General features: G+C 30.1%; 65 protein-coding genes and 1 pseudogene (2 of these 66 running past the window's edge). 2 read left to right on the top strand and 64 right to left on the bottom strand.

Annotated elements, in window-relative coordinates:
- On the bottom strand, positions 1 to 567 hold the 5' portion of the coding sequence (locus ACZZZT_RS06885) for a CDP-alcohol phosphatidyltransferase family protein (protein ID WP_463459871.1). It extends 195 nt beyond the left edge of the window; the window shows 567 of its 762 coding nt (coding positions 1-567); its start codon is at positions 565 to 567; the stop codon falls past the left edge of the window.
- Between the two features lie 189 nt (positions 568 to 756).
- Between ACZZZT_RS06885 and ACZZZT_RS06880 the strand changes: the two are divergent.
- Positions 757 to 1,820 (top strand): annotated as a pseudogene (locus ACZZZT_RS06880) (putative type IX sorting system protein PorV2).
- A 37-nt stretch (positions 1,821 to 1,857) separates the two neighbouring features.
- The gene (locus ACZZZT_RS06875) at positions 1,858 to 2,994 is read left to right on the top strand and encodes a lipoprotein N-acyltransferase Lnb domain-containing protein (RefSeq protein WP_463459870.1); all 1,137 of its coding nucleotides are present in this window, start codon (positions 1,858 to 1,860) and stop codon (positions 2,992 to 2,994) included.
- Here ACZZZT_RS06875 and ACZZZT_RS06870 read toward each other — a convergent pair whose 3' ends face one another.
- The 63 genes from ACZZZT_RS06870 to ACZZZT_RS06560 form a co-directional block, all read right to left on the bottom strand.
- On the bottom strand, positions 2,995 to 4,389 hold the full coding sequence (locus ACZZZT_RS06870) for an exopolysaccharide biosynthesis polyprenyl glycosylphosphotransferase (protein ID WP_463459869.1): 1,395 nt from the start codon (positions 4,387 to 4,389) through the stop codon (positions 2,995 to 2,997).
- A gap of 69 nt (positions 4,390 to 4,458) precedes the next feature.
- Positions 4,459 to 5,451, bottom strand: a complete 993-nt coding sequence (locus tag ACZZZT_RS06865) for an O-antigen ligase family protein (RefSeq protein ID WP_463462390.1) — start codon at positions 5,449 to 5,451, stop codon at positions 4,459 to 4,461.
- 23 nt (positions 5,452 to 5,474) lie between these two features.
- A complete protein-coding gene (locus tag ACZZZT_RS06860) occupies positions 5,475 to 5,798 on the bottom strand; it encodes a hypothetical protein (RefSeq protein WP_463459868.1) in 324 nt (107 codons plus the stop codon).
- 18 nt (positions 5,799 to 5,816) lie between these two features.
- On the bottom strand, positions 5,817 to 6,494 hold the full coding sequence (locus ACZZZT_RS06855) for a glycosyltransferase family 4 protein (RefSeq protein WP_463459867.1): 678 nt from the start codon (positions 6,492 to 6,494) through the stop codon (positions 5,817 to 5,819).
- Complete coding sequence (locus ACZZZT_RS06850; RefSeq protein WP_463459866.1) at positions 6,491 to 6,904, bottom strand: glycosyltransferase; 414 nt, start codon at positions 6,902 to 6,904, stop codon at positions 6,491 to 6,493. The genes ACZZZT_RS06855 and ACZZZT_RS06850 overlap by 4 nt, the downstream gene beginning before the upstream one ends.
- On the bottom strand, positions 6,901 to 7,737 hold the full coding sequence (locus tag ACZZZT_RS06845; protein ID WP_463459865.1) for a glycosyltransferase family 4 protein: 837 nt from the start codon (positions 7,735 to 7,737) through the stop codon (positions 6,901 to 6,903). The genes ACZZZT_RS06850 and ACZZZT_RS06845 overlap by 4 nt, the downstream gene beginning before the upstream one ends.
- A gap of 127 nt (positions 7,738 to 7,864) precedes the next feature.
- On the bottom strand, positions 7,865 to 8,017 hold the full coding sequence (locus ACZZZT_RS06840; RefSeq protein ID WP_463459864.1) for a hypothetical protein: 153 nt from the start codon (positions 8,015 to 8,017) through the stop codon (positions 7,865 to 7,867).
- Between the two features lies 1 nt (position 8,018).
- Positions 8,019 to 9,002 (bottom strand): glycosyltransferase, encoded by a 984-nt coding sequence (locus ACZZZT_RS06835; protein WP_463459863.1) that lies wholly within the window; start codon positions 9,000 to 9,002, stop codon positions 8,019 to 8,021.
- Entirely contained in the window at positions 8,999 to 10,000 is a 1,002-nt protein-coding gene (locus ACZZZT_RS06830) for a glycosyltransferase family 2 protein (RefSeq protein WP_463459862.1), read from the bottom strand. Before ACZZZT_RS06830 ends, ACZZZT_RS06835 begins: the two co-directional genes overlap by 4 nt.
- A complete protein-coding gene (locus ACZZZT_RS06825; RefSeq protein ID WP_463459861.1) occupies positions 9,997 to 11,541 on the bottom strand; it encodes a glycosyltransferase family 2 protein in 1,545 nt (514 codons plus the stop codon). The genes ACZZZT_RS06830 and ACZZZT_RS06825 overlap by 4 nt, the downstream gene beginning before the upstream one ends.
- Positions 11,541 to 12,713, bottom strand: coding sequence for a glycosyltransferase family 4 protein (locus ACZZZT_RS06820; RefSeq protein ID WP_463459860.1), 1,173 nt, complete (start codon positions 12,711 to 12,713; stop codon positions 11,541 to 11,543). Before ACZZZT_RS06820 ends, ACZZZT_RS06825 begins: the two co-directional genes overlap by 1 nt.
- 1 nt (position 12,714) lies before the next feature.
- Entirely contained in the window at positions 12,715 to 13,056 is a 342-nt protein-coding gene (locus ACZZZT_RS06815; protein WP_463459859.1) for a hypothetical protein, read from the bottom strand.
- A 104-nt stretch (positions 13,057 to 13,160) separates the two neighbouring features.
- Positions 13,161 to 13,655, bottom strand: coding sequence for an alpha-1,2-fucosyltransferase (locus ACZZZT_RS06810; RefSeq protein ID WP_463459858.1), 495 nt, complete (start codon positions 13,653 to 13,655; stop codon positions 13,161 to 13,163).
- Complete coding sequence (locus tag ACZZZT_RS06805; protein WP_463459857.1) at positions 13,643 to 14,023, bottom strand: O-fucosyltransferase family protein; 381 nt, start codon at positions 14,021 to 14,023, stop codon at positions 13,643 to 13,645. Before ACZZZT_RS06805 ends, ACZZZT_RS06810 begins: the two co-directional genes overlap by 13 nt.
- Complete coding sequence (locus tag ACZZZT_RS06800; RefSeq protein ID WP_463459856.1) at positions 14,020 to 14,928, bottom strand: hypothetical protein; 909 nt, start codon at positions 14,926 to 14,928, stop codon at positions 14,020 to 14,022. Before ACZZZT_RS06800 ends, ACZZZT_RS06805 begins: the two co-directional genes overlap by 4 nt.
- A gap of 6 nt (positions 14,929 to 14,934) precedes the next feature.
- The gene (locus ACZZZT_RS06795; protein WP_463459855.1) at positions 14,935 to 15,816 is read right to left on the bottom strand and encodes a hypothetical protein; all 882 of its coding nucleotides are present in this window, start codon (positions 15,814 to 15,816) and stop codon (positions 14,935 to 14,937) included.
- Entirely contained in the window at positions 15,816 to 17,249 is a 1,434-nt protein-coding gene (locus ACZZZT_RS06790) for an MBOAT family O-acyltransferase (protein ID WP_463459854.1), read from the bottom strand. Before ACZZZT_RS06790 ends, ACZZZT_RS06795 begins: the two co-directional genes overlap by 1 nt.
- 1 nt (position 17,250) lies before the next feature.
- The gene (locus tag ACZZZT_RS06785) at positions 17,251 to 18,315 is read right to left on the bottom strand and encodes a UDP-glycosyltransferase (protein WP_463459853.1); all 1,065 of its coding nucleotides are present in this window, start codon (positions 18,313 to 18,315) and stop codon (positions 17,251 to 17,253) included.
- A 379-nt stretch (positions 18,316 to 18,694) separates the two neighbouring features.
- Positions 18,695 to 19,516, bottom strand: coding sequence for a polysaccharide pyruvyl transferase family protein (locus ACZZZT_RS06780; protein WP_463459852.1), 822 nt, complete (start codon positions 19,514 to 19,516; stop codon positions 18,695 to 18,697).
- A gap of 5 nt (positions 19,517 to 19,521) precedes the next feature.
- Positions 19,522 to 20,397, bottom strand: a complete 876-nt coding sequence (locus ACZZZT_RS06775) for an N-acetylneuraminate synthase family protein (RefSeq protein WP_042565931.1) — start codon at positions 20,395 to 20,397, stop codon at positions 19,522 to 19,524.
- Positions 20,384 to 21,550 carry a cytidylyltransferase domain-containing protein gene (locus ACZZZT_RS06770; protein WP_463459851.1) on the bottom strand — a complete coding sequence of 389 codons (1,167 nt, stop codon included), beginning with the start codon at positions 21,548 to 21,550 and terminating at the stop codon, positions 20,384 to 20,386. Before ACZZZT_RS06770 ends, ACZZZT_RS06775 begins: the two co-directional genes overlap by 14 nt.
- Before the next feature lie 101 nt (positions 21,551 to 21,651).
- Complete coding sequence (locus ACZZZT_RS06765; protein WP_463459850.1) at positions 21,652 to 22,203, bottom strand: acyltransferase; 552 nt, start codon at positions 22,201 to 22,203, stop codon at positions 21,652 to 21,654.
- Positions 22,204 to 22,440: 237 nt separating this feature from the next.
- Positions 22,441 to 22,689: an acyltransferase family protein gene (locus ACZZZT_RS06760; protein WP_463459849.1), complete on the bottom strand. Its 249-nt coding sequence runs from the start codon at positions 22,687 to 22,689 to the stop codon at positions 22,441 to 22,443.
- Positions 22,690 to 22,722: 33 nt separating this feature from the next.
- Positions 22,723 to 24,210 (bottom strand): hypothetical protein, encoded by a 1,488-nt coding sequence (locus tag ACZZZT_RS06755; protein ID WP_463459848.1) that lies wholly within the window; start codon positions 24,208 to 24,210, stop codon positions 22,723 to 22,725.
- A 5-nt stretch (positions 24,211 to 24,215) separates the two neighbouring features.
- The gene (locus ACZZZT_RS06750) at positions 24,216 to 25,361 is read right to left on the bottom strand and encodes a glycosyltransferase (RefSeq protein ID WP_463459847.1); all 1,146 of its coding nucleotides are present in this window, start codon (positions 25,359 to 25,361) and stop codon (positions 24,216 to 24,218) included.
- Positions 25,361 to 26,434, bottom strand: a complete 1,074-nt coding sequence (locus ACZZZT_RS06745; RefSeq protein ID WP_463459846.1) for a glycosyltransferase family 2 protein — start codon at positions 26,432 to 26,434, stop codon at positions 25,361 to 25,363. Before ACZZZT_RS06745 ends, ACZZZT_RS06750 begins: the two co-directional genes overlap by 1 nt.
- Complete coding sequence (locus ACZZZT_RS06740) at positions 26,431 to 27,459, bottom strand: glycosyltransferase family A protein (RefSeq protein WP_463459845.1); 1,029 nt, start codon at positions 27,457 to 27,459, stop codon at positions 26,431 to 26,433. Before ACZZZT_RS06740 ends, ACZZZT_RS06745 begins: the two co-directional genes overlap by 4 nt.
- Entirely contained in the window at positions 27,459 to 28,016 is a 558-nt protein-coding gene (locus ACZZZT_RS06735) for a glycosyltransferase family 4 protein (protein ID WP_463459844.1), read from the bottom strand. Before ACZZZT_RS06735 ends, ACZZZT_RS06740 begins: the two co-directional genes overlap by 1 nt.
- 200 nt (positions 28,017 to 28,216) lie before the next feature.
- Complete coding sequence (locus ACZZZT_RS06730) at positions 28,217 to 28,612, bottom strand: hypothetical protein (RefSeq protein ID WP_463459843.1); 396 nt, start codon at positions 28,610 to 28,612, stop codon at positions 28,217 to 28,219.
- 6 nt (positions 28,613 to 28,618) lie between these two features.
- Positions 28,619 to 29,509 carry a glycosyltransferase family A protein gene (locus ACZZZT_RS06725; RefSeq protein WP_463459842.1) on the bottom strand — a complete coding sequence of 297 codons (891 nt, stop codon included), beginning with the start codon at positions 29,507 to 29,509 and terminating at the stop codon, positions 28,619 to 28,621.
- Positions 29,510 to 29,512: 3 nt separating this feature from the next.
- Positions 29,513 to 30,358 (bottom strand): glycosyltransferase family 2 protein, encoded by an 846-nt coding sequence (locus ACZZZT_RS06720; protein WP_463459841.1) that lies wholly within the window; start codon positions 30,356 to 30,358, stop codon positions 29,513 to 29,515.
- A 17-nt stretch (positions 30,359 to 30,375) separates the two neighbouring features.
- Positions 30,376 to 31,155, bottom strand: a complete 780-nt coding sequence (locus ACZZZT_RS06715; RefSeq protein WP_463459840.1) for a glycosyltransferase family 2 protein — start codon at positions 31,153 to 31,155, stop codon at positions 30,376 to 30,378.
- 36 nt (positions 31,156 to 31,191) lie between these two features.
- A complete protein-coding gene (locus ACZZZT_RS06710) occupies positions 31,192 to 31,884 on the bottom strand; it encodes a CatB-related O-acetyltransferase (protein ID WP_463459839.1) in 693 nt (230 codons plus the stop codon).
- A gap of 6 nt (positions 31,885 to 31,890) precedes the next feature.
- Positions 31,891 to 32,400 carry a hypothetical protein gene (locus ACZZZT_RS06705; RefSeq protein ID WP_463459838.1) on the bottom strand — a complete coding sequence of 170 codons (510 nt, stop codon included), beginning with the start codon at positions 32,398 to 32,400 and terminating at the stop codon, positions 31,891 to 31,893.
- Positions 32,401 to 32,576: 176 nt separating this feature from the next.
- Positions 32,577 to 33,275, bottom strand: a complete 699-nt coding sequence (locus tag ACZZZT_RS06700) for a hypothetical protein (RefSeq protein WP_463459837.1) — start codon at positions 33,273 to 33,275, stop codon at positions 32,577 to 32,579.
- A 42-nt stretch (positions 33,276 to 33,317) separates the two neighbouring features.
- The gene (locus ACZZZT_RS06695) at positions 33,318 to 34,601 is read right to left on the bottom strand and encodes an ABC transporter ATP-binding protein (protein ID WP_463459836.1); all 1,284 of its coding nucleotides are present in this window, start codon (positions 34,599 to 34,601) and stop codon (positions 33,318 to 33,320) included.
- 57 nt (positions 34,602 to 34,658) lie between these two features.
- Positions 34,659 to 35,525 carry an ABC transporter permease gene (locus ACZZZT_RS06690; RefSeq protein ID WP_073395918.1) on the bottom strand — a complete coding sequence of 289 codons (867 nt, stop codon included), beginning with the start codon at positions 35,523 to 35,525 and terminating at the stop codon, positions 34,659 to 34,661.
- A gap of 217 nt (positions 35,526 to 35,742) precedes the next feature.
- On the bottom strand, positions 35,743 to 37,710 hold the full coding sequence (locus ACZZZT_RS06685; RefSeq protein ID WP_463459835.1) for a polysaccharide biosynthesis protein: 1,968 nt from the start codon (positions 37,708 to 37,710) through the stop codon (positions 35,743 to 35,745).
- Between the two features lie 86 nt (positions 37,711 to 37,796).
- Positions 37,797 to 38,681: a glucose-1-phosphate thymidylyltransferase RfbA gene (gene rfbA, locus ACZZZT_RS06680; protein WP_463459834.1), complete on the bottom strand. Its 885-nt coding sequence runs from the start codon at positions 38,679 to 38,681 to the stop codon at positions 37,797 to 37,799.
- A gap of 71 nt (positions 38,682 to 38,752) precedes the next feature.
- A complete protein-coding gene (rfbD, locus tag ACZZZT_RS06675) occupies positions 38,753 to 39,598 on the bottom strand; it encodes a dTDP-4-dehydrorhamnose reductase (RefSeq protein WP_463459833.1) in 846 nt (281 codons plus the stop codon).
- Positions 39,598 to 40,146 carry a dTDP-4-dehydrorhamnose 3,5-epimerase gene (rfbC, locus tag ACZZZT_RS06670; protein WP_463459832.1) on the bottom strand — a complete coding sequence of 183 codons (549 nt, stop codon included), beginning with the start codon at positions 40,144 to 40,146 and terminating at the stop codon, positions 39,598 to 39,600. The genes rfbD and rfbC overlap by 1 nt, the downstream gene beginning before the upstream one ends.
- Before the next feature lie 26 nt (positions 40,147 to 40,172).
- Positions 40,173 to 41,315, bottom strand: coding sequence for a DegT/DnrJ/EryC1/StrS family aminotransferase (locus ACZZZT_RS06665; protein WP_463459831.1), 1,143 nt, complete (start codon positions 41,313 to 41,315; stop codon positions 40,173 to 40,175).
- Positions 41,305 to 41,733, bottom strand: coding sequence for a WxcM-like domain-containing protein (locus tag ACZZZT_RS06660; RefSeq protein WP_463459830.1), 429 nt, complete (start codon positions 41,731 to 41,733; stop codon positions 41,305 to 41,307). The genes ACZZZT_RS06665 and ACZZZT_RS06660 overlap by 11 nt, the downstream gene beginning before the upstream one ends.
- Before the next feature lie 382 nt (positions 41,734 to 42,115).
- Positions 42,116 to 42,694 carry an MraY family glycosyltransferase gene (locus ACZZZT_RS06655; RefSeq protein ID WP_463459829.1) on the bottom strand — a complete coding sequence of 193 codons (579 nt, stop codon included), beginning with the start codon at positions 42,692 to 42,694 and terminating at the stop codon, positions 42,116 to 42,118.
- A gap of 10 nt (positions 42,695 to 42,704) precedes the next feature.
- Positions 42,705 to 43,637 (bottom strand): GDP-L-fucose synthase family protein, encoded by a 933-nt coding sequence (locus ACZZZT_RS06650; protein ID WP_073395897.1) that lies wholly within the window; start codon positions 43,635 to 43,637, stop codon positions 42,705 to 42,707.
- Positions 43,638 to 43,684: 47 nt separating this feature from the next.
- Positions 43,685 to 44,803, bottom strand: a complete 1,119-nt coding sequence (gene gmd, locus ACZZZT_RS06645) for a GDP-mannose 4,6-dehydratase (RefSeq protein ID WP_463459828.1) — start codon at positions 44,801 to 44,803, stop codon at positions 43,685 to 43,687.
- A gap of 7 nt (positions 44,804 to 44,810) precedes the next feature.
- On the bottom strand, positions 44,811 to 45,710 hold the full coding sequence (locus tag ACZZZT_RS06640; RefSeq protein ID WP_463459827.1) for an NAD-dependent epimerase/dehydratase family protein: 900 nt from the start codon (positions 45,708 to 45,710) through the stop codon (positions 44,811 to 44,813).
- Positions 45,707 to 45,862, bottom strand: a complete 156-nt coding sequence (locus tag ACZZZT_RS06635) for a hypothetical protein (protein WP_463459826.1) — start codon at positions 45,860 to 45,862, stop codon at positions 45,707 to 45,709. The genes ACZZZT_RS06640 and ACZZZT_RS06635 overlap by 4 nt, the downstream gene beginning before the upstream one ends.
- Positions 45,863 to 45,906: 44 nt before the next feature.
- The gene (locus tag ACZZZT_RS06630) at positions 45,907 to 46,449 is read right to left on the bottom strand and encodes a glycosyltransferase family 2 protein (protein ID WP_463459825.1); all 543 of its coding nucleotides are present in this window, start codon (positions 46,447 to 46,449) and stop codon (positions 45,907 to 45,909) included.
- A complete protein-coding gene (locus tag ACZZZT_RS06625; protein ID WP_463459824.1) occupies positions 46,449 to 47,528 on the bottom strand; it encodes a glycosyltransferase family 4 protein in 1,080 nt (359 codons plus the stop codon). The genes ACZZZT_RS06630 and ACZZZT_RS06625 overlap by 1 nt, the downstream gene beginning before the upstream one ends.
- A gap of 222 nt (positions 47,529 to 47,750) precedes the next feature.
- Positions 47,751 to 48,485: an EpsG family protein gene (locus tag ACZZZT_RS06620; RefSeq protein ID WP_463462389.1), complete on the bottom strand. Its 735-nt coding sequence runs from the start codon at positions 48,483 to 48,485 to the stop codon at positions 47,751 to 47,753.
- A 382-nt stretch (positions 48,486 to 48,867) separates the two neighbouring features.
- Complete coding sequence (locus ACZZZT_RS06615) at positions 48,868 to 49,755, bottom strand: hypothetical protein (RefSeq protein ID WP_463459823.1); 888 nt, start codon at positions 49,753 to 49,755, stop codon at positions 48,868 to 48,870.
- 6 nt (positions 49,756 to 49,761) lie between these two features.
- Positions 49,762 to 50,652 (bottom strand): glycosyltransferase family 2 protein, encoded by an 891-nt coding sequence (locus tag ACZZZT_RS06610; protein WP_463459822.1) that lies wholly within the window; start codon positions 50,650 to 50,652, stop codon positions 49,762 to 49,764.
- Position 50,653: 1 nt separating this feature from the next.
- Positions 50,654 to 51,721 carry a glycosyltransferase family 4 protein gene (locus tag ACZZZT_RS06605; RefSeq protein ID WP_463459821.1) on the bottom strand — a complete coding sequence of 356 codons (1,068 nt, stop codon included), beginning with the start codon at positions 51,719 to 51,721 and terminating at the stop codon, positions 50,654 to 50,656.
- Between the two features lie 349 nt (positions 51,722 to 52,070).
- Positions 52,071 to 52,820 carry a glycosyltransferase family 2 protein gene (locus tag ACZZZT_RS06600; RefSeq protein WP_463459820.1) on the bottom strand — a complete coding sequence of 250 codons (750 nt, stop codon included), beginning with the start codon at positions 52,818 to 52,820 and terminating at the stop codon, positions 52,071 to 52,073.
- A 1-nt stretch (position 52,821) separates the two neighbouring features.
- Positions 52,822 to 53,481, bottom strand: a complete 660-nt coding sequence (locus ACZZZT_RS06595) for an LbetaH domain-containing protein (protein ID WP_463459819.1) — start codon at positions 53,479 to 53,481, stop codon at positions 52,822 to 52,824.
- A complete protein-coding gene (locus ACZZZT_RS06590; protein WP_463459818.1) occupies positions 53,478 to 54,143 on the bottom strand; it encodes an MBL fold metallo-hydrolase in 666 nt (221 codons plus the stop codon). The genes ACZZZT_RS06595 and ACZZZT_RS06590 overlap by 4 nt, the downstream gene beginning before the upstream one ends.
- The gene (locus tag ACZZZT_RS06585) at positions 54,112 to 54,861 is read right to left on the bottom strand and encodes an SDR family NAD(P)-dependent oxidoreductase (protein ID WP_463459817.1); all 750 of its coding nucleotides are present in this window, start codon (positions 54,859 to 54,861) and stop codon (positions 54,112 to 54,114) included. The genes ACZZZT_RS06590 and ACZZZT_RS06585 overlap by 32 nt, the downstream gene beginning before the upstream one ends.
- Before the next feature lie 4 nt (positions 54,862 to 54,865).
- Positions 54,866 to 55,624 (bottom strand): SDR family NAD(P)-dependent oxidoreductase, encoded by a 759-nt coding sequence (locus ACZZZT_RS06580; RefSeq protein ID WP_463459816.1) that lies wholly within the window; start codon positions 55,622 to 55,624, stop codon positions 54,866 to 54,868.
- 14 nt (positions 55,625 to 55,638) lie between these two features.
- Positions 55,639 to 55,851, bottom strand: coding sequence for a phosphopantetheine-binding protein (locus ACZZZT_RS06575; RefSeq protein ID WP_463459815.1), 213 nt, complete (start codon positions 55,849 to 55,851; stop codon positions 55,639 to 55,641).
- 18 nt (positions 55,852 to 55,869) lie between these two features.
- Positions 55,870 to 56,934, bottom strand: coding sequence for a 3-oxoacyl-ACP synthase III family protein (locus ACZZZT_RS06570; protein ID WP_463459814.1), 1,065 nt, complete (start codon positions 56,932 to 56,934; stop codon positions 55,870 to 55,872).
- A complete protein-coding gene (locus ACZZZT_RS06565; RefSeq protein ID WP_463459813.1) occupies positions 56,934 to 57,164 on the bottom strand; it encodes a phosphopantetheine-binding protein in 231 nt (76 codons plus the stop codon). The genes ACZZZT_RS06570 and ACZZZT_RS06565 overlap by 1 nt, the downstream gene beginning before the upstream one ends.
- A 155-nt stretch (positions 57,165 to 57,319) precedes the next feature.
- Positions 57,320 to 57,671: the 3' portion of a hypothetical protein gene (locus ACZZZT_RS06560; RefSeq protein ID WP_463459812.1), read on the bottom strand. 71 nt of this gene lie beyond the right edge of the window; 352 of the gene's 423 nt are visible here — the last part of the coding sequence; its start codon lies beyond the right edge, outside the window — the gene reads right to left on this strand; it ends in the stop codon at positions 57,320 to 57,322.

Genomic DNA, 57,671 nt, shown 5'->3' with positions numbered 1-57,671 from the left:
GAACTTTTTAACTTTTAATGCAAACAAGGGAATTTCAGCATTTAAAATATAAGCACTGCATAAAGTAATTACCAACAAAACCCATTGGTTCGTTAAAATCTCTAACATCAGCAATGAATCTGAAAATTTTAAAACCAAAGGCAGACTTAAAATAAAAAGTGCATTTGCAGGGGTTGGTAAACCTATAAACGAATCGGTTTGACGGGTATCTATATTGAAATTCGCTAATCTATAGCAAGATCCCAAAGTCACAATAAATCCTAAAAAAGGAATCGCGGGATTTGTTCCTAATTCATGTGCGCTGTTTGTAAACAAACTGTACATTACATAACCCGGAGCAACTCCGCTGGTTACCATATCTGCCAAAGAATCTAACTGTAATCCAAGCGGACTTGAAACTTTAAATAATCTGGCAAAAAAGCCATCAAAAAAATCAAAAAAGATTCCTAAACAAACCATGTAAAAAGCCATTTCGTAATTGGCTTCTGAAATGAAAACAACTGCGATACAACCACAAAATAGATTAATTAATGTAATTAGGTTTGGAATGTGTTTTTTGATATTCATGTTTTATAAATTTGATTATGGTTAGCGCAAATTTAGCATAATAAGTGTATGAAAAAGGAGTTTTTGCAAGAGTTTTTTATTTCAAACTATCCGTTTTGCAATATTTATGAAAAGGAAGAAATTAGATGAGTAAAATATTATATTTTTGATGAAAATTAAAACAGACTTCGGTTTGCAAAAAAAAATCCGTTGAAGAAACTTTTTGGGCTTTTATTATTTTGGAGTTTTACACAATATGCACAAACTGTTCGGAAATATTCGAATGAGTTTATGAACATTGGTGTTGACGCCGCAGCATTAGGAATGTCGAGCGCTGTAGTTGCTTCTACAGAAGACGTAAATTCAGTTTATTGGAATCCGGCAGGCTTGACACATCTTGAAGATCATCAGATTTCATTAATGCACGCCAATTACTTTGCAAATATTGCACAATATGATTATATAGGATATGCAAGCCCGATTGATGACAGAAGTGCCTGGGGAATTTCGATGATTCGTTTTGGTGTTGATGATATTATGGACACAACAGAATTGATCGACAGTCAGGGAAATATTGATTATAACAGAATTAGCTTGTTTTCGACCGCTGATTATGGTTTTACTTTTTCATACGCAAGAAAATTGCCCGTTGAAGGTTTTCAATATGGCGTAAATGCAAAAATAATTCGACGTGTTATTGGAAAATTTGCCAATTCATGGGGATTTGGTTTTGATTTTGGTTTGCAGTTTGAAAAAAATGACTGGAAATTTGGTTTAATGCTTCGCGATATTACAACGACTTATAATGTTTGGAATATTGACGAAGAAGAATACGAAAAAATTGCCAATGCAATTCCGGGACAAAATACTGAACTCCCTGAAAGTACTGAAATTACCTTACCAAAAGCACAATTAGGGGTTTCAAAAAAGATAGAATTTCATAATGATTACAGTCTTTTGGTTGCTACAAATTTGAATATGCGTTTTGAACAAACAAACGATATTATCTCATCAAAAGTTGTGAGCATTGATCCGGCTGTAGGTTTTGAATTTGGATATACTGAGCTTGTTTTTTAAGAGCCGGAGCGGGAAATTTCCAAAATGTTACACAATTGGATAATACTGAAAAAATAAATTTCCAACCCAATATTGGTTTGGGATTCAAATACAAAGGCATTCAGGTTGATTATGCCCTGACTGATTTAGGAAACCAAAGTACTGCTTTGTATTCGAATATTTTTTCTTTGAAAGTAGATTTAGGTATCTTTAGATAAAAATTAAAAACCATCAAACTTCTTAAAATTTTTAATCATGAAAAAAGTCAATTTTAAAACACTTTTTAATTTATTAGTATTACTAAGTTTCAGTATTGGTTTTGGCCAAAGTGTACCTCTATCAAAAGATGCAAGAATTAGCGTTCTTACTTGTGGTTTAGGAAACGAAACCTATTCCTATTTCGGACATACGGCGATTAGGGTTTCTGATCCGGCAAATAATCTTGATGTTGTTTATAATTATGGCGCTTTTGATTTTAGAACTCCAAATTTCGTTGCAAAATTCACCAAGGGAGACTTACAATACTTTGTAATCACACACTCTTTCTCTGAATTTATGGAGGAATATAATATTGAAAAAAGAAGTGTTTTTGAGCAGGAATTGCTTATTTCGCAGGATTTAAAACAAAAGCTTTTTGATAAATTAAACGCCACTCTGCTTTCTGAAGATCGCTATTACACCTATAAATTTATTGATAAAAATTGTACTTCGATGGTTGTTGATATTATCAATAACACTTTGAATGAAAATGTAATTGTGAAAAAAGGCGACACAGACATTACTTACAGATCTATTTTATACCCTTATTTTGATGGTCATTTTTACGAAAAATTAGGCACAAGCATTATTTTCGGAACAAAAGTAGACCAATTGGGGACGAGAATATTTTTGCCATTTGAATTAAAAAACAGTTTAGAGAAAGTAAGTTTTCAAAATAAACCTTTGGCTGCCAAAAGCAAAACACTTCTCTTTTTCGAAAAAGAAACACCTGCTTCATGGTGGAATAATATTTATTCTTACCTCATCATTTTGGCTTTTATAGTTTTAGCACACAACAAAGTTGTAGACAAAATTTATCTTTTAGTTTTAACTTTAATGGGAATCTTTTTTGTTTGTGTTGGTTTCTATTCTTTCCACCTGGAATTATCAATGAACTACAATGTCCTTTTATTTAGTCCGCTTTTGCTTATTTTGATTTTTCTCTCCATTGCAAAAAACAAAAAATGGACCTATCGATTTGCTGTTTTACATTTGATTTTCTTAGTAATCTATAGCATCTTTATGATCAATAAAGCTCATTTTATAATTGTTTTACCAATGATAATTACAAGTGGTTTTGTTTTGGTAAGAATAGCAATACGAAACAAAAAACGTATTCCTATCATTATCTAATTATTGTCCGCGATAAAAGACAATTGTTGTAATTGTCTTGAAGGTGATGCTTAAATCCAGAAATATACTTCGGTGTTTGATGTAATATAAATCATATTGTAATTTTATCAAACTCTCTTCTATCGATTCTCCATAAGAGTAATTTACCTGTGCCCAACCTGTGAGTCCTGGTTTTATGACGTGTCTTGTTTCGTAAAATGGCATTATCTGTGCAATTTCAGTAACAAAAAACGGACGTTCGGGCCTTGGCCCAATTACTGCCATATCGCCTCTTAAAACATTAAAAAACTGTGGTAATTCGTCAATTCTTGATTTACGCATAAACTTGCCAAATGGTGTAATACGCTTATCTGAAGCTGTTGCAAAAACGGCTCCGTTTGCTTCAGAGTTTTCGACCATGGTTCTAAATTTGTAGATTTTAAAAACATCACCATTTTTACCTACTCTCTCTTGCGTGTAAAATAACTTTCCTTTGTTTCCTAAAAGATTTGCAAAAGATATAAATGGTATCAAAACCATGCATATCAACAAACCTACAGACGAGAAAAAGAACTCAAGCACTCGCGCCAGCAACAGATACAATTTATTATTATTGCTACGGCTAAAAGGGAAAAAACGGTAAAAATCTCTGGCAATATACTGTACCGGGATACGCTGTGTTTTACTTTCGTATACTTGCGTATACTCCCGAATAATATTTCCTGATTGCAGCAAATGGAGTAATTGCTGGTATAAATCGGCTGTAATTCCGTCAGTTTTTTGAGAAGCAATGACAATCTCGGCAACATTGTGGTTGATTACAAAATCTTCCAGATTTTCCTTTTTAATTTCTTTTACGTAATGAAAATCTAAATCTTTTTCACAATCAGAATCTGAATTTACAAAACCAATTATTTTATAATGCGGATCAACATTTTCGAGTCCTAAAACCAGTTCTTCAACCTGGTTCTTATCACATATCAAAACTACATTTTGAACAAAACGGTGAGAAGCCAGAAAAAAAACATATATGTATCTCCAAAACAATAAGGCAAACAAAACAGCAAAATAAAATATTACAATTGCTATTCTGTTTTTGGGTAATTCCGGAGATAAAACAGGTGTTAACAGATAAACTGATACAGTAGTTGTTGCGGTAAAAACAGTGCTTTTAAGAATTTGAAACTGATTACTTGCAACCTGCAGGTTATACATTTCAAAAATGGAACCGAAAATGTATATATAGGATATTAGAACAATCTCCCTGTAATAATTTGTAATTGAAAATTGGAAATACTGAAAATCAAAAAGCAGATTTAAGAGATATAGCGTAAACAGGACAAAAAAAGCATCGAAAGCATGTAGCAATACTTTTCTTTCCGATATCTCGAAATGAATTTTATTTTTTGTAAACATTGGTTTATTTGGTTTTGGTTTGGGGCTAAAACGTAGAACAAATGTATTATAAAAAAGAATATAAACTACCTAATTTTCAGGTTTTTCAGGAATCTTCACTTTGACCGATAGTAATGTCAAGGCATAAACGAAAGCTGGAGCCGCGGTTCGCATGGCAGCGTGGTTTATAGTAAGAAGCCAAAAAACATAAAAGGAAAGAAAATATAAATGCTGTTTGTTATCGAAATAAAGAATAAATGGCGTAACAAATAATACAAAAAGCCCCATAACACCAAATAACCCGTGCTCGCTTAACATACGTGAAATTTCATTATGAGAGGCAGCTTCCATACCAAAAGATTCCTCTCGCGCTTGTTTTCCCATTCCTGCTCCTACCCCTAGAATAGGATTATCTACAAAAAGTTTCAATTCTGTATCTATGATTTCTTCTCTTCCTCCCAGACGATCTTTTTTGGTTCGCCCTTTGGCGTCTTTATTCGCATAACGTTTCTCTATCAACCCGCCAGTTTGTAAATAACTATAGGTCCAGATTCCAATCCCCATTAAAGTCGTTACGATGAAAACTGTTGTAAATTTACTTTTGCCTCTTGGACTTGAAAAATAGTACAATAAGAACAATAAACACATAATCATAACAACTGCAGTAATTACACCACCTCTCGAAAAAGTAACTATGGCTCTAAAACTAATTAACAGTAACAAAGCCCCATTTAAAAACATTAGTTTTTTTGATTTTGAAAATAAAAGCAGCTGTGCAAAAAAGATAAATATTCCTAATCCCAAAACTGTAGAAACCTGATTAGGACCAAATCCCCCAGAAGTTGCAAAATTAGATTGCGTTCCCGTTACTACATCTTTCACACTTGGGTTGTATATAAATAAGTAAATTGCAGTTGTAAATATTGGAAACCCCATTGCCATGACTATATTTTGCAGATCTGAAAACAAAACATTTCGTTTAAACATATAAACAGCACAAATGGCTAAGCAAACTGGACCAGATAAATTAAAAACCAATGCCTTTCTGATATCTGTATTAAAATTGGCAACTGCAACTGCCATCAATATACCCGGAATTAAGAGTATTAAAAAAACCAAAAGACAAAGGCCTTTGTTGAAAAATTACTATAAATCATTCCCAAAAGCATGAAACCAATAATATTAAATTTAATATATTCATTATTAAAATTCCCTCCCGTCATTCGCAAAAAAACCTCAACTCCAACCATATAGGCTGCTACTAAAAGAACTTCATTATTTTTATTTTGCTTTTTTACAACAATTAAAAAACCAATTACGGGTACTACAATAGCATAAATTTTTGACAAAAAAGGAAGTACAAAAACTGCTAAAGCAATTAATGCATGGATCAAAATTATATAACCATATGATAATGAGGTTTTTTTCATCTATTTTTAAATACTATATTAAATCTCAAAATTAGTCAAAGAATGCAACCATAAAACATAATCTTTAAGAATTACTTCCTGACTGTAATTTAAAAGTATTTTTTTATTTAAATTCAATCCCATATCTATTCGATAGGTTTCATTATTTATCAATTTTTGAATACAATCTGCAAATTGGTTCAAATCGTTGGATTCTGCAATTAATCCTTCTTTTTCATCGCTAATTACCTTTGAAATTTCGCCAACATTTGTCGCAACAACTGGTAATTTATATAAGCCATATTCTAAAACGGCCAATGGAAGCCCTTCTGATAATGATGCTAAAACACCAATCTGACATTGTTTTAATGCCGAACTTACATTATTTGTTGTTCCGTAAAAATAAACGGTATTTTCAAGTTTTAAATCAATAATTTTTTTCTTTAAATCCTCAGAATAGGCATCTTTAAAATCTTTCCCAAATAAATGAAAACTCCAATCAGGAAATTTATCTTTAAATAAATTAGCTGTATCTACTATTAAATTATGGTTTTTTTGAGGACGTAAATTCGCCACACAAATAATTCTTTTTCCTTCAGCACCTTTTAAAACCAACTCTTCGTTTGAACCAAAAGAGTCTTCAATAAAATTTGGAAAATAAATAACATTAGAACACGATAAACTATTTATTGCCCATTCTTTTAAAGCTGAATTCACAGAAATAATACCCAAAAAAAGAATGAACCCAACTTTAAACCTGTTTTTTTCCTGGAAGACAAATCCTGGGAAATGCCATAGTGATCGTGCCAAATAATTTTTATTTTGGGATACGTTAATTTTACTAAAACAGCTGTAAAAAAAGAAGAACTATGTGCCTGAATAACATCAATCTTATTTTCTTTAATATAATTTCGTAAACGAAAAACAGACTGAAAATCAATAGCTTTTTTCTTTTCTAAAAAGAGGTAAGAAACCTTCGAATCGATTTGACTTCTTAATGTTCCTTCTTTTCTTGTGGCTATTAAACCTGAAAATGATATTTTTTTAGCTAAAGCATTTGCGTAATTTACCGCCATTCTTTCAGCTCCACCTGCTTCTAGGGAATCTATAATTTGTACAATTCTCATTTTTCTAAAAGCTTTTTAATTTCAGATTCGAAAACATCAGTTGTATATTTTTGTGACCATTCTGTAGCTGATTTACTTTTATTAAAAAATACTGCCTCATTTGCCAGTATTTCTTCCATATAAGCCACATCTTTATCCAGATCCATGTCTAACAAAACACCTCTGTTTCCATTATCAAGCATAAAGGGAACGCATGAAACTTTTGTGGCAACAGGAACACATCCCCAAAACATAGCTTCGGCAACAGCTTTTGGCCAGCCTTCGCTTTTAGAAGGCAATAGTACAAAATGGCTCTTTTGATAAGCCTTTTTTATTGTTTCCTTATCCTGATTACCATGTAGAATGATATTTTTCGACAATTGGTTTTCTTGAATATATTGTTCCAAAACACTTCTTTCAATTCCTTCTCCGTACAAGTTCAAAACCACGTTTTGTTCTTTTTTAATTAGTTGTTTCACTAATTTTATGGCGTAAATCGGATTTTTACCGGCAACTAAACTTCCAACAAAAACGAATTCTATAGTTTCCTCAAATCCTGTTTTTTGAAAATTCTCTTTCTCAGATTCTGAATATGTCGCGGTAAAAAAGGGCTTTATGTTTTTGGATTGGTTTTCCCAATTACCATACACCAAAACCTGCATGTTTCGAGTTAGAAAAGTGTTGCTCAAAATCCATTTTTGCAGTTTGTATGTCCAGGGCTGCTTACTTTTTGGATCCCAATTTCCGGCATATTTGGCCGTTTTTATTTTATTTGGGAAAAATATTTGCGCAATACATCCCACTAAACCAATATTTCCCGGACAACGCAAATGAATATGATCTGCATCTTTCATTGCTCCGAATATTCTCCAAAAATTATCGGTAATTTAAAAATTGAAATTAAATTATTTTTTAAACTAGTAAAACTAAAACTTGGAACGCTGACAAAATCAATTTTTTGATGCTTGTATGCTATATCAATTACTGTTGGAGTTTTTTTATTAATGATCCAACAATTTTTACTTCATCAACATATTTTAGCCAGATATTCATTTCAGAAATATAAGGACCATAGCCCAAATACTGATTGCTGTCCTGAATATGTATGACGTGTGTTATTATTACAAATTTCATTTTATATCTTTTCTATCAATCTTGTAATAACTTTTTCCGGAGCCAAATATTTGTCAAAATATTCCCTGCTTTCAAGTTCTAACTTTCTTTTTAAATCAACATCTGTTGTTAATTTATTAATTGCTTCTTTTATATCATCGCTATTATTCACATACAGTACATGTTTATTATCCAGCAAATCTGCCGGTAATTTATTGTAATGATGTGTTGTAATTATTGCTTTTCCTAAGGCTAGAAATTCGGCCAATTTCCAACCGTGACATGAAAGTACAGCAGGTGTATTAAACACAAATGCAGATTTTTTAATTTTTTTAAGATACACTTTTAAAGAAATACGTTGGGAGTAAACTAAATCATCTAATCCTAAATTATTACCATCTTTTCGAGCCGCAAATCCGCCTTCAAAAGATACTTTTGTATTGTCTTTGCAGGATTTTATAAACAATGCACGATTATTATTTGTTTCAGGTTCTTGTTTCCAAATACTATTCATAAAAAAAACATAATTATCTGAAGACGAATCATTTTTATATTTTTTTAAAGTAAATCGTTTATACTGCCTCCAATAATTGGCAATAAAACCCCGCTTATAAGGAATTGAATCTCTAAACCTGCTAAAATTTAAAATTAAATAATAAATTGTTTCTACGAAATTCCAAATTTTAATACCAAAGCTTGGACCAATTGCTATAACTTTATCCTTGTTGATACTCTCTAAATTTTCGATATTATAGTTTACTTTGCCATAAACAGAACACCAATCCAAAGCTTTTTCATCAATTTGGGATGAATCTCTGGAATCTATTATTACGTTTTTAACAGCCCCATTACCATCATCAATTATAAAGGCAAAAGTTCCTTGTGTGAATCGTGGAAACTTTGAAACGCTATATTCTACTTTTCCAAATACTTCGCTTAAACCTTTAATATAGTATCCGTCATAAAAAACATCACACAGGCCGTAAATATAAACTTTAGGTTTCATTTCGTAAATTTTGGTTTATTAAACAGCAAACTCCACCAGCCAACGATTCTTCCCATTGCTTCTGTAAACGCTTCTTTTTTCTTTGTTTCTGTAATTACATTGCTCAATCTAATAACAGTTAATAATATTATAATGGCATTCCATTTAAAACGATCATTAAAACCGGGTGTTGGATTTTTTATTCTCCAAACATACCAGCCGTTTCTTACTACCATTATACCATATTTATATTTATTTGGTCTTCCTGATTCGGCATGAAAATGTGACAAATGTGCTTTTGTATTAATTACATTTTTACCAAATTCTAAAGCTCTTAAACTAAAATCTGCATCTTCATATAAACCGTAACCCTCAAAAAATCTCGAAAAATTAATCTTATCAAAAACACTTTTTCTGAAAGACATCGACATCCCAATCAGCAAATCTACTTCATACGTCTTTCCCGTCATCGGAAACCCGCATGTTCTGCCATGTGAATAATCCGGCATTTTTCCGGGTCCTAAATTTGAGGCAAGACCAAGATAATTTCTCATCACATTACGCAGACCTTCTTTATAATAGTAACCTTCAAATAAATAAAATTTGTTTTTATTATATAAAACATTTTGTTCCTGAAGTTTCCATTTGTATTCATTAACAGCAACTCCACCAACTCCTGAAACATCCTTATTTATTTGAAATGTTTTTATTGTTTCTGCAAAATAATCAGATTCTAAAACAGTATCATCGTCTAAAAAACAAACAATTTCTGAGTCATTTGCCACTTTAGAAATTCCGAAATTTCGTTGTTTTGTAAGCCCCCTGTGTTCATCAGAAACTAAAAAATATTTTAGGTTCTGAAATTCTTTATTATTTAAAGCCTTCTGTGTTTCTTCGTTTACAGAACCATCAACAATTACTATTTCATCAGGATAAAGTGTTTGATTTTGAACCGAATGCAATAAATTAAGCAACGGCTCCGGACGCATATATGTGCAAACAATTAAAGAAAATTTCATTTTTTATTATTTAATTCATTAGCCCAATATACACTTTGTTTCCACTGTTTATTGAAAGTAGAGAAGTATAAAAATGGATTTTTAATGGTTTGTGATTTATAAAACTTAAAAAACAATACTGTTCTATATCCATTAATTTGCTGCTTACTCAGATTTAATATTTTGTACAACATTACTGTTGGAGACGGTTTAGGCTGAATTGCATCTTTTTGCCAGGCTAAAACCGGTTTTGTTCTAAAACCTCCCATAGGAGCTTTAAGATGAAGAATTTCCGGATTTGGCGCATAAAGGATATCAAAACCTGAATTTCTTAGCTGCATTCCAAAATCGGTATCTTCACCATATCCAAATTCAAAACCAATGTTATAAAATATGTCTTTTATATTTTTTGATTTTACAATGCTGCAACCGGAACCAAAATTTGGCCATTGAAACTTTTGGTCTATTTTTTTATTTTGAGGATATCCCGGAGCATAACACCCAAATGTAACCTGTTCTGCTCCAAAATTTTCTATAAAGGAAAAGCAAAGTTCTAAAAAGTTTTTTTCCAGTCGAATATCATCATCTGCCATAAAAACCCACTCATTTTTTATTTCGGCTATAGCCAAATTCCTTGCATTACAAGCGCCAGGCTGATGTGTGAAAATGTGTTTTATAGAAAATGGCCACGATTGGCTGGTAAGATAATCGAGTTCTGATACACTTTCGGGTTCTGGGTTTTGCTCGACAATTATAATGTTTTTTGGCAAATGTGTCTGTAAAGACAAATCTGTCAATACATCTTTGAGGTATTTTTCCCTCCCAATGGTCGGTATTATAACATCTATATTTCCAGTCTCAATTACTTTTCTGGCAGATTGTATTTTAATATCATTCAGCAAATTTTCATTTATTTTTATTCTGGAATAAAAGAAACTAAAAATAAGCGGAAGAAACTTTATTTTTTTCTCGTACAACAAAAAATTCAGGAAAAGCAAAAAAATCCAACTTGTTTTATAATGTTGTTTTACAAATCGAAATAATAGAAATGTGCTGTTTTTCTGTTTCTGACTTATCTCTGAAAAAGCTATCAGTAAATCAGGCTCAGAATAACACAATAAGCCTTTTGGCATTAGTAATTTTGCTGTTGAATGTAAGAAATAATCAAAATCTTTGATTGTATCAAAATTACCTTGTAATACTGTTAAAACTGAAGCGTGAATACCCCCAATGCAACTGCTCATTTGCCAGGTTGGATATGCTACTTTTTTATTGACTTTTATAAACGGTGATTCTTCAACATAACCAATCGCTCCCGGTAAATACGAATTTTGAAAAGGATTATAAGACGCCATTATTTTTGAATGGTGAAATATATCCTGAATCTTAGAAAAATTCAGATTTGATTTAAAATCGATATGACACCAAATTAGTATGTCGCCAGGATATTGAGAAGCAATCTCCAAAAGTGTTTTAACAATACTAGCTCGAGAAAAAGCAATACTTTTTCCTTCACGTTCAATCTCGACAACTTTATTGTATTGATGATAAATAACAATCATTAGTGCTTTCTGTTTTGATCGATTATTTTTTCATAAAAAGCTATATTCTCAAGCACTACCTTATTAATATCAAATTTGGTTTCGACTCTTGTTAAGGCTTGCTGACCAATTTTCAAACAATATGTATCATCTTTTAACAGCTGGATAATTCTTTCGGCGTATAAATTATGATTTTCCGGATGCACTAAAAAACCACTTTCTTCATCAATAATAAGTTCTTGTGCCCAGCCAATATTGCTATTAACAACGGCTTTTTGCATAGCCATTGATTCTATGGTAACCATTCCTAAAGTTTCTGCAAAAGTTGGAAAAACACAAATATTTGTTTTTCTAATATGGTTTTGAACTTCGTTATATGGAATTTTACCTAAATAATTTACATGTTCTAAATCATCAGCTTTAAACTGACTTTGCATTAATTGCCAAGTAGAACCTGAGTTTGTTTTTATATCAGAAGCATCGCTGCCAATTAATACCAGTTTAGCATCCGGAAATTCTTTTCGCACTTTATTAAAAATTTCGGGTAATTCTAAAACTCCTTTTTTTCTAATTAATGTGCCTACATAGAGAATAATCCCTTTTTCATAAATTAAAGGAGAATCGTTTGTAAATTTTTTTAATTCTAATCCGTAATGAATCGTTTTTATCTCTTTGTTTTTTATTTTAAATAGTTCTTTTGATACTTCACCGGCAAAGCTAGTTGGGGCAATAAAAGCTTTTGCTCCATTTATGGCTAATTTTTCAAACCAGAAATTTTTAGGCTTTTGTTTTCTGTTTTCGAGATGGCAAAAGTAAGCATCACTTCCGTGAAAACGAATTACAAGCGGAATCTTAAAATTCATAAAAGCAGTAATTCCTGTCCAATCCGGAGCTTCAATAATATTGATATTCTTTTCCTGAATTTTATTATTGATAAGCTTTTCTATCTTTTTTCTGTTAAAATAAAATTTAAGAAATTTGGCTTTGCTATCAGTAAGGCTATAAATCGTTACATTATTTTCTTCCAGAACAAACTCATTCTTTTGTCCGTACACAAAAACAGAAACCTGTACATCGCTCATTCTAAGTTTTTCAACTAAGTTGTAAACGCTGGTTCCTAATCCCCCATCGTGGCCAAAAACTTTATGAGGATAATGAGACACAATGTATGCGACATGTAGCTTTGCTGCCATATTATTTTATTGAAAGTATTTTTTTAATAGTTCTTTTTAATTCTCTTTCTTTTCTTCCCATAAATTTTTTAAAACTATAACCATACGCTCCGGCTGCACAAAATTGTCCTGCTGAAAAATATAATATTGATTCTTTTGGTTCAAAATCTGCATTGCTATTTCTTTTTAAATAAATGTTGGGATTTTGAGTTTTTGAGTTTTCCTTGGTTTTCGAAAATGAAAAAATAGTCGAAAACAAACCGAAGTCTTTTTGTAAAAGAAAATCTTTATAGTTTAATGGCTTAGAAACTTTAAAGGATCTAACTACATTATTGACAATTAACGTATTTGAATCTTCTTTCAATTTTAAATAAGAAGAATAAATTACAAAAGGGGGTAAAAAATAATCTTTCTTTAAAACATAACTATTTTTATCTGATTCTGTTTCGCTCTGGTTTAGATTGATTTTTACATCAAAATAGGCCGAAATATATGCTGCAACTTCTTGTCTGTTTTTTTGCTTTTTATATCAAAAACTACATCTTCAAGTTTAATTCTCTCTTCTGTATGATTGTATTTTATCCACCTTTCCGGAAAATAATCTTTATCATTAAGTTCCTGACTTTTTGCGCCATCAAAATTCTTTAACGGCCTTATTATTTTGGAGTCTTCTTTTTCGCCCAGCCAGGCTGTCCACCACGAAAAAGTAGAATTACTTATTATAAAATCATCGCACAATGAACCCAGGCAAAGCTGTTCTATACCATTTAGATCTTCTCCAAAAAAGGCGTTTTCTAAAAAAGAAAAATGAAATTTACAATATTTAATATCGTCACTTAAAATAATCAAATTGCAGGATTGCCAATTTGGAAAAAATTGAGCTAAACTATTCAAATAGTAGTTAATTGGCAATTGAAAATAATCCGGATGATTTACGAAATCGCCTCTTCTTATTGAAAGCAAAATGGTTCGTTTCGTAAAAGCACTTTCATATTTTTTTTAATATGATTAATTAATGAATCAGAGAACTCAAAATGATGTTTGGTTAATCCTGTATCAAAGTATTTTTCAGTTTGAAGCCAACCGGAAAGATCATAATCTCCATCTCTTATATCCCATTCATGAAAATTATATTCCTTCTCTTCAGCATTTATAAAGTTTGAAAAATCGGATGTTAAAAGTGGTAATTTATTTTTAAAATACTGCTGATATTTCCAATCTAAAAAAGCATATTGCTGCTTATTTGCAACACTCAATCCAATAGTAGATGCAATTTGAAAAAGCTGATTTCCCAAATTTCCTTTCTTTCCTATTTTAGAGTATGTTATCATCTTAAAAAGATCTTTTTACTTAAGTTATTTATTAAAAAATCTTTTAGAATTCTGGCTGTAAAGATTTTGGCTCCCTCATCACTCATATGGCCGCAAGAAGAAAAATATTTATCATCCGTTACAGCATTTTCATAATTGTGAATTTCAGGATATGCTTTTTTTACTTTATTAAAATAATCCATCCCCTTAACATTCTCGCACATAGGAGTCATTACAGCAATCAGATTAATGTTATTAGCTTTACATATACTTTTAATTTCTTCGTAAGATTTATTGTGAGGCAAAGGATTTAATTTGACAATATTGTTTTTCATATTACCATTTTTATTTTTTTGCAACGGATAAAAACCAAGATTTTCTAAAGCGTTAGTTTTTTTATGAATGAGCGTAAAAAACGCCTCTCTAAAACCTATTTTAGAATCGTATTTTATATATCTGTAAAATGGCAGATAATACATTTCATTAAAGCTTTCTTCATCTTTAAAATGATCTCTTATTACAGTTGAATTATGAATGTAAGGCAAAAACTTTGATGAAATTGGTTTAGACCTATGACCAATTGCAAGATTAAGATCTGCTTCAACAATAACATTTTTAATTTTCCATTTTCTTTCCACCATTAATTTTAACATCAGGGAAGCTTCAAATAAATGCGCGGCGCTCATTCCATAATTAAACGTTTTTAGGCCTTTATCCTGAAACATTTGTGGTATAAAATGATTATTTGCTCTTGATGAACCTAAAATAACCACATCATAGTTTTCGGCCTTTGAATTAAAAACGGTTTCAATTTTACCACGATCCTTAGATCGCATAAAAATTGCTGTATAAATTCCGTCTAATACAACTGACATCAAAATTGTAATAAGAATTATTTTACCTGTAAAAATTAAAAACCGTTTCATAAATTACTATTTATTAAAAAAATCTTTTAAAATTCTGGCAGTAAACATTCTGGCTCCTGTATCATTCATGTGTCCGCAAGACGAAAAATATTTATTCTCGACTACTGCATTTTCATAATTATGGATTTCAGGATATGCTTTTTTTACCTTTTCAAAATAATTCATGCCCTTTACGTTTTCACACATTGGCGTCATTACAACAATCAGGTTTATGTTGTTTGCTTTGCAGATACTTTTGATTTCTTCATAGTATTTGTTATGCGGCAGTGGATTTAATTTGACAATATTGTTTTTCATATTACCATTCTCAACTCCATCCAGAGGATTATATCCCAAATTATTTAAATGAATTGTTTTTTTATGAATTGCATTAAAAAACATTTCTCTAAATCCTATTCTTACTTCATATTTAATATATCTGTAAAACGGAATATAATACAATTCATTAAAATGTTCTTGTGTTTGAAAATGCTCTTTAATAACATTTGAATTATGAATATAAGGCAAAAATCTTGAAGCGATTCCTTCAGATTGATCACTGCCGGAAAGGTTTAAATCAGCTTCAAGAATCACATTCTTAATTTGATATTTTCTCTCTATCATCAGTTTTAGCATTAGAGCCGTTTCAAATAAATGTGAACCACTCATGCCGTAATTAAAGGTTTTTAATCCTTTTTCTTCAAACATTGGAGCTACAAAATGATTGTTTGCTCTTGATGAACCCAAAATCACTACATCATATTTCCTTCCTTCTGAATTATAAATCTGATCTATTTTTCCCCGGTTTTTACATTGTATGAACATCGCACTGTAAAGTCCGTCTAAAACAATAGCCAGTAAGATTGTTACAAGAATAATCTTGGCTATATAAATTAAAAAATTCTTCATTAGAATTGAAAATATATGAATTCTTTATAATCTGAATAAGTTCCGAATGCAAGTATTGCCGCAATAGCAAGGCTCAATTTCAGTAAACTTTTTTTACCCGAAAGAGGTTCGACTTTGTTACGATTATTCCATTCAACCAAAACAAAAACGCCAATTAATAGTAATAATTCATAATTATAACGTTCATTTTCCAGGTATTGAGAACCAAAATGCCTATCTGTAACAATACGTTTTAGATATGAAACTGCATCTGTTATTGTTCTTGCTCTAAAAAACACCCAGGCTATACAGGTTAATAAAAACGTGTACAAAATGCTCATTATTACTTTTGCAGAATCAAAATTCCACTTCAAAACAATGGCATCCATATTATTTCTATTGCTATTTGACAAAAGTAAAGGCAGAAAGTAAACTGCGTTTATAAAGCCCCATACAACATATGTCCAATTGGCTCCATGCCAAAATCCGGACACCACAAAAATGATAAAGGTATTTCTGATTTTCATCCAAAGTCCTCCTTTACTTCCTCCTAAAGGAATATATAAATAATCGCGAAACCAGGATGAAAGCGAAATGTGCCAGCGTCGCCAAAACTCGGCAATATCTCTTGAGAAATAAGGATAATTGAAGTTTCGTAATAAATCTAAACCAAACAATTTTGAAACTCCTAAAGCAATATCCGAATAACCTGAAAAGTCGCCATAAATCTGGAATGCAAAATAGATGGCTCCCATAATTAATGAAAACGAGTTCATTGATGTATAATGATCAAAAATGGCATTGGCATAAGTTGCACAAGTATCTGCAATGACCACTTTTTTTACTAATCCCCATATAATTTGATAAACTCCCTCTTTTGCCGTTTCAAAATTAAATTCTCTTTTAACTTTTACCTGTGGCAATAAATGGGTTGCTCTCTCAATTGGTCCGGCAACTAAAAGTGGAAAGTAACTTACGAACAAGGAATAATCGACAAAGTTATATTCTGCTTTTATTCGTTTGTAATAAATATCAATGACGTATGATAAACCGTGAAATGTATAAAATGAAATTCCGACAGGAAGAATCACATTTAATAAAATTGGGCTGGCTTTTATTCCTGCTGAATTTAATAAATCAGAGAAAGAAGAGGCAAAAAAGTTATAGTATTTAAATATTCCTAAGAATCCTAAATTGACTATAATACTAAGCCAAAACCAAAATTTTCGGCTTTTTTCAGATTTACCTTTTTCAATCTGGATTCCGGTGTAATAATCCAGAAACGTAGAGAATACTAATAGAAACAGAAATCTCCAATCCCAACAAGAATAAAAATAATAACTCGCTATAATTAGTAAAGCGTTTTGAGTGCTTTTTGTTTTATTAAAAACGAACCAATACAGAAAAAATACAATTGGCAGAAAAATAGCAAATGCTATAGAATTAAAAAACATATTATTTATTTATACATTGATTGATTGTATCCCAAATTGCCAAAGATGCTTGTGTTGGATTTTTTCCCACTACAATTTCGTACCATTTTTTGCCATCTGAGACATTCGATAATTTTTTATCTAAAATTTGTTTTACCTGATCTTCCAAAGTTGTCTTATCTGTACAAAATATTGCCGCTTCCTGAGAAGGCATGCTTCTAAAATGAACATATTTATAATTCTGACCGATATCTCTGATTCCTTTTTTTAGTTGTGGCTGTTCGTAATTGAAATAGATACAAGGTTTATCATGTGCAACAAAATCAAAAACGGTAGAAGAGCATACATTTGTAACGAACTCTGAATGTGCACAAACGTTATGTAATAATCCTAAATCTTCTTTGGTTGGTAAAATTTCGTTCCAATTTTTACCTGCAGGTTTCCATAATGGGTCAAGAACAGTTATTACATCTTTGTTAGCATTAATAACTGCGTCATATCTTGTGCTGACATCTACGGGGCATTTACGATAAATAATAGCAGCATTTTCGCCTTTTGCATTTAAATTTCGTACTGCTTTTGCAAGATCCTCCAGATAGTACTGGTCTAGCGGAGAAGTTGTTTCGTCATCGCCGGAGAAACAAATATATCTTTTAGAAGTATCTAAATTGTTTTCATTAAAAAACTCGTCTCTGCTTTTAAATAAATTTTGATCGTAATGAGGTTCAAACTGAGGCGTACCTGTTACAAAAACCTGAGATTCTTGTACAAAAGGATAATATTTCAGGACTTCTTCTTTCATTAAATCACTCCATACAAAATAAAAATCAGCTTCGACAACCTGCATTGCTTTTGGCACATTATCCCATGAATAAACAAAAGATACTACGGGAATACCCAGATCTTTGGCTGCTAATAATGCACTAATAGATTGTGTTGCTCTTTGTGTGGTGCAAAAAACTAAATCAGGTTTATGTTCCTGTAATTGTGCTTTACAATATTGATATTTTGTCGTTGAACGTTCCAGGGCATTGATACGCTTTCTGATCCTTACAATTCCTTTTTCTGAAGAATTAAAACCAATCAATAATTTAGTGTATAAGGTTTTTAAAGTGTTTTTGAGACCTTTGTAACTAAATGGAAATTTATAGGTTTCGTAGACTTTATCATTGAATTTTTTTGAGAAACATTCAATTCAATATGTTTTCTTATTCTGGAATAAACAGGCGTTAAAGGATGCGTTGTATGATTTTCGATTTTAACCTCATCATATCCTAGCTCCTCTTTTAAAGAGAAAACAGTATTATTCCAATAAACGATTTCATACCCTTTTTCTTCTCCTATTTCTTTAAATTTTGTAAAAGCAAAATTGCGTAGTCCTACACCATCCGGAAAAAAACAAATACTTTTTTACTCATAACCTAAACACTAAGTGGTATTTTAAAATAATATTTTCTATTATTAAACTAATTCTTAAAAGGACAAACTGCCATTAAACCTTTTTTCAGTGACTCTATAACTTCTTTATCAGGTAAACTAACATTCTCTGCAAATAATTTCTCTAATTCTATCTCTGAGAATTCGTTAGTTCTAATTGATGGATTGTAAGAAGGTATTTGTACCGACTCAAAATAATCCTGATATTTGATGTCATCACCAAAAACACCATCCGAAAACGGCTGCCAAACTGCCGGAATACCATATGCATGTGCTATAATGATTCCGTGCAAAGAAGACGAAACCACTTTTTTACATTCTAAAAATTCAATAGTTTTAGACTCGATATCATTGGTCATCATATCTATAATTTTGATATGATTTTGTCCCTGAAACCAGCTTTGAACTATTTTATAATCATTGTAATGCGGTACAATGCCGTACTCGTACTTTTTAGTTACTTCAGGATTAAAATAATCCGGCAAGAGTAAAGCCGGATCTCCATATATTTCGGGAACTTTATATCCAAGACTTAGCAAATACTTTCGAGTTTGAGGTCCGCGAACAGCTAAAAAAACAGCATTTTTTATTTTAGAATCTTTACTGATAATTCCGCTGCCCCAAACAATACATTTATGATTTACATTGGTTAAAATACTTCCTATCGTTACATAAATTGGTGAAAACCAATCTAAAACAGAGAATTTTTTAGGCCATGCAAAAACAACTTTTTTATTAGAGATTTTTTCAACAAGGTATCTACCCAAAACATCTCCATAGTTTTCTTTAGACTTACCCTGGATAATTTTTTCGTTCCACCAAAAAACTCTAATTCTGTTTGAAAAAAGCATTCGTCTTAGACTTTTTTGTTCTTTAATTTATCTCTTTGAACTTGCTCAATTGGCAATATATCAGTCGATTTAAAAGTTAATGCCTGATAAACTGCATCTAAATCACGAGATAATTTGCGTAAACCCATTGGTTCTAAAGATGCTGCATGGTCAGTTCCTTTCCATGTTCTGTCGATAGTATAATGTCTTTCTATAATGTTTGCGCCCAAAGTATAAGCCGCAATATCAACAGCAATTCCTAAGTGATGACCAGAGAAACCAATATGTTTTACCTTATCTGCGTATTTTTGTTTTAACAAATTGATATCCAACAAACAAACATCTTCAAATGGAACCGGATATCCTGAAGTACAATTGTATAATACTAAATCTTTGTTTCTGCCTTTTTCAGTAAAATAGTTTACTAAAATATCAGTCTCATCTTTAGTAGTCATACCTGTAGAAATATGAATTTCACCAGAATAATTTTCGCATAACCAACCTAACATATCAAAGTTATTGTTGCATGCAGAAGGAATTTTAATGAATTCCGGATTTAATGATGTAATTTCTTTTGCAGAAGTAGTATCCCAAACTGATGTTGAATAAACGATACCAATTTCTTCGCAATATTCTTTTAATTCGCGGTGTTGGTTAACATCAAATTCCAAAAATTCACGGTGCGCACCATAAGTATCTCCATAAGAGTTTAATGCATTTGGATGGGGAGCGTGGTATTGTTCTTCTGTTAAAAGTTCTTTATTATTTCGTTTTTGAAATTTAACTGCGTCTGCATTTCCAAAAATCTTAGCAATTTTAATTAATTCTTTTGCTATTGACATTTCGCCTTTATGATTACATCCTATTTCGGCAATCACATAAGGTTTTTTATATTCCTTCATAACGTTTATTATATTTTATTAAAATTTCACAAGTTTCTCTTATTGCTCCGGATGCAGATGCATGGGTTAAAATATAATCAGCATTTGCTTTTACGGTAATGGTTGCATTTGCCGGTGCAAAAGACCATCCAACACTACAAATATTTGCCAAATCATTTACATCATCTCCTACGTACGCAACGGCGCCAAAACTACTATTTCTATCTAAAAGAAAATGTGTTAAAAACGAAAATTTATCCTTTACCCCCAAAAATGTGTCGTTTATCTGCAATTTTTTCATTCGCTGCGCAACTAAATCAGAATTTTCGGATGTTATTGCAATGACCTGAATCTGATTTTGCCTGATAATTTCCAATCCCATTCCATCGCGCATATCAAATCTTTTGGCCATTTCTCCTTCAGCATTATAATATACACTTCCATCGGTAAAAACACCATCGACATCGAGTATTAAGTATTCAATTTTTTGGTGTGTTTTACTTTTCTTCTGGCGTTCTACCAATAAATTCTCAACGATATGCCAATCTGATGTACTATCTATTTCAACAAGAGATTCTTCAGGCATTTTTACCAAACCAATCGAACCGCTTATTCTATTTTTTGAATTTAAAAAAGCTTCTTTTGTTGTGGTATAAACCGCGCCATTTTCGATTAACAAGCCATCAAAGTCCTGACGTCTTGGTCTTTTAAAAACATCATAATTTTGAGATGTTCCATCAGAATTCCATATAAAACGATGCGTATTTACAACCGTTAATGCAGATTGTTTTTTATTATCGATAATTTCATTTAATGTGGCATTTATATCTACTGCCTTTGTCATTGGAGAAGTTGCCTGTAGTAAACACAGAATATCAAAATCGTATTTAATAGTCTCTGCAAACTCCAGCATCACACTTTCTGTCGAGGCTGTATCAGACGCATTTTCATCATTACGCAAAAGCGCTTTTACTTTTGGCGACCAATGGTATTCTTTATTTATATAATCGATTATTTCCTGATCATCTGTAAAAATGTAAACTTCATCCAATTCCGAAAAAATTGCTTCTGTCAGAACCCATGAAAAAAGCGGGCGTCCTAACATTTTTTTCTTGTTTTTTCCTGGAATTCCCTTAGAATTTTTACGAAGCGGAATAATGGCTGTTTTTTTCATAAGTAATACTTTTTAATGCCTCAAAAGTAATTTTAAAAGTTAAAAAAAGGCACTTTGTAATAATAAAGTTTATGTTTATTAAAGTTTTATTTAAAAGAGGATTAGCCTGAAATGTAAGATCCAACCTTATTTGAATTTATTATTTTTATAATAAGGGTTGAAATACTAAGGCATAAGAAAACTGTGATTGGAGTTCCTATTACTGGATTAATAAATGATGCGTTTATGCCAAAACTATCTAATATAGATAAAACCAAAACGTGGATTAAGTAAATACCATAGCTCAAATTGCTAATTTGAACCAAAACAACATTGGTTTTGTTATTTAAAAAATCAGATAATCTAAAAAACAGAAAAAATCCTATTGAGGCAAGAAGGACATTAAAACTAAAAAAATCATACAATGAAGTATCGATTTTGCCTTTTGAAACAGAAAACCAATAGGTGCTAAAAAAGGTAATAAGCGAACCTAAAATAAAAACCAATATTGCTATTATTTTCCATTTTTTTATATCCTTAATCTCTATTACAGACAAATAATATCCTAATACCAAATAGCCAACATATCCTGAAAAATAAGAAAAATCTATTGCAGGTTTATAATTTTCAAAGCCAAAATTCTTAAATAGCAGCGTTATGAACCATAGCAACAAAAAATAATGAATTTCATTTTTTTTGCTTTGCTAATCCAGACATTCAAAATTGGGATAATTAATATTAATCCGAAAAGCATGTATACGTACCAAAGATGATAGGCGCTTCCAAAATAAACAGATCTGATTAGTTTTTTAATGATACCAAAAAATGCAGCTTTTTGTAATCATCTGTTTTTATAAAAATCGAATATAAAACATAACAAATACTCCAGAAAAAGAATGGCAGGCCAATCCTTATAAAGCGTTTAATAAAAAAGTTCTCAATTCATATTGCTTATTCAGCAATAATGCTCCTGATATCATAACAAATACAGGAACACAAAAGCGAAATATCGCATCATAAAAATTAGCATAGTTCCATAATTCATTTGACAACACGCCAAATTTCACTACTAACGGCGATGCTGTATGCACAAAAATGACTGCTATAATAGCAATAACACGCAGGTTAGAAATCCACAAAAAATTTTCTTTTGTATTCAAAATTCAATATTAATTAACATCCTAACAATTAAATTATGCTAAGGGATTATAAACTTCTAACGCTGTATTAACTGTACTGTTTCGTCCTATATTTTCAATAAGAGTCGAAAAATCTGATTCGAAATTTGATTCCTTTTGATCTATAAAAAACACTTTTTTATCATCAATATATAAATTAAACATTTCTTTACCCATATTATGAATTAATAATGACGGGATTCCCATTAAATAAGCTTCAATTAAACAACCAGAATAATTTGTAACATGCAAGAAAGAACGAACAAGTGATTCTGGCAAAGGAGTTTGAAATGCATCCTGAGCTACGGCTTTATCATTAATATTATTTAAAATTAAAAAATCATTTAGCTCCTGGAGACTTATGTTAGTTCGTGGATGCAATCTAAAAATCCATTTCAATTCTGTTTTTTTTATTAATGATATAATTTTAGGCGTAATCATATCCTCAATAGAAAATGGAGTGGTTTGTAAGCTATAAAAAATTTGTTTTTCATCACTTTTCGCTATTGTTTTGTATTTGTTTAGATAATACGAAACAAAGGGCTGCCCAACCAATATTGACTTAACGTTTTGTGTAGTAGATGCCCATTCTTCAATATTGCTTTTTGATCTTGAATCCCAATTCCAAAATTCAACAGGCATTATATTGAAACCCTCTTTTGGCACTTTTGTCCAGCTTGTATAAGCCATGTGAATATTAGTTTGTGGCCCGTGTTGAAAATCTATTGTTATAATTTTTAAATCATTTCCTACTAATAGGGCTGCTGTCAAATCATCCAATCCATAATATCCAAGAAAAACTATTTTTGACGGTTTTACTATTTTATAAAATAATCTGTAAAATGGTTTTAGCGATTTTATTTTATTGGTCCAATTAATTAATTCTTTCTCTGAAATTCTTACTCTTTTCAATTCAAAAAAATGTGCTGACAGCCATAAGTGAAACTCCTCATATCCCTCTAAATGCACGGTATTTTTATTTTTCCTGAAACCAGAAAACAACTTGGATAATAAAGTAAAATCATTCAAATGCTTTTTTAATTCTATTACAGCATTCGGATTGTACATCTTGTCATAGGTTTTTTGATATTCGACCATATAAACCTCATCCTCCAATTTATGATGCTCAATCATTGAATCATAAAATCTATTAAAATAAGCATCATCATTTAAAACCCTATGAATATGTGAGCCAAAAAATAAAATCTTTTTGTTTTTCAACCTTAAAAAAAACGCAACTAATCTCACGAAAGCCCCCGTTATTTTTAAAATCATTAAAAAAATACGGACTAAGAAATTAGATTTTTTCTTCTCAGTCTGCTTATTGCTGTCAGTTGATATGTTTGATTTATTCATTTGAACTAAGAAATCTATATATATCTTAATTCTAACATAAGGCCAAATATCAATGCCGTTAATATTCCATAAATCTACAGGCCATTTTTGCTCAATATCAATAATTAATTGTTTAATATCTTCTTGAGTTGAAATACTTTTTTGCACTTAAATTAATTTTTAATTTCTATTGACTTAGCGTTTAAGCTATTATAGCTGTCTTTTACTTTTTCTTTTAAATAATTGTATTCTAATTGTAACAGATCATTTTTCAGGTAATCTTCCGAAAGCAGGCGATAAATAGCATCCAGAATCCTCGATTTAATTTCAGAAACATCTTCGCAATTTTCGATTAGCAAACCATTCACACCATGATTTATAACTTCGGCGGTTGCGCCACCCGGATTTGACTGAATAGGATAAACTTCCATGCAAATGGCTTCGAGTAAAGTATTCGGGATCCCGTCTGAATTACTATTACCAATGTAGATTTTAGATTTCCCCATAAGCTCTATAACTTCCTGATGCGAAACTTTTCCTATTATTTGGAAATTGGTCCAATCTTTTAGTATCGACTTTTTTGCATAATCTAAAGTTTCCTTATCCGAACCAAAAACAACTATCGAATAATCGGAAAGTTCGTTTTTAAGAAATTCCATTGCTTTTAAAACCGAAATAGCCCTACCCGATCTTCCTTGAAAACCTTTGAGCAGAATGACATTTCGTTGGTCGACAGGTAATTTAAATTGTTTCATATGAGCCAAATCAAATCCGCCTCCACCAGGAAAAATACCAAGAAAATCACCCGAAAAACCATGTTTTTTTGCTATTTCATAATCTCTTTTGCAATCTGTAAACAAGTAATTGACTCTTGGCAAAACCCGTTTGATATCTTTTAAATATTTATTATCATTTTGAAAATAAAACAAATCACTTCCCCAGGAAGAATATATCCATTTTTGATTTGATTTTTTTTCCATTACAGAAATAATGGGAGTACATGACAGATATAAAGCAAAACTATGAACAACATCGGGCTTAATTTCATTTAAATATTGTTCAAAAACCGATGCCGTTTTGTACTCATTAAAATATTGAAGAAATTGATAGACTTTTGGAAATTTTTTCTTTACAAACAATCTTCCGGGGTAATTCCATTTTAATTTCCAGCCTACTTTTTGAGATACCCAATTTAGCCTTTCAGACTTTTCACTCATTCCGGTAATGTCAAACCAATATACTTCATGTCCAGAATCCTGAAGCTGACTTGTCCACCTAAAAAAATGGAGTGATGGAATTGAAACCATAAGTATCTTCATTATCGAAAATAAATTTTAAGGGTAATTAGATTTTTATTTTGGTCGAATGAATATTGATATGGCAGATTCCTGTAATGCATTACAATTTCCTGTAATATCGCATTATTTACACTTTTCATCGGTAAAAATTCCAGATACTTTTTTCCTAACATTCTTTTTGCAAATTGTTTTCTCTTATTGCGATCAGATGTGTCTTTAACTATTATTGAAACCACTGTATTCTCAAAATTATCCAGTTGTGCTAATAATGCATTTACTTTTGAAGTTTCTGGTTCGATCTCAATTGTAAAATCCGGCTGACCTGATAATTTAGAATATTCTTTTTCTTCCGGTAAAACTCCCCACTGCTGGTTAATATTTGCTTTTGTTTGTTTGCTGGTTTGAGAAATCTGAATATAGGAATGATTTATTCTTTCCAATTCAAAATGATATGGATCTGTGCTTAAATTAGTTCGGTATGTTTTTGGATGCCATTGGTGTTTTAACAGAACCTCTTTTTCAAAAAAATCAATTTTAATTCCGAGATTGTGAAGTCGAATATGAACATCAGTATCTTCAGCGCCCCAGCCATGATAAAACTCATTGTAACCATTTATTTCTTTCAACAATTGAGTTGGATACAAGGTCATTCCGGTAGCTTCTTTTCTTGAAGTAAAATCTACCGTTGCATTATGAAAATCTCTTTGAAGTGCAGTTTCTTTTTGACTTAAAAAACCAACTTGAAAGTAGGTTGCTTTATCTTTATTTTTAAGTTCATGCAATTTATTTATAAAATCAGGGTGAAAAAGCATGTCGATATCTCCAACAAAAAAATAAGGTGTATTGCATTTTTTCAATACAATATTTATGGCTCTGCATTTATTCCATAACTGCCCGGAAACCGGAGAAATTATAGATTTGATTTTAGGATATTTTGCAATCAATTGTTTTAAATCATCGACATAATTTGGCTCTGATCCATAATCTACAAAAAACAATTCGAAATCGTCATTTGATTGCTCTGCGAGAGAATCAAAACAATTCTTTACAGTCTGTAAATCACGGTTACGATTGGTTAGAACTATTGTTATCATTGTAGTAAATCATTTAATTGTTTTTCTGAAAGCCCTTTTCTTTTTAAGATATATCTGCAAAGCACTGGATATCTAAGAAACTTTTTAAAAACTTTTTCAGTAAAAAAATAATAAAATGGCCTGGCACTTAATACTTTTAAGGTTTCAATATTTTGAGTTTTTTTGACTTCTTCTTTTAACCCAATGTGCTTTTCAGTCATCCAGTCTTCTAAAACATTTCCTAAATGGTACGCATAATTACCATAAGTGGCCAAACGATATCCTCCTAATTTAAGAACCGGGAGATCTGTGTACAAATATTCGCTATCACCACCTAATTTATAGATCGTATTATCTTTAGGCATTTTAGAAAAAACTTCTCTTTTATAGGTACATACAAAATGAGAGCTTCCTAAAACTGCGATAGTTTCTTCTTTACTTTTTAAGGTTGCAATAACATCTTTATACTTGAGATCAAGCCATGGCCAGCCAATACTATTAGCAAACAATGTCATGCTTTCGGGATCTTTTACCGGACGAAATTTTAATCGTGATGAAAATAAATTATCAAACCATATATTGTATGTTAATCTAAAATGGGTTCTAAAAACAGGAACAGGACTTACCGATCCCGCTTTGGGAAAAGCATTAAAAACATCTAAAACTTCTTTTTCCCAATCATTATCAAATAAAACATCGGCATCTGTAATTGTAACCAAACGTTCTTCGGCTGTACGCAATGCTTTTAAAATACTGTTTACTTTGCCAATACTTTCTTTTTCGATTATTAGTTCATCAATGTACTTTTCTTCTTGTAACTGAAATAATTTAGCATTTACGCTACTGCAAGAACCATTGCTTATTACAGATACTTTTATATTTGAAATTGAAGTTTTATGAATTGAAGTCAGACAATAGGTAAAAATGGCAAAAGCATCTTTATAATAATCTTCTTCATTCGGTATATACAAAGGAATTATTATTCGGTGATTTGAATCCGAAACCGGTAATAAAATATCTTTTGAAATATTTTTTCCTTTTCTCATTATACAGCCATTACTTTTTCTATTTCTTCTAAATATCTTGCATTAATATTTTCTTTCGAAAAACTTGAAGTATATCTGTCCCTAATTTCTATTGATAATTTTTCAGCCTGATCTGCGTCAATGTTTTTGATTTTTATCATTTCTTCAGATAAATCTTCTACTGTATTATTAAACCAGGCGATATTAATTCTTTTGAATCGCTCCTCCATGGCACCGGTTTTTGCTGACAAAATTAATCTTGCGCTTGCCATAGCTTCAATACCTGTCAAAGGACCAGTTTCAAAATCGTAATGCGAAATAATAATACAATCTGCCTGTTTAAAAAAATCAGCTGTTTTATGATTCGGTATAAATCCTGTAAAAACAACATTGTCATTGTTTTTCGCTAGTTTTTTCAGATTATTATATTCAGATCCTTCACCAATAATAATTAATTTATCATTGTTGGAAACCTTTAAAAAAGCTTTTATAACGATATCAATGTTTTTTTCTTTTTCTAAACGTGCGATGGTCAAAAATGTTTTCACTTTATTTTTTACTACCGGAATTTTCAGCAATTCTTCTTCATTAAAAGCACATTGATCAATTACTGTATAGTTATGGGTATTTATTTTAAGACCATTTGCATTGTTTGCAGAATGATGAATAAATAAATCAACATAATTTAAATAATCATAATTCTGATAATCTAAAATTTTACCTGTTGTTCTAAAAACAAATTTGATTTTATTATGATGACAAATTTCGATAATCTCTTTTACGTAATTCGATGATAACTGACCAAAAAAACAACCAAATTATATTTAGGGATCAGGGTATTTAAAACTTTTAAGGCTTTAGCATCATAACTATAATGCTTTTTGGCCCATTCGTTATTGGCATAATCCGGAACTGACCCTTTACAATTGTTCTTTAAATAACTGATAAACGCCAAAAGTTTAATCACCCCGAAGTTTTTAAACACTCTACTTTTTAAAGAAAAAACGGGAAGACTTTTACTAAAATCTAAAACCTGAGTATTTTTTGAAATAGTCACAGTAGAACATACCTCAACTTGATATTTTGATGACAATACATTAGAAACAAAGCCTACTTCTAACTCTCTTCCTCCAAAATCCGTAATTGGGCCTATTATAAGTATTTTTGATTTCAATTTCTCTTATTTAAGTAACATTCTTTTTAGATCTAAAACCAAGTTAAAACCAAGTTTAGATTTAAATCCAAACATTAGTGTTTTATAAATTATAAATAGAATTCGATACCCATTCACGACTTTGGAATAACGAATTAGATTTAGATATGCTTTATACAAATAAAGATTTACTTCGAATATATTCAGGGCGTTCAAGTTCTGGTAAATTAATTCCCAACTCATTAAAAGTTTATCTAATTCTGATTTTTTAAATAAAGAACTTGTATTTTCATCATGAATTCTATATCCTGCATAAGTTTCAGAAACCATTATGATTTCAGGATTTTCTTTTAATATGCCTGATAAAAAAACAGCATCATCATTCGGACTGTCTATCCATTGGATATTACCAATTGAAACTTTAGGAATTAACCATGATCCAGTAGCAATAAAACCTCCATTAACTGATAATTTCCGAATTAATTTTCGGGCATCAATTTTCTCTTCTTCAAATATGTTATTATATGGAAAATTATAACTTTCATTTAATTCATTTTTAAACTTTTTCCATTTTGTAATAGAAATTGCCCCTGTACTGTTTGCACTTTCCAACAGTGAAACTTGGGTTTCAATTTTTTCTAAAAATAACAAATCATCATAGTCTAAAAATTGAATGTACTTTCCTTTAGCCACTAACAAAGCTTCATTTCTTGCATTATGTCGACCGGGCTTTGTTTTTAAATAAATAAGTCTTGGGTCATTTATATTTAAAAAATTCTTGCAAGTTTGAATTTCCAATTCTCCATTGCATGCTATAAGTACTTCAATATGGCTGTATGATTGCAATAGCGCACTTTCTACACAACTTTTAAAGTAATCTATAGTTTTGTGAACGGGAATTATTATTGAGACTAACATTATTTAATATAAATCATTCTTATTATTAAAAATTGTAAAACCCAAAAAAGTATTAAAAAAGACATCAATAACGAATTTCTTGCTTTTAAGTTTTCGCCTATAATCGTTCCTGGTTTGTTCTAAATCATTGTTTAGTTCTATTGATGAGCCTAATTGGTTTACAAAAAAATCAGCGTGTTTGATGCACATGTATTCAACTGTATTTTTTTCTGTTTTTTCATCAAACTGTTTATGTCTGGATATCTTTTTTATGCGATAATAAAATCCAATAAAATCTAAACGCTTTACATTACCCCCATCTTTTAATATAGCAATCCAAAACTCCCAATCTTCAATTCCCCTGTCCATTTTAACATCATATCCTCCTACTCTTTTCCAATCACTTTTTTTATAAATAGCAGAGCAAAAAATCATGTTTTTCTTGCTTAAGTTATAAAGGGAAAAAGGTTTCAAATTCCATAATCCAAGCTCATCTCCAAATTTTTCAGCTTTGCAATAAACTACTTTTAAAGAACTTTCATTATTAAAAGAGTTTAAAGCTAAGTCAATATATTCCGGAGCAATTTTATCATCTGCATCTAGTGGTAGTATGAACTCTCCTTTTGCTTGTTCTATAGCAGAATTACGAGCAACGCTTGGACCTGCATTTTTTTGAAAAATATATTTAAAACGAATATCTTTTGCACACCATTTTTGTGCAACAAATTCTGTATTATCGGGACTTCCATCATTAACAATTATACATTCCCAATTCTCATACGTTTGATTAAGCACTGAATTGAGAGCTTCATCTAAATATTGAGCCTGATTATAACATGGAACTATGATGGAAATTACAGGAAGAGGCATAATTGATGAAGAATTATTTAAAATTTGTTTATTACACCTAATTTTATTAGAAAATTAAGTTTCTTTGATGTTCGCAAACTATAAATTAGATTTTGATATTTTTCAAGCTCATAAATATCACTCATAAAAGCACTAAATTCTTCTTTTAGAATTTTTATTCTTTCTAATTTAATTTGCTTCTTATTTTCTGGAACAGAACTTAATCCATCTAAATAAAAGGTTGACAAAACAGAGTCTATCCTCACATAGGAATGATTAAATTTACATATACTTAAAATAAAGAATTTCCAATCTGAAACAATCTTATGATTTTCATCATACATACCGATTTTTTCAAATAGATTTCTCTTTATAAAAGTTGCCGGATGCGGTAAACTATCATGTACAAAATAAGAAAAAGATAACTTTTCAGGATATTTAACAACCTTTGATTTTATTCCATCACTAACATTTAAATTAAAATAAATTATGTCTATTAATTTAACATGCCTATGATTTTCTTCTAAAATTCTGTTATTAAAAAAAAGATCTCCACTATTTAAAAACAACAAATAATCGCCACTGGATTTCTCAATTCCTTTGTTCATAGCATTATAAATTCCAGAATCCTTTTCACTCACCCAATAGTCAATATCATCTTTTTTTGATTCAATAAAAGCAGCGCTGCCATCTGTTGATCCCCCGTCAATAACAATATACTCAAATTCCTGCCAGGTTTGATCAATAACACTGTTCATAGTCTTTTTTAGACCTTCGAGGTTATTATAATTAATGGTGATGATTGAAATTAACGCCATTTTAATTAATCTTATTTTTAAATTTTAAAGAATTATTTATTTCATCTTATTGATAAACTCTTCTACTTCGAAAAAGTGTTTTTCGACTAAAGGCAAATCTTCTTTTGCAAAATCCCACCACTTGATTTTCAAAAGTTGCTCAATCTTAGCATCATCAAATCTATATTTTATTATTTTGACCGGATTTCCAACTGCAATTGCATACGCCGGAATATCTTTAGAAATTAATGCTCCTGCACCTACAACAGCACCGTCACCAATTTTTACACCATCGAGGATCGTGACATTCATTCCTATAAAAACATCATTACCAATTACAATGTTTTTTGTTTCTTTAATTTTATCAACTTCACTTAATGTGGTACCATTTTGTTTTTGTGTTGAGTAAAACATAGGATGTGTTGATAAGCCGTTAGTTGGATGTATTCCCCAGCCACAAATCAAATTAGGACCTATTGAACAAAACTTGCCAATTGTAGTATTATTAAGAATCACATTCTCTGCAATATATGTGTATTCTCCAACATTTGAATTCAAAAGCCTGTAAGGTGGATACAACTTAACATTCTTATCTAAAATACTATTGTGAATCTGTTCTTTTTCTTTTAAATCTATATTATTAAAGAGTAATTTATAAATATTTGAATTAACTCCATAGACAGCTATTATAGTTTTTTTTATAACAAAATCTAAAAAGGAAATAATTTTATTTTTAATTACTTTTTTCATTTACCTCTATTTAATTTTCCCCACAAAAACAATTCTGTTTTCTTCTAATTGTTCTTCAATTAGCAAACTAAAAGACTTTACAAATTCATCTCTAAACCATTCAATAGTGTACCATTCAGGCAATTCTTGTTTTATTTTTGTTTCAATACTCCATAACCCTAAAGGCATAAATTCTACTATCACATATTTATTTGAAAACATAATAAGTCTTTCAAAAATTGCAGCTAAAGAAAATTTACCAGTTAATATTAAATGATGCGTTACAGCCAAAGAAACTGCCAAATCGGACTTTAGTCTTTTAGAAGTTCCTAATAAATCAGGTGTAAACATGAAATTTAATAAAAGAGGCGTGACATTATTAATGTTTAACTTCTTACTATTTAAATATGCCTCATTTATAGCATTTTCGTCATAATCAACTAAAACAATTCTTTTTAAATCCATTTCCTTAGACAACAAAAAAGAAAAATAACCTTCATTACCTGCTAAATCGATTACTGTTTCAATGTCTTTCAATTCATTGATAATTTCTAATAATCTTTTAAATCTATAGGAGTAATTAACATTTTCAATCTCATTGTAAAATTTACCATGATAACCTTTCCATTGGCTATCTATGATAGATTTAGAAAGTAAATCTATATTGTTCTTTATTTCCTTTTTTGGAAAGTTATCCGTTAATCTATTTACTTTTAGATCATATCTAAAAAGCTTATTTTTTTATTAAAAATAATTTTTAATAGCTTGTTTGCAGCTTTTACAAAAAAGCTGATAATAGAAATATTTCTTTTTGATGAAAACAATATGTTTTTTCTAAAAGAAAAAATGTATCTATCGACTAATAGCAATTTATACAATCCCGATTCTTCTATATTTTGAGAGGGAATTGTGAACATTCTATGAAAATTACTCTCTAATAATTTTCTAACAATCAAAAGTTCATTTTTACTCCAAAATAATAACGGGATAAAAAACGAATTTAAAAATTCTTCGTAAGCAATCCAATGATTTTTAGATCTGATCACGTCTATACTTCCAATATCTACAAAAACAGGTTTATTGTTATTAAATAAGACATTTAGGGTATGTGCATCCTTTAATTCATAACCATATTTATTACAAATATCATTAATTTCCAACACCATTAAAGCAGCATCCTTAAACATTTGAAATGTCCATTCATGTTGCAAACTTTCAACTACCCGTTCATGTTCTAAAATAAGTTGTTTGCTTTCCGGGAATTCATCTGATACAAAGGTTTGAGGTATTAGCTCCCTTTTAGCTAACTCTTTAAACATACCTGAGTTAAGCAATTCCAAACAAATGCTTTCTTTTTCTTTTGATATCTGTCTGAAAACTCTATTATTATAAAAAAACTCTGCCAAAATCATCTACCATTGACTTATGAGAGTATTGAATATTATCCATTTTATTTATTTTAACTGTGACCACTTATGTTTATAATATACTCTTGATAATTCTGAATCTTGTAAATTTTTACCAGTATTAAAATAATCTGCATTTTCTATAGTAAACTCAAAAGCGTTTGTTAAATAATCGATTAAAACATTGTCGTTGAAAATAGCTATATTTAAATAATAATTATCAGGTTTAATATTTAAAGATTCTTCCAATTCACAAGAGATTTCTGATTCGTCTTTATCAAGGGAAATAGCGAAATTTAACAAATTGGAATCAAATCTTAAGTATCCTTCATCCATGAAATTATATATTCCAATAACAATTCTCACATTTTTTAAGCTGTCTTGTTTAAGCTGCTTTAACAATAAATTAATTGTAATCTTTTCTCCAAGAAAAAAGGTATTCTTCTTGTCACCATTTGAAATCAGACTTAGACCTGAAACTCTATATTCTCCAGTTCCTTTTCTATTAAAATCAAAAAGCTTAGTGCTTATTCTTTGTGTTAAAGTTTGGTACTTTTTTAAACTATCATCAATTCCTCCTTTAAAAACTACCTTCCCATGTTCCATGACAATGCCCTTTGTGCATAAACTTTTTACAGCAGCCATATTATGACTAACAAATAATACGGTCCTCCCTTCACCTTTGGAAATATCCTGCATCTTACCAATAGCCTTTTTCTGAAATTCAGCATCTCCAACTGCTAAAACCTCATCAATAACTAAAATTTCAGGCTCTAGAAAAGCAGCTACAGCAAATGCCAAACGAACCGTCATTCCAGAGCTATATCTTTTTACAGGAGTATCAATATAACGTTCGCAACCAGAGAACTCAATAATTTCATCAATTTTTGAAGTGATTTCCTTTTTGGTCATTCCTAAAATAGCTCCATTTAAATAGACATTTTCTCGTCCGGTCATTTCACCATGAAAACCAGTTCCTACCTCAAGAAGAGATGCAATTCGACCGCGCGATTTTATACTTCCTGTAGTTGGAGCCGTGACTTTTGACAATATCTTTAAAAGGGTTGATTTTCCTGCACCATTCTTTCCTATAATCCCCAAAACTTCTCCACGTTCAACTTCAAAATTAATATCCTGCAAAGCCCATACATAGTCTGATTCTCCTTTTGTCGAACGGTCGTTAGTGTCTCCAATTTTTAAATATGGATTTTCTTTTCCTCTAACCTGATGCCACCATCTGTTTAAATCATGGCTTAACGTACCCGTTCCTACTTGCCCTAAACGATATTGTTTAGAGATATTTTCAGCTTTTAAAATAATATCTTTTTCCAATTATAATATATTATTAATTGTAAATTTTAAATTTATTCTCCTGATCAAAAATTAGCTTTAAACTGTATCTATAAAACTCTTTTCGGTTTTATTAAAAACTAAAAGACCAATAAAAAATACTGCAATTGTGAATACCAAAGTATAAAGTAATCCTGGAATTGAAATTTTACCAACATCTAGAAGCATATAACGAGCAGTCTCAATTATATATGCTAAAGGGTTATATTCAACAAGCCATCCATATTTTGGCAATTTATCTTTTAGCAATTCCATTGGATACATTACTGCAGATAAATACATTAGTAACTGTATTCCAAAACCAACTAAATAACTAAAATCCCTATATTTTGTAACCATTGACGATATTAGCATTCCTAATCCTAACCCAAGAATTCCCATAATGATGATCAGAACAGGAAAAAATAAAACAAGACCATTTAAACTCAGGTCAGTTCCTATTAGGTAGTAATAACAATAGAAAGCTATAAAAATAAGAAATTGAATTCCGAATTTTATTAAATTAGAAATTACAACTGATAAAGGTGTTATAATTCTTGGAAAATAAACTTTCCCGAATATTCCAGCATTAGACTTGAAAGTATCAGAAGTTCCATTAAGGCAGGCTGTAAAATAATTCCATACGGTAATCCCGGCTAAATTGAATAAAAAAGGAGGTACAGTACCCGTATTTATACCAGCAACGTTATTAAAAATTATTGTAAAAGTTACCGAAGTGAATAAAGGCTGAATTAAGTACCAAAGCGGTCCTAAAACGGTTTGTTTGTATACTGTAATTACATCACGTTTTACAAATAAGAAAAGTAAATCACGATATTGCCAAACCTCTTTAAGATTGAGGGAGAAAAATTTGTTTTTTGGTGTTATTTCAAAGAGCCAATCATTTGAAACATTATTATTTTTCATTTTATTTTGATTACAATTTGGAGTGCAATAATAGGCATTTAAAAATTATAAAAAAGTTTTTTTAGTCCCTTAAAAATTATAATTAAAAAACGATTCAGCCCAATAAAATTAACAAGATTTTTACTTAACTGCAAAAAGTATAAAAAGCAAAAAAGGCGTTTTATTAAAACACCTTTTTAAATATTTGATTTAGAATTTCTCGTATGTATTAAGCAAATTATTTGTCTAAAACTTCGAAAGCTGAATTCATGCTTTTAAATTCCGGAACTATTTTTTTCATTTTAGATACAATGTCATCATTATCATAAAAATCAGCAATTCCTATAAGATCATCGATTTCAGTATGCAGGTTTTCATATTCATCCTGTATCTCTTGTGCAATCATGATTTTATTATGATAAGTCGGTAAAGTCTTAGATGTATCGTTTAATAATTCTTCGTATAATTTTTCACCTGGTCGTAAACCAACAATTTTTATTTTTATTTCCTTATCAGGAATAAAACCTGCCAGCTTAATCATTTTCTTCGCCAAATCTATTATTTTGACTGGTTTACCCATATCAAAAATATAAATTTCGCCTCCGTTACCCATTGCCCCAGCTTCTAAAACCAATTGACACGCTTCCGGAATTGTCATAAAATATCGTATGATATCCTGATGTGTAATTGTTACTGGTCCACCTTCTGCAATTTGTTTGGTAAACAAAGGAACAACTGATCCATTTGATCCCAGAACATTTCCAAAACGAGTAGTAATAAATTTTGTTGCACCTTCTACATTCTCATTTTGGTTTTTCAAAAATAGAGATTGTACATATTTTTCAGCAATTCGTTTGCTGGCCCCCATCACATTGCTGGGATTAACAGCTTTATCTGTTGAAACCATCACAAACTTCTTCACAAAGTACTTACATGCTAAATCAGCTAAATTCTTAGTCCCTTTAATATTTGTTAATATTGCCTGTGAAGGATTTTCTTCCATCAATGGCACATGTTTATAAGCAGCAGCATGAAAAACAACATGCGGGCTATGAGTTTTAAAAACTTTTTCCAATGCTTTCTTACTTCTTACATCCGCAATTACAGCAATAATTTTTGTCTCAGAATTCATACTCAAAGTTTCCAAACATAAATTATGAAGTGGAGTTTCAGCATGATCTAAAATAATTACTTTTTTAGGATTAAATCCAAGCACTTGTCTTACTATCTCGCTTCCTATTGACCCGGCTGCTCCAGTTATAAGAATTGTTTTGTCTTTTAATTGCTTTGAAATTGATTTACTATCCAGGACTATCGGTTTTCTTTCTAATAAATCTTCAATCTGGATATTTTTTACCTTTTGAGAAATTTCTTTTTGATTTTCCCAGTCAGAAATCAAAGGAACTGTATAAACTCTATAATTAAATTCTAAACATTGATCAACAATAATTAACTGTTCATCTTTAGTTAAACTTTTATCTGCTATAATTACACCTTCTGCAGCAACGGAACGCATTAAGGCTGGTAATTTTTTTCTTAAAATCAAAATTGGCAAATCCAACATTCTTTTAGATGCATTTTGATTATTCTTATCAACAAAACCAACTATTTTAAAACGAGAAGGGGTTTCAAACTTTAATGCATTGGCTACAGAAATAGCATTGGCATCAGTTCCATAAATGACTGTTCTAATTAATTTAGTGCTTGTTTTCTCTGAAAAATATAATTCAAAAGTCTGTTTTACAATTACACGATATAAAAACAATCCGCAAAAAGACAAAACTAAATTAATAAAGAGAGCGGTATTTAAAAAAGCTTTATGTCCTGCGTATAATTCGAAAACCAGATTAAAAAACAGAAAGAAGACCAAAACTGACATTTGAGAAAATAGCAGTTTGATAGCATCTATATAAGAGGAATGTCTAATAATTCCCGAATAGGTTCTAAACAACCAGAAGAAAAATATATTTACAAAAATTAAGCTCCCAACAAAGTAGAAATGATGTGATGTAACAATGTATCCTAATGCTGTTCCTTCAAACAACATGTATGTAAATGTGAATGAAAAAACCAGCACCATTACATCTATAGCAATAATAATCCACCTGGGTAAATAACTCAGGTTATTGATATTTGCCCTTAAATTTCTCGGTGATAGGAAATTATGAAACAAAGTCCTTATTTTAGCTTGCTCTTCTGTATTCAATTTGGGTTCTGTTTGATTTTGTAAACTTCGTATTACATACAAAAGTACAAATTAAAGGTTTCAAAAAATTGTTTATCTAACAGAAATTAAACTTTAACAACTTTTTTCTTTTGTTTTAAAAAATCAATTAAATAAGATCCATATCCAGATTTCACTAAAGGCAATGCAAGTTCCTCTAACTGAGTATCATTTATAAAGCCCTGTCTCCATGCAATTTCTTCGATACAGCCTACTTTTAAGCCTTGTCTTTCTTCAAGAACCTGAACAAATTGTCCTGCTTGCATCAAACTATTAAAAGTTCCCGTGTCTAACCATGCCGTCCCTCTGCTCAAAATACCAACTTTTAAAGCTTCTCTTTCTAGATAAACTTTATTTACATCGGTAATTTCATACTCACCTCTGGCACTTGGCTTAATATTTTTAGCAATCTCTACGACTGAATTATCATAAAAATATAATCCCGGAACCGCATAACTGGATTTTGGTTCTTCTGGTTTTTCTTCGATAGAAATCGCCTTGTAATTCTCATCAAATTCAACCACTCCATAGCGCTCAGGGTCTGAAACATGATAAGCAAAAACTACACCACCATCTGGTTTTGTATTAGATTTTAGAAGCTCTTGCATGTTGGAACCAAAAAAGATATTATCACCAAGTATTAACGCTACATCATCTTTACCGATAAATTCTTCTCCAATTACAAAAGCCTGAGCTAGTCCATTAGGGATTGCTTGTTCTGCATAACTAAATTTACAACCTAAACTAGAACCATCCCCTAATAATTTTTTGAAATTTGGTAAATCATGTGGAGTAGAAATAATTAATATTTCATTGATCCCAGACATCATTAACGTTGATAAGGGATAATAAATCATCGGTTTATCATAAACAGGCATCATTTGCTTGCTCATAGCAAGTGTTAAGGGATGCAAACGCGTGCCTGAACCTCCGGCTAATATAATTCCTTTCATATATCTTTTATTTTACATTTTGGATTAGACTTTCTTCCAATGCTAAAACATTAAAATTAATCATCTTTAATCTATATAAACATTTTTCGTAAGCTATCTTTATAATTGGCAATATTAAAATTATAAAGAGTTTTAATTTTTTTCTTATCTAACAATGAAAACTCGGGTCTTTTTGCAGGAGTTGGATATGAAGATGATGGAATTCCACCAACATTACAATTATAACCTCCAAATTCTTTTATGCTCAACGCAAACTCGTACCAACTTATTTCTCCTTCGTTTGAATAATTGTAAATACCCGGAACCCAGTTTGAAGATTCCAAGATATCAATCATCGCCTGAGCCAAATCTGCAGCATAAGTTGGCGAACCAATTTGGTCATTAACGACATTAATCGATTCTCTTTCCTGCATTAATCTTTGCATTGTCTTAACAAAATTATTGCCAAACTTACTATATACCCAAGAAGTTCTAATAATAATTGAATCAGGGCAATTATTTAAACATGCTATTTCACCAGCCAACTTACTTTCTCCATAAACATTTATGGGGTTGGTGGGTGCTTCTTCATTTAATGCAATAGCTGAAGATCCATCAAAAACATAATCTGTTGAAATATGGATCAATTTTACATTATTCTCCAAAGCATATTTGGCTATTAATTCAACAGCGAAATTATTAATTGTAAATGCTAATTCTTTTTCAGTCTCTGCTTTATCAACCGCTGTATAAGCACCACAATTTAAAATTATATTAGGTTGAATACTCTCTAATTGTGTATTCAAAAGATCGAGGTTATCTAATGTAATCATCGTTCTGTCTGCAAATATCCATTGATAATTTTGATAATTCATGGATAAAACATTGAGTTCAGATCCTAATTGTCCATTTGCTCCCGTTACAAGAATTTTTTTCATTAAAATAAACTATTACAATTTTCTATAAAAGGAAGTATCTGGTCTTTTTCAGAAACTATTGCTTCCTCTAAATTCATGCCCCAATCGATATTTAATGATGGATCATCGTATTTAATTCCGCCTTCAGATGATTTATTATAAAATTGATCACATTTATACAATACAGAAGCTGTTTCGCTAATAACCGAAAAACCGTGTGCAAATCCTTGAGGAACTAGTAATTGTTTTTTGTTTTCTGCAGATAATAAAACACTAAAAGCTTTTCCGTAAGTAAGAGAATCTTTTCTTAGGTCTACTGCAACATCAATTATTTCACCTTCTAAAACACGAACCAATTTTGTTTGCGCAAAAGGTGGATTTTGATAATGCAAACCTCTTAAAGTACCTTTTTTTGAAAAGGACTGATTATCCTGAACAAATTCAATATTAATTCCTAAATTTTCAAATTTAGTTTTGCTATAGGATTCAAAAAAATAACCTCTTTCATCACCAAAAACAGTTGGTTCTACAACCACTAAATCTTTTATAAATGTTTCTTCAATTTTCATATTAAAAATGTAATTCTTATTTCTATTTAATAATCAAAAAAGGTTTTGATAACTTCTTCAATTCTAATTTTATCCTCTTTTGTCAAATTTGATCCGGAAGGCAGACAAAGGCCTTTTGAAAATAAGCCCTCGGCAATTTTGTCACCGTAGTACGGATATTGCATGAAAATTGGCTGTAGGTGCATTGGTTTCCAGAGTGGCCGACATTCAATATTTGCTTTTTCAAAAGCAAGTCGCAAATTTTCGCTATTTATATTTTTTTCCAAAATTGGCTCAACCAAAATTGCATTTAACCAATAGTTAGAAAAATAATCTTCATGTAATACTTCAAAAAGAGTTACATTTTTAATACTATCAAAAAGATCCTTATAAAAAAAATGTGTTGCTCTTCTTGCTGAAATATTATTTTCAAGCATTTTAATTTGTCCCAATCCAATACCTGCACATACATTACTCATTCTGTAATTATAACCAACTTCACTATGCTGATAATGCACGGCAACATCTTTTGACTGGGTTGCGTAAAAAATCGCTTTTTCTTTTGATTCTTTTGAATTTGAAATTAATGCACCTCCACTAGAAGTTGTAATAATTTTATTTCCATTAAATGAAAGAATTCCAAAAGTTCCAAAAGTTCCACATTTTTTACCTTTATAAGAGCTCCCAAGTGCTTCTGCACTATCTTCAATTATCGGAATATTATAGCGGTCTGCAATAGTATGTATTTCTTCAACTTTATACGGATTTCCATATAAATGAACAGTAATTATTGCTTTAGGTTTCTTTCCTTTTTTTATTCGGTCTTTTATAGCAATTTCAAGAAATTCCGGACTAATATTCCAAGTATCCGCTTCACTATCTACAAAAACAGGAATCGCTCCCTGATATAAGATAGGATTGGCTGATGCCGAAAACGTCAGAGTCTGACAAATAACCTCATCTCCGGCTTTTACTCCTAATAAAATTAAAGCCAAATGTATGGCCGAAGTTCCTGAGTTTAAAGCTGTAATGAATGATCCATCAGAAAAATAATTTTGCAATTTATTTTCAAAATCATCAACATTTGGCCCCCCAGAAGTAACCCAATTTGTTTCTAGTGCCTTCTGAATATATTCTTGTTCAAAACCACTTTGTTGTGAAAGAGATAAATAAATTCGTTTATTTTCCATTTATTTTCCAATAATCTGAATTATAACGAACATCATCATCGCTGACATTTGATAAAGGTAAGGTTGAAAATGACATTAATTTTGAATTTGATTCTAAAGATTCTATTGCGTTTGCATAACCAGCCGGTATATGAACAATTTTACTTTCTGAATCAGAAACAAATATTGTTTCTATAACTAAATCTTTTGAAGGTTTTTCCCAATTATCAATTTTTACAAAATGAATTTTAAAAGATCCGTTTAAGCAATAGAAATTCTTTTCATCTAACTTATGCCCTTGCCAGGATCGAATTGGATTTTCATCTGAATTACTAATAATGTAAAACCTCTCGATATCTTTAAAACTAAAATCATTTACAAATGAAATAGTTCCACGATGATCTGAAAAATTTCCGCCCTGAATTATTTTAGGAGTCATACATTAACTTTCAAATTATTTTTATTAAATAAATAAAATTTTAAAGTATATACTAAAAGCAAAGGCGTAATTATAAATACAAATAAAATTAAGTCTTGTACTTTTTGATAAAAATAAATAACCAAAACAGAAATTACTAGTTGTGCCAGTGCATAATATAGTGAAACCAACCTATGCTGAATTTTATATTCGTTACTTAATACCTGATAAAGATGTAAACGATGCGCTTCGAAAATATTTTGTTTTAAATACAATCGATGTAATATAGTACAAATAGCATCAACCCCGTAAATAGCTAAAAATAAAAGCCAGATAACGGAATTTGTTATCAGAATAAGTTTTAATACTAAATAAATTATCCAAAAAGCGATTGCAATACTACCTACATCTCCAGCAAAACATTTAGCTTTTTTCCTGTAATTAAAAACAAGAAAACTAAACTTGCAATCATTGCATATTTCATAAAATTGCCATCGGTAAAAAGTTGGATTTTTGTATTGACATATAGTAATGATCCCATTACAACCAAGGTGTACAAACCAGTAATACCATTAATTCCATCCATGAAATTGTAGGCATTAATTAGTCCGATAGCTAAAACATATGCTATTATTACTCCCCACACAGGAACGAGATTAAATAATCCTAAATCATAGAAAATTAAGGTTATCGAAATAAAATGAACAGAAATTCGAATTTTATTTGAAAGGTTTTGAATGTCATCCCAAAAACTAACTAAACTCACCAATGTAATTCCGGTAAAGAAAAAGTAGTTAGTCTGAAAATGCTGGACGAAATAAAGTAAAGCAGAGAACCAAAAAATAATTCCTCCACCTCTTAAGGTAATTTCTGTATGTGAACTTCTTTGATTAGGTTTATCAATGATATTAAACTTGTCAGCTACCTTGAAATAGAGTAGCATTATAATCATTAAAAGGATTCCTATTATTGTGTATTCCATTATTATGAAATTATTCCCAATTAGTATTTTTTATTTCATCATACACTTTCTGAATTCCCTCTTCAAGAGTAGTTTTTGCCTTCCAACCAAAACTGCTTAATTTTGAAACATCCATTAATTTACGTGGAGTACCATCTGGCTTAGTGGTATCAGTCAAAATTTCTCCTTCAAAACTAACTATTTTTTTAACCAAAATTGCCAAATCTAAAATTGAAATATCTTCACCAACTCCAATATTAACTAATCCTGACTCATTATAGTTCTCCATTAAAAATACACAAGCCTCTGCAAGATCATCAGCATGTAAAAACTCACGTTTTGGATTACCGGTCCCCCAAATAGTTACGGAAGCATCTCCATTATGTTTAGCTGTGATAAATTTTCTTAACATCGCTGGCAATACATGAGAATTCTTTAGATCGTAATTGTCATTGGGGCCATATAAATTAGTAGGCATAACTGAAATAAAATTACAACCAAACTGATCTCTATATGCATCACACATTTTAATTCCAGCAATTTTTGCAATTGCGTAAGGTTCATTTGTTGTCTCTAATTCTCCAGTTAGCATATATTCTTCTTTTAATGGCTGTGGCGCCATTTTAGGGTATATACAAGAAGAGCCCAAAAACATTAATTTTTTTACTTTGTTTATATACGATTGATGAATAACATTATTTTGAATCATCAAGTTTTCGTAAATAAAATCTCCTCTATAAGTATTATTAGCAATAATTCCTCCAACTTTTGCTGCAGCTAAAAAGACATAATCTGGTTTTTCACTTTGAAAAAAATCAGCTACAGCTTGTTGATTTCTAAGATCAAGCTCTAAAGAAGTTTTTAAAATAAAATTGGTAAAACCTTTGGCTTTTAATTGACGTAAAATAGCCGAACCTACCATTCCTCGGTGTCCAGCTATGTATATTTTATCATTTAAATTCATAATGCTTATTTCTAATTCAAGAATAAAATAATCCTGATTTATCTAAATTAATATTTAATAATCGATCTTACTTCTTTTAGCATCTTTTCTTTTTTAACATTCTGAATATCTGATGCCATCATTTCTTTCACTAATCCTTCCAAATCATATTTAGGCACCCATCCTAATTGTGTCTTCGATTTTGTTGGATCTCCAATAAGCAAGTCTACTTCTGTTGGACGGAAATATTGTGGGTCAACAGCAATAATTTGTTTACCAATCTCAAGTATATATGCAGGATTACTACAAGAAGCTACATATCCTTTTTCATCTACTCCTTCTCCTCTAAATTCAATTTCTACTCCTACTTCTGCAAATGACATTTTAACAAAATCACGCACGTAAGTAGTCTCTCCCATTGCTATTACATAATCCTCAGCAACTTCCTGCTGCAAGATTCTCCACATTGCTTCTACGTAATCTTTGGCATGTCCCCAGTCACGCTGTGCATCTAAATTTCCTAAGTATAAGCAATCTTGTTCTCCTAAAGCAATAGCAGCAGTTGCCATTGTAATTTTACGAGTCACAAATGTTTCCCCTCTTCGTGGTGATTCGTGGTTAAACAAAATTCCATTACAAGCAAACATTCCATAGGCTTCACGATAATTTTTGGTAATCCAAAAACCATAAATTTTTGCTGCTCCATAAGGTGAACGTGGATAAAATGGTGAATGCTCATCATAAAATCCTTTTGCATTTTTATTCTCAGCCAAACCACCATATAATTCAGAGGTCGATGCCTGATAAATGCGTGTTTTCTTGTCTAATCCTAAAATTCGTACTGCTTCCAGAATTCTTAGTGTCCCAATACCATCAACATTTGCAACATATTCCGGAGAGTCAAAAGAAACTTTCACATGACTCATGGCTCCTAAATTATAGATTTCATCAGGCTGAACTTCTTGAATAATTCGAATGATATTAGTAGAATCTGTCAAATCTCCATAATGCAACTTAAAATTCACATGCACTTCGTGTTGATCCTGATATATATGATCAATACGCTGTGTATTAAAAGAAGAAGCCCTTCTTTTAACTCCATGAACCATATAACCTTTCTCTAATAATAATTCTGCCAAATATGATCCATCTTGTCCTGTGATTCCAGTTATAAGTGCAATTTTCATTTTTATTTTATTTATTTTCCTTAAAAGATTCAAATGTTTTTATTAGGCCCGTTTCAGCTGATATCGGTAATGATTTACCTATAGCTTTAATTATTTTGCTATTGCTTACCACATAGTTATCTGTTAATTTCTTCAAGCGTTCTGAGTTTAGGGGCAAACTTGAATAATCTCCCAGTTTTGCAAGAAATTTTATAAAGGATGAGTTAATATTCCATATCAAGTTTTTCCTCCCTAAACTTGCTCCTAAAAGTTTAATTAACTCATTTGTTGATAAAGTTCCATCATCAGCTACTTGATAAATTCCTGAAGAAATTTTTTCGTTTTCTAATAATTCCTTAATAACAAAACAAAGATTTTCAATACTTAAAAACGAACGTCGATTTTTGAAGGCACCTAAAGGCCAAGGTAAGCCTTTAGACACTAATCGATATAAAAGATTTAAATTTCCTTTATTCCCTGGACCATGAATCATGCACGGTCTTAGAATGTAAACTTTTTTCCACGCAGGTAATTCTTTGCTTAAAATATATTTTTCCGCTTGCAGTTTGGCAATTCCATAATGTGTTTTAGGGTTTTCTATTTTATCTTCTGTTAAAACTTCTTCAACTTGATCTGCAACTGCTTTTACAGTACTCATAAATATGAAAATTTTAGCATCCGATTCTAAAAAAGCATTAAATAATTGTTTTGTTAATTCAAAATTAGCATCATAATAATCTTTGGCATTTGAAACTTTTTTTAAGTCATGGGCTTTACCGGCAAGATGGATTACCGCATCACAAATTATATTAAAATATTGCCCTTTATGATACCTTACACTTAAAGTATCTATTTGATGAATTTTATTAAGGTACTTATTAAGATTTAATCCAACAAAACCTGAAGCTCCAGTAATTATTATTTTCATTTACGCAAAAAACCTATTATTTTCCACATAAATCTCATTCTAATTTTAAGCGGAGAAAATGCAATTCCATTCATTTTGAGTGCTTTTTTAATTTCTTTGGTAATTAACTTATAAGATGAAGCTCCTGAACTGCTCAAACCTCCAACCAACATTTCAGTAGTTGTTATGCTAGAATATTTCCAACTTATTTTATGTTTTAAAAAAACCTAGTGATCAATTCATAGTCTGCACCGATTTTAAAATCTAAATGATAAACTCCGAATTTATCAAAAAGATACTTTTTAAAAAAGATAGAAGGATGCGGAGGCATAAAGCCAATTCTAAGTTTTTGAGGACTCCAATACTTAGATGAATATAATCTTAAACTTTTACCTGTCTTGGTATGTTGACTAATATCTCCAACAGAAGCATCTACGTCATATTTAGTATGAAAATCAACTAATTCCTCTATTATAGTATTTGAAGCGAAAGTATCATCGGAGTTAAGAATTCCTATTAAATCACCTGTTGCTAAATTTATTCCTTTATTCATAGCATCATATAGACCATTGTCAGATTCTGAAACCCATTTACAAATTTTATCTTCATGCTTTTTAATAATGAATAGCGTAGCATCTTTTGATTTACCATCAACTATAATATATTCTATATGTTTATACGTTTGATTTGCAACTGAAAGAATCGTCTTTTCAATAGTCATTGCACTATTATAGCAGACTGTAATTATTGATATCTTCATTATTTGTACAAATTTTCATATACATCTAAAGTTTCTTCATAACATTTCTCCCAAGAAAACTCATTTCCTCTTGCGAAACCTTTTTTTATTATTTCACTTCTATTTTTTTCAATTTTCACAACAGCTTGATTAAAAGAAGAAATTTCAAGATTATCTATCAAAACACCCGCATCCTGGCAAACTTCAGAAATAGATGATGCATTTAAAGCAATAAAAGGGCAACCAGCTTTCATTGCTTCTAACAAAGGAATGCCGAACCCTTCGTAAGATGACGGATAAATCAATATATAAGCACTGTTATATAATTCATTTAACTTTTTATTTTCAACATTCACCATTAACTCCCATCTATCTTTCAACAAATTATTTAACATACTCAACTCTTCTTTATTTAATTTAGCTCCTACGATCTTAAGTTTATATCTCATCTCCATTTGAGATACTGCTTTTACACAAAAATCAAAATTTTTATATGTAGCTCTTGAGCCAACAAAAAGAAAATATGGAGATTCATCATCTTGGATTTTAAGTTCTGAAATTTTGTAATAATCAGGGGAAACACCGTTGTATACAACTTTAATTTTTTTTGTTGAAAACTCTGGAAAGAAGTAAAGCAAATCCTTTTTTGTGTTTTCAGATACACACAATACAATATCAGCCGCATCTATAGCTTTTCTTTTTTGTGAGGAGTGTATCCATTTTTTTAGTCCACTAGCAAAATGTTCGTATGTAAAATCATGGACGGTGACTATTTGTTTTACATAATTATTTTCTTTAACTTTTTTACTTACTACCCTATAGTAAGATGAATGAAAAATAAATTTACCATTTTGCACTTTCAAATCTATTTCGCGATATCTTGAAAAAAACTTCCTAATATAAACCTTATCATTAATAAAACTATTAGGGTTAATATCTAAACATTTTCTAAAAATATTTTCAATTTTATTGTTTTCTTCAATAAATAAAGAATTGATTTTTTTCTGTTTTAAAACTTTATCAATAATTTCATACCAATATACAGAGATCCCTCCTGATTTCTGCAATGAAAAGACTATATTATCAAGTATTATATTCATATTATACAGTGTAGTTTTTATTAATAAAGAATTAATTTACATTTGAATGTAAATTAATTCTTTATTAAATTTTTAATTTCTCTCCTTATATTTTCAAAAACATTAACTAAAATATAGATGCTCTAAATTGAATATTTTTATTAAGACAAAATTAACTAAAAATGGTTTTAAAGGGAACGTACGAGTCATAACTAACGCCATTTATCGTTACGTATAACCTCATTAGAAAATATACAATAAAGATAGAAAATAAAAAAATCTCAAATCCTTCTTTCTTATATTATTTAATACTACGGGTACTATTACTATAGAGGCCATATCATATGCAAAAGACAATCTAACTAGAGCTACGGAAATAGATATAGTACTGAAATAAATTAAAATCCCAACCCAATATAAATTTAAATATCCCCTAAATTCGACGCCTCTTTTTTCAAGCAGAAAAAGAAAATACAATGATAATATAAATATGAAAATTTTATTAACGAATCCTTTAAAAATTATTTGTGCCATAGGAATTTCAACACCAAAAGCATCTTCGCCATTTTCGATATAAAATTGTATTTTACTTTGAGCCATTCCTCCAAAAACTGATCCTAAACTAAGCATTAAATTTGATAGAAAAACCGTCAGCATTAAACTAAGTGCAATACTAGAAATCATTATAATTGGACGTATTTTCAGAGGATAAACCCACCATGCAATAATAAAAATCAGTGATGTTCTATGAAATAACATTGCTAAAGATAACATTGACAAGAATTTTAACAATTTTCTCTCCTGAATATATCTTATCGAAAAAAACAATATTACTGTAGCTATAGATTGTCTTACAAAAAAAATATTTCCAAATGATGTACTCCAAAGAAATAAAAGAGAAGTTACTGGATAAGGACTAAATTTTAAAATTGCGCTACTCTGAAATGCAAATAGAATTATTGCTGATAAAAAAGCAATATTGTATAATTATCAAAGATGATTTTTGCAAATTCATTTATTCTCGCAAAACCCCATTCAAACTCGCTTTCTAAATTCCATTCAATTGAAGATTCAAAAAAACATTATAAGCTTCCCAATCTGTTCCTGTTTTCCATCTTATAAATGAAAGCAAGAATAAGAATAAACTTAGAAAAACAAAAAAAACTTGTTTTCTAACTGTCTAAGTCCATAAATTTCAAATCCTGAAAAAATAGCTAATACAGTAAAAATTAAAAAATATAATATCATTTTTTCTTTATAACCCCAAACAAATTATTAATTAACTGCATAGTACTTATTAACTACAAAATTATCTAATCCAAAGAAAAAGTGTTTTCTAATGGGCATTTCAATTTAATGTCTAATATTGTTTTCCAAATATTTTAAACAAAATATTAAAAATATTTCTTGGTATAACGTATTTAATTATTTCAATAAAAGAATGCTGCCCATAGATAACCTCCATTTTTTTTGAAATATAATTAGAATATCCTAAATTAACAATTTCTGCGTTGAATGGAATGTGCTCACATATAGCTTCATTCTTATCAAAAGTATTTAGAACAACTTTATATTCTAAAGCACAAACTGCCCTATAATTATAAACTGCTACGCCTCCAAAAGCAGAAATAACTTTATAAAAAACTTCTTTTTGTCTTAAATTTGCACTAATACTTCTTAAAATATCTCGGGAATTTCCTGATTCAAATAACGGTATATTTCCCATAGAGTATTCTTGAACTGCAAAAAGATCATAAAATATTTTAGAATAAACTTTATTAAATATTTTTTTAACAGTTATTCCATAAGCAAAAATAGCACCACATTTTTCATCGCATTTTAAAATAGAATCTACAACTCCTTCAACAGAAAAAGATTCAACATCTATATCTATTACGATAAGATTGTCAATATTATGATTGATTTTTTTTATATAATTAATATAGATATTCCTATATTTTGCCATTTTTTCAATTCTAAAAAAACTTACTAAAGGTTTAATATTATTTGATGTTTTATTAGGAATAGTCAAACTATTATAATCGTAAGAAATTATTTTTACCCCTGATTTACTTTGTTCCCAATTAAATAATAAAGCCTTCGTATTATCCTTACTATCATTTTCAACAACGACAATTTGTGACCATCTAAAATAGCTTCTTAGTTCTTCTACTAATTTTATATTTCCTATTAATGATTTTTCACAATCTCTAGCTAAAATAGCCACTACAATATCTTTATCTATCATTTTGTTTTATTTCAATAATGAATAAACATATTCTCGTCTTTCTTTATGTGTAATCCTTGAATCAAGTAATATAGGAAGTCTTATAATAAAAAAGACCAATCTAAAAATATAATAATTTAGAATAAATGAATTTTTCTTCAAATACTTAAATAAACTAACCGTAATCATAATTCTCCTTTTGGCAGAGAAACTATCATCAGTATTACTACCTCCTTCTAGATGAATTATTTCAGCTCCTTTGACTAAAAGCCTTTTTAACCCTAATTTGCTAATTTGTTTTTGTAAATCTGTTTCTTCATAGTACATAAAAAACATTGGATCAAATCCTTTTAGGCTTTTAAACAATTTCCTAGATAAAAACAAATCAGCACCTGTTATATAATCAACTTCAAAATAATTAGATTTCTCAAATTCTCGTTTCTCTTTTTTAAAAGGAGATTTGAAAAAATGTTTCAAATAATTATTAACTACTTCAAAAATTATTCTTCTCTTTGAGGGAAAACTTTCAGAAGAATGAATAGTTTTTCTATCTTCATCCAGTAAAACAGTGCCTAAGCAACCAATACTTAAGTTTTTATTAGTTCTTGCAAAATTTAAAAAATAAAGAATCGCATTATTTAATAAAATCGTATCTGAATTTAATAAAAAAATATATTCTCCATTTGCTTTCTCAACACCTAAATTATTTGCTTTACCAAATCCGATATTACCACCACTTTGTACAAAAACTACCTTGGGAAATTTTTCTTTGATAGTTTTCTCTGAGCCATCTGTTGAATTATTATCTACTACTACTATTTCAAAAACAATATCTTTAGTTTGTTTATATATGGAATTAATACAATTTACTAATAAATCTTTTGTATTATAATTTACAATTATTATTGATACATCCATATTAACTCTTAACTAAATTAATAAATTTATCAAGAACAAATTCCCAACAATACTGTGCAACAAATTCTTTTGATTTTTTTGCTAATTCAATTCTTAGATCATTATCATTTAGCAAAAATTTTATTTTTTCTACTATATCATCAACATCCTTAGGAATAATAGTAATCGCATCACTGTAGTTATTAACGTGCTTGTGACCGGGAATATTTGTAGAAATCACTACACATCCACAAGCCATAGCTTCAGCTGGAGGTAGCGCCCATCCCTCAGTAATACTTGGAGATAAAAAAATTGCATTTCTATTATATATCAAACTTACGTTTTTTGGATTAGAATTGTATTTTATCCATGAAGGAATTCGTTCTGCCCTCTTATTTACTCCAAATAATTCTACTTCTAATTCTGGAAACACTCTTTTCAATTTTTCAAATGCTTCTAAACCATAAACCGTACCTTTTACATTATCATTCTCCCCATACATCATACAGATACTTAAAGGTTTTCTATTTTGGACATCATTTGTAACGTTAAATAATTTTGTATCAATAGCAAGATTAGTTAAAATGGGCTCAGAAATTGAATTATATTTCTTAACCTTATTATATAAAAAATCAGAAATAACTAGGTTCGTTATGTTTTGATAATTATATGATTTATGAACTAAATCTTCATTACCATCCCAAATTTCATATCCTTGTATTAAATTTACTTTTTTACCTTTTGAAACTGATAAACTTTTTAATGGTTCTACTAAAGACCACCAAGTTGTTATAGTAGCATCAGCATCTCTAATAGAATTATTAGTCATCACATCTATAAATCTAAATTTAACTTTATCATCAAATATAAACCAATTAGGTTTTGGATGATTATTATATTTAATAAATGAAATAACTTTTCTTAACCATAATGGTCTTGATTTTGGATAAGAAAAATATGGTGTATTCTGATTATGGTAAACAACAACATCATGCCCTATCAAAGACATTCGATTAGCATATTCATACATTATTTTCACCCCTCCTCCAGGTGTCGGCGCAAAAAAGGGCAATATAAAATTAAGTTTCATTGAATTTTATGGACTTCTAAAATTTAAAATCTGGATCAAGCGAATTCTAATAAATATGTGAGTTAGCTAGGTAAAGAACATCTTTTCGATCTATAACAATTAACTATTCAATTTTATTTAGACAAAAAACATGATTTACGTTCAATAACTTGTGATTTAATTTTTTTTAGAATTTGATAAAAAGAACCGACAAAAAGTTTTAAATTATTATTTCCCAAATAAAACTGATAAAGGAAAATTAAAAATTGTCTTAAACTACCTTTAAATAAAATATTCCAAACTAATTGTTCATATAAATAAATAGAAATAATTCGTTTCTTTGTTTTTAGATCTTCTTTATAATATTTTTTTAAAAAAACAATTTAATTTGAAAAACACTTTTCTTAAAATCAAGATGTTTGTCTAGATTTTTAGTATTTGAGGCCGATTCTTCTAAAACTCTATACACAGTTGTTGCCTCGTCTATGTAATGTGCTTTTGTCTTTGTCGCAATAAATAACCACAAAGGTAAATCTCCTAGCAACCATCCTTTAGAATATGGCCTAATTTCACTAACGTAAGCTTTTAAATACTCCCTCTTAAAGCAAACTGTCAAAGTATAAATATTGGAGGCGCCAAAAATTAAATCTTTAAAAAAACAATCTTGTTTATTCTTTGGTTTATCTAATACATTCAATTCATTTGTAAGTTGATAATACACAAGGGAGTCAGTATATACTAATCCAAAATCTAAATTTGCCTCTAAGAAATCAAATTGTTTTTGCAGTTTTAAAGGATCAGTCCAATAGTCATCTCCTTCACAAATGGCTATGTATTTACCCCTAGCCAAAGGAAATACTATATCTAACCAAATATTTACATCAGGCTTTGTAAAATGATTTTCAATTTGATAAACATTGTTAAATAAATTAGGAAATTTTAATTCATATTCCCTAATTATTTTCGCTGTATCATCGGTAGAGGCATCATCATGAACAATTATCTCAAACAAAAAGTCAGTTTGTTGTATTAACAAACCATCCAAACATTCTTTAATATATTTTTCGTGATTGTATGATGTACAGATAATACTTAGTAGCGGTATATTCTCTTTTTGCATTCTATTTTGGAATCGCTATTATGCTTTCTTTATATCTATAAAAAATAGTAGAATCATCTTTAATAGATTTATCTACTATCATCCCTGCTTGTATCAAGTTGTTGTGTCCTATCATAACATGAGGTATCACTGTAGATCTAATACCGAAAAAATTATTATCCCCAATTGAAACTCTACCAGCTATACCAGCTGTAGAGAAAAAATTACCATTCCCAATAATACAATCATGGCTTATGAAACTATAAGATGTTATCATATTGAAGTCTCCTATTTTTGTATTTGGACCAATAATACAAAACGGATAAATAATATTACCCGTCCCTAATTCAATAGTATCAGGCATAATTACTGAATAATGTATAAACTGACAAATAATAACCTCTTTCATTTTCAATTTAGAAATAATTTCATTTCTAAATTGAATATCCGATATACCTATTAAAACTTCAATTTCTTTTTCAAATTTGTAGCTATCGATATCTCCTAGAACCGGTTTTTGCAATTTATATTTTTTCCAATATTTTTCAATATTATAGTCGTGGTCGATATAACCTAACAAGTCTATTTGAAACTGGGAATCAACATGTCTGTTATTATCTTCTACATATGAAGTTAGCTCCGCAGCAACCGCTCCGGTTCCTATAATTACAATTTTTTTCATATAATTTTACTAAAATCAACATCATTAAAAAGAAATATCTCCCCATGACCCGGATAAACAATCATGCTTTCCTTATTAAATAATTTATCTAATTCAGAAATTGTATCATTAAGTTTTTTTCTACTACCTCCTGGTAATTTAGTAACAGTTTTAGTATCTTTTATAAATACATCTCCTGTAAAGAGTATTTCATTTATCCAAAAAGAAACAGAACCCATTGAGTGACCAGGAGTTTCCTTAAATTGTATCAAAAAATTACCTAGTTTTAAAACCTCATCCGAAATTATTATTATTTTATCGGTTAGAGCAACTTCAAATCCTCTTTGATTATAAAATATGGACAAATTTTTCTTTTTATCAATTATATTTTCTAAGCATATTTCCGTGCCTACTATTGTACAATCAAAAAGTGCCAACAATTTATTAACTCCCCAAATGTGATCAAAATGTTCATGAGTTAATATTATATATTCTGGCATAAGATTACTTTCTTTTAAGAAAAATAATAATTCATTACAGTCTTCTGTTCCTGGATCAATTACAATGCAGTTAGAATTCAAAACATTATAAACAACAAAACAATTCGAATCTATCGGTTGATTCTGAATTATTTTAACTGATATTTCCACCTTATCCTGTAATGTTAATGGTTCTTCCGCCATCGACTGTAATCTGTTGTCCCGTTATCCATCTTGAATTTTCAGAGAGCAAGAATGAAACAGCCTGACAGATATCATTTGGCACACCTATACCCAAAGGATAAGAAGCTAACATTCTTTGCTTCAATTCCTGATTTCCTAAAATATCCCTCGTCATTTCAGTTTCGACAGCACCTGGTAGTACCGAATTAACACGAACTTTAGGCGCTAACTCTATGGCCAAGGACCGCATTAAACCATCGAGAGCTGATTTTGATGATCCATAAGCGCTCATTGCTTTTGCCCCATGATTACTGATATTACTTGATATAAAAACAACACTTTTTAGAGAACCATTATTTATTTTCTTATTTATAAGAGTTTTAGAAATTAAATTTGGCGCAAAGACATTTACATTAAATGTCTGTTTCAAAATATTTAAATTTGACATTTTCAAAGGTGCCATTTTCATAATTCCTGCACAATGGACAAATTTTATAATTTCGATATCGTTACCAGACAAAAATTGGCTCAATGAATACTCTACTTCCTCAATTTCTTCTAAGTTACAAGACCATATTAAAGTACTTTCTTTCTTGCTGCATAGACTTTCAACCTCATTTAATTTTTCTGAATTTCTTCCGTGCAGAACTATATTGTAATCATTAGACAACTGAATTGCTATTTCTTTTCCTATACCAGATGTAGCTCCCGTTACCAAAACAAATTGTTTTTTTTCCATATTCCTATTGTGCTGTAAACCCACCATCAACATTTATAATCGAACCTGTAATCCATTTTGCCATATCTGACACTAGAAAAGCAATAGAGTTGGCAATATCTTCTGCATCACCAAGTCCTAACGGATGTAACTTATTAATTACCTCATCATGTTCAGAACTAAAAGAACCACTAATTGAATCTAACATATTTGTTTTCACAAACCCTGGCGCGATACAATTTACTCTAATTCTTTTAGGGGCAAGCTCAATTGCGAGCGACTTAGTTATTCCATGCAAAGCTGATTTAGACATTGCATATCCCACATTTGCTGCAGAACCCACACATCCATAAACAGATGATATAAAAATAAATGCTCCAGATTCTCCACTAAAAACAGATTTATTGGAACAAATCTTGGCTAATTCCAAACCTGCTATCGAATTAATTTTTAAAACATCCAGCAATACTTTTTCATTAAGAGATTTTAGAGGAGACAAATATGGCCTTCCTGCCAAATGAATAAAACCATTAATTTTTCCTATCTCTGACACAACATTAACAATTTTAGCCTTAAGATCAACTGAATCAAGCAAATCGACAACTAAAATTTTCGTCTCATTGAGACAGCTTTCAGCAGTCTCTACTAGTCCTTTATCATTTAGGTCTATCAAAATTAATGTAGCTCCTAATTTAGACAATAGCAAACTGGTAGCCTTGCCAATTCCCGACGACGCACCTGTTACAATATACTTTTTACCAGCTAATGAAATTGGATTATACACTTTTAGTTAGAAATTTAGTTACTTTTTAACAGTTCATATAACCCCCCTATAGTCTTAGCTTCAACGATTTGAGATGCTGTAATAGTCTTTTGAAATTCTTCTCCAGAATAAGCAATTATTGATAAACTAGTCAATGAATCCCATGCATCAAAATCAATAATAGTATCTGTTAATTGCACAGTATCCTCTTCAAATAATTCGGCCATTTTTTCTAAAAAATCTTCCATTTTTTTTGTTTTATTTTTTTAATATTCTATTATTTCGCAAAAAGACAAAGGCCCTACATCCATAAGCAATGATGCCCATGTCAAACCAACTCCAAATCCCGAGAAACAAATTTTTAAACGTTTTTCTTTTATCTGTTCTGCGATGTTAAAGCACGTAACTACAGGAATCGTTACACCGCTCGAATTCCCAAAATTCTCTACTACATTTGCAGGCATTTTTTCTCTACTAATCCCTATCTTATCAGCAACTTTATTGAGCATAAATTTATTGGGCTGATGGAACATATAATAATCAACATCATCCTTATTTACTTTTGCATTTTCTAATAAAGATCCAATCATTGGCGGAACTTCCGCTTGAACAAAATTAAATACATCATCCCCTTTCATTACAAGATTTTCCTTACTCCTAAAATTACCACTAGCATCTTCAGACATAATTGCAGTTTCATTAGAAATAGGTAATTTGGCTCCACCAGCTGGAATTTGTAAAGAAAATGCACCCTTTCCATCCATCTTTATTGTTCCAAAAATCTCTGTTTTCTCAGATGATTTTTCTATTATTGTAATTGAAGCTGCGTCTCCTATAAGTGGATTACTATTTCGATCTCTTTTTGAAACTTTAGTACTCAAAACATCAGCATTTACCATAACAACCTTAGAGATAGAAGATTGTTCCAATAACATAAAAGCTTGATTTAGTCCGATAATAAAACCAGCACAACCTTGATTTATATCAAAACAAATCATATCCTGTTTTAGATTGAAATGTCCTTGAATAATATTACTTGTTGGAGGCATTATATAATCAGGCGATTGAGTCACAAAAATAAGTGCATCAATATCTTCTTTCTGTAACTTCCCTGTAGAAAAAAGAAAATCAAGACCTTTGATAGCTAAATCAGACGCACAAACCCCTTCCGAAGCCACTCTTCTTTTATTTAAACCAAGTGCGGTCTTTAATTTCAGTGATTTTGCGGTAGAAAAATTATAGTTTTCCATCTCATCCTCAAACTTTATTTCATTTGAAGGCATTATCACTAACATTCCGGTAATTTCTTTGTCTTTAAAGTACAAATTCATTATTTAACATATTTATTCAGCAAACAGGAAATACTTTCTACATTAGAAAAATTTTCAGGCAATATATCTGTTCCATCAATTGATATCCCAAAAGTCTCATCTAAACTTGTCACTAAAGTTACCAAGTCAAACGAATCTAACATTCCTGCTTCAATAAAATTTTCAGTTGGTTCACTAAAATCAAATTCTGGTCTTATATCATTTAATATTGATATTATTTTATCATTCATATTTTATCATTTTATTTGTGAGCACAAAATTATACATTTTTTCTTCAACAAAACCATAATGTTTGTATCTCTTTATTGCATTTTCATTGCTCTTTATTACCCAAAACAAATGTCTATTTGTAGCTCTACCTCTACTTTCAAAAATATTAAAAAGTTTAGATCCTATTTTTTTCTCTAAAATCAGGATGTACAAACCAATATCTTAGATATAAAGTACTTCCTATAATTTCGTAAATTAAAAACCCCCCAATTTTATTTTCTTCTTCATAAATTAAAACATTTTTATTTTCAATCCAATTCCTCAATTCCTTTTCCTCTGGCAATTGTTCTGCTTTTTCATCAAAAAATATTTGAAATAAATTATGTAAAGAAGTTATATGTTTAATTGATGCATCTTGTATATCCTTTACATTAGTGATTGCAACAGGTGAAAAATCTTTTCTACTGTTTAATCTATTCATCCTAACAAGCGAAGTGTAATAATTGAAAGATTGATTATAAAATATA

It is taken from the genome of Flavobacterium sp. AC274, assembly GCF_979258275.1.
This window is presented reverse-complemented; position numbering and strand designations above follow the sequence as displayed.

Excerpts from the sequence above, each read along its gene's own strand:
- ACZZZT_RS06875 (WP_463459870.1), top strand. The coding sequence starts at position 1,858 with ATGAAAAAAGTCAATTTTAAAACACTTTTTAATTTATTAGTATTACTA.
- ACZZZT_RS06870 (WP_463459869.1), bottom strand. The coding sequence starts at position 4,389 with ATGTTTACAAAAAATAAAATTCATTTCGAGATATCGGAAAGAAAAGTA.
- ACZZZT_RS06865 (WP_463462390.1), bottom strand. The coding sequence starts at position 5,451 with ATGGCAGTTGCAGTTGCCAATTTTAATACAGATATCAGAAAGGCATTG.
- ACZZZT_RS06860 (WP_463459868.1), bottom strand. The coding sequence starts at position 5,798 with ATGAAAAAAACCTCATTATCATATGGTTATATAATTTTGATCCATGCA.
- ACZZZT_RS06850 (WP_463459866.1), bottom strand. The coding sequence starts at position 6,904 with ATGAGAATTGTACAAATTATAGATTCCCTAGAAGCAGGTGGAGCTGAA.
- ACZZZT_RS06845 (WP_463459865.1), bottom strand. The coding sequence starts at position 7,737 with ATGAAAGATGCAGATCATATTCATTTGCGTTGTCCGGGAAATATTGGT.
- ACZZZT_RS06840 (WP_463459864.1), bottom strand. The coding sequence starts at position 8,017 with ATGAAATTTGTAATAATAACACACGTCATACATATTCAGGACAGCAAT.
- ACZZZT_RS06835 (WP_463459863.1), bottom strand. The coding sequence starts at position 9,002 with ATGAAACCTAAAGTTTATATTTACGGCCTGTGTGATGTTTTTTATGAC.
- ACZZZT_RS06830 (WP_463459862.1), bottom strand. The coding sequence starts at position 10,000 with ATGAAATTTTCTTTAATTGTTTGCACATATATGCGTCCGGAGCCGTTG.
- ACZZZT_RS06825 (WP_463459861.1), bottom strand. The coding sequence starts at position 11,541 with ATGATTGTTATTTATCATCAATACAATAAAGTTGTCGAGATTGAACGT.
- ACZZZT_RS06820 (WP_463459860.1), bottom strand. The coding sequence starts at position 12,713 with ATGGCAGCAAAGCTACATGTCGCATACATTGTGTCTCATTATCCTCAT.
- ACZZZT_RS06805 (WP_463459857.1), bottom strand. The coding sequence starts at position 14,023 with ATGATAACATACTCTAAAATAGGAAAGAAAGGAAATTTGGGAAATCAG.
- ACZZZT_RS06800 (WP_463459856.1), bottom strand. The coding sequence starts at position 14,928 with ATGAAACGGTTTTTAATTTTTACAGGTAAAATAATTCTTATTACAATT.
- ACZZZT_RS06795 (WP_463459855.1), bottom strand. The coding sequence starts at position 15,816 with ATGAAGAATTTTTTAATTTATATAGCCAAGATTATTCTTGTAACAATC.
- ACZZZT_RS06790 (WP_463459854.1), bottom strand. The coding sequence starts at position 17,249 with ATGTTTTTTAATTCTATAGCATTTGCTATTTTTCTGCCAATTGTATTT.
- ACZZZT_RS06780 (WP_463459852.1), bottom strand. The coding sequence starts at position 19,516 with ATGCTTTTTTCAAACAGAATTAGAGTTTTTTGGTGGAACGAAAAAATT.
- ACZZZT_RS06775 (WP_042565931.1), bottom strand. The coding sequence starts at position 20,397 with ATGAAGGAATATAAAAAACCTTATGTGATTGCCGAAATAGGATGTAAT.
- ACZZZT_RS06770 (WP_463459851.1), bottom strand. The coding sequence starts at position 21,550 with ATGAAAAAAACAGCCATTATTCCGCTTCGTAAAAATTCTAAGGGAATT.
- ACZZZT_RS06750 (WP_463459847.1), bottom strand. The coding sequence starts at position 25,361 with ATGAAGATACTTATGGTTTCAATTCCATCACTCCATTTTTTTAGGTGG.
- ACZZZT_RS06745 (WP_463459846.1), bottom strand. The coding sequence starts at position 26,434 with ATGATAACAATAGTTCTAACCAATCGTAACCGTGATTTACAGACTGTA.
- ACZZZT_RS06740 (WP_463459845.1), bottom strand. The coding sequence starts at position 27,459 with ATGAGAAAAGGAAAAAATATTTCAAAAGATATTTTATTACCGGTTTCG.
- ACZZZT_RS06725 (WP_463459842.1), bottom strand. The coding sequence starts at position 29,509 with ATGTTAGTCTCAATAATAATTCCCGTTCACAAAACTATAGATTACTTT.
- ACZZZT_RS06720 (WP_463459841.1), bottom strand. The coding sequence starts at position 30,358 with ATGCCTCTTCCTGTAATTTCCATCATAGTTCCATGTTATAATCAGGCT.
- ACZZZT_RS06715 (WP_463459840.1), bottom strand. The coding sequence starts at position 31,155 with ATGGCGTTAATTTCAATCATCACCATTAATTATAATAACCTCGAAGGT.
- ACZZZT_RS06710 (WP_463459839.1), bottom strand. The coding sequence starts at position 31,884 with ATGAAAAAAGTAATTAAAAATAAAATTATTTCCTTTTTAGATTTTGTT.
- ACZZZT_RS06700 (WP_463459837.1), bottom strand. The coding sequence starts at position 33,275 with ATGATTTTGGCAGAGTTTTTTTATAATAATAGAGTTTTCAGACAGATA.
- ACZZZT_RS06690 (WP_073395918.1), bottom strand. The coding sequence starts at position 35,525 with ATGAAAAATAATAATGTTTCAAATGATTGGCTCTTTGAAATAACACCA.
- rfbA (WP_463459834.1), bottom strand. The coding sequence starts at position 38,681 with ATGAAAGGAATTATATTAGCCGGAGGTTCAGGCACGCGTTTGCATCCC.
- rfbD (WP_463459833.1), bottom strand. The coding sequence starts at position 39,598 with ATGAAAAAAATTCTTGTAACGGGAGCAAATGGACAATTAGGATCTGAA.
- rfbC (WP_463459832.1), bottom strand. The coding sequence starts at position 40,146 with ATGAAAATTGAAGAAACATTTATAAAAGATTTAGTGGTTGTAGAACCA.
- ACZZZT_RS06665 (WP_463459831.1), bottom strand. The coding sequence starts at position 41,315 with ATGGAAAATAAACGAATTTATTTATCTCTTTCACAACAAAGTGGTTTT.
- ACZZZT_RS06660 (WP_463459830.1), bottom strand. The coding sequence starts at position 41,733 with ATGACTCCTAAAATAATTCAGGGCGGAAATTTTTCAGATCATCGTGGA.
- ACZZZT_RS06655 (WP_463459829.1), bottom strand. The coding sequence starts at position 42,694 with ATGGAATACACAATAATAGGAATCCTTTTAATGATTATAATGCTACTC.
- ACZZZT_RS06650 (WP_073395897.1), bottom strand. The coding sequence starts at position 43,637 with ATGAATTTAAATGATAAAATATACATAGCTGGACACCGAGGAATGGTA.
- gmd (WP_463459828.1), bottom strand. The coding sequence starts at position 44,803 with ATGAAAATTGCACTTATAACTGGAATCACAGGACAAGATGGATCATAT.
- ACZZZT_RS06640 (WP_463459827.1), bottom strand. The coding sequence starts at position 45,710 with ATGAAAATAATAATTACTGGAGCTTCAGGTTTTGTTGGATTAAATCTT.
- ACZZZT_RS06635 (WP_463459826.1), bottom strand. The coding sequence starts at position 45,862 with ATGTTGGTTGGAGGTTTGAGCAGTTCAGGAGCTTCATCTTATAAGTTA.
- ACZZZT_RS06630 (WP_463459825.1), bottom strand. The coding sequence starts at position 46,449 with ATGAAGATATCAATAATTACAGTCTGCTATAATAGTGCAATGACTATT.
- ACZZZT_RS06625 (WP_463459824.1), bottom strand. The coding sequence starts at position 47,528 with ATGAATATAATACTTGATAATATAGTCTTTTCATTGCAGAAATCAGGA.
- ACZZZT_RS06615 (WP_463459823.1), bottom strand. The coding sequence starts at position 49,755 with ATGATAGATAAAGATATTGTAGTGGCTATTTTAGCTAGAGATTGTGAA.
- ACZZZT_RS06610 (WP_463459822.1), bottom strand. The coding sequence starts at position 50,652 with ATGGATGTATCAATAATAATTGTAAATTATAATACAAAAGATTTATTA.
- ACZZZT_RS06605 (WP_463459821.1), bottom strand. The coding sequence starts at position 51,721 with ATGAAACTTAATTTTATATTGCCCTTTTTTGCGCCGACACCTGGAGGA.
- ACZZZT_RS06600 (WP_463459820.1), bottom strand. The coding sequence starts at position 52,820 with ATGCAAAAAGAGAATATACCGCTACTAAGTATTATCTGTACATCATAC.
- ACZZZT_RS06595 (WP_463459819.1), bottom strand. The coding sequence starts at position 53,481 with ATGAAAAAAATTGTAATTATAGGAACCGGAGCGGTTGCTGCGGAGCTA.
- ACZZZT_RS06590 (WP_463459818.1), bottom strand. The coding sequence starts at position 54,143 with ATGGCGGAAGAACCATTAACATTACAGGATAAGGTGGAAATATCAGTT.
- ACZZZT_RS06585 (WP_463459817.1), bottom strand. The coding sequence starts at position 54,861 with ATGGAAAAAAAACAATTTGTTTTGGTAACGGGAGCTACATCTGGTATA.
- ACZZZT_RS06575 (WP_463459815.1), bottom strand. The coding sequence starts at position 55,851 with ATGGAAGATTTTTTAGAAAAAATGGCCGAATTATTTGAAGAGGATACT.
- ACZZZT_RS06570 (WP_463459814.1), bottom strand. The coding sequence starts at position 56,934 with ATGAATTTGTACTTTAAAGACAAAGAAATTACCGGAATGTTAGTGATA.
- ACZZZT_RS06565 (WP_463459813.1), bottom strand. The coding sequence starts at position 57,164 with ATGAATGATAAAATAATATCAATATTAAATGATATAAGACCAGAATTT.